Source organism: Agrobacterium sp. SORGH_AS_0745, from assembly GCF_030818995.1.
Lineage (GTDB): Bacteria > Pseudomonadota > Alphaproteobacteria > Rhizobiales > Rhizobiaceae > Agrobacterium > Agrobacterium tumefaciens.
Window position 1 is genome coordinate 447,672 of sequence record NZ_JAUTBI010000003.1, and the last position, 57,671, is coordinate 505,342.

Sequence of the window (57,671 nt, forward strand, 5' to 3'; positions counted from 1 at the left end):
AACACCACCTTCGCGTGGCTTTCAGAAAGCGCCGCGGCAATCGCCCGGCCGATGTCGCCCGCCGCGCCCGTTACGACGGCGACCTGGTCTTTCCTGTCCTGCATGTCATGCTACTCCTTCGAAGCTTTCCAGAGCGGGTTTTGGGGTCAAGCCGCTCTACATCTTTGTTTTTACGCATTTTCCGGGCGTGAAACCGCTACGCGGGCTCACTGGAAATGCTCTAGTCACCCAGCAATTGCCGGTCGTCCGGATCACGATGCTCCACAAGCTGCTGCTTGATGTGCCGCAGGGTCACCATCGACCGCTGCCGGTGGTGATAGGCAGCTAGCGTCGCCAGAACATCAACCGCCGCCAGATAGGCATAACGCGATGATGTTGGGCGGAAGATATTGTTTCCCTCAGGCACGTTGACGGCCACCACCATATCGGCGGCCAAGGCGACGGGCGTATCGCTCTGGGTCAGCGCGATGGTGGTGACCCCCATTTCCCGCGCCAGCCTGAAGCACTTCACCAATTCCATGTTGCGGCCGGAAAAGGAGGATCCGATGATAACGTCTTCCTTCCGCGCAGCGGCAGTCATCATCAATTGCATGCTGTGATCGGCGCTGGTCGAAACGCGCAGGCCAAGGCGAAACAGCCGGTTCTGAATTTCCGAGGCGATCATCGAGGAATTACCACCGGCTCCAAACGCGTAGATCATGCCGCTATTGGCAATCCGGACGGCCGCTTCGTCGGCCAGGGCGGGATCGAGCGTCTTGTGCAGCAGGAAAAGCGCCTCCTGCGCCTTGGCAAGCACTTCCTCGGCGACGTCCGACGGGCCCGTGCTTGTCGGTTCCGAGGTGAGGTAGCGGATGCCGACATAAGCGGTCTTGGCAAGGCTGACCTTGAAATCCGAAAAGCTCTGGCACCCCAGACGGCGGCAGAACCGCGTCACAGTTGGCGGGGAAACCTCGGCGCGGGCGGCAAGCTCGATGATCGATGCATTGACCGCAAACTCGAAGTCCGAAACCAGAATATCGGCGATCCGCCGCTCCGATTGCGAGAACTGTCCCCTGTCGTCTTGAATCTTTGCGAAAATATCCATGCTCACCGGTCTCCGTTCCGCCAAAACTTAAGGCTTGGCCCCGTTTCCGATGCACCCTAATCCGAGACGCCCGTCAACCGTACACACCCATGAATCGACCATGTTTCGCCCCGTTGACGACACGCCGGACACCTTTGATTTGAAAATTATTTTCTCTGTTGATTGCGAGATGAGCATATGCCAACAATCTTCGCCAGAGAAATATCCAAATCTTGAAAATAATTTCAACAACGGACCTAAATCATGCGCGACCCATTCAAAAACCCTTTTCCCGAAACAGACGTCGCCCGCCACTCCATCTGGGACATGCTGGTAACGCGGGATATCGACGCCTTCCTCACTGCCGACTGGTCGAAAGTCGCGGATGATTTCGTAAAGGACGGCTTTCTCGGCATCAACGCCAACCGGGATGCAAACCCGGACAACTGGCGCCTGTCCTTCCCCTCGCTTGACGCCTATCGCGACGAATGGCTGCGACAGGCGCAGGATTTCCAGACCCAGCAATTCGCTGAAGACCCGCGCAATGCGATCTTCACCACCACCACGCTGGAAGAAATCGAAGTGGAAGGTGAGACCGCGCTGGTTCGCAAGAAGTTCGACGGCGGGCTTCGCAAGGCCGATGGCAGCTTCGACGTCATGAAATGGCAGACGCTCTATTATTGCCGACTGCATGAGGGCCGCTGGAAAATCAGCGGTTTCACCGGATACATGCCCAATCCCATGCCGTGATCCAGCGGACCTGCCAGACCGTTTTGAACGCCGGGCCGAAAGCCCGGCGTTGCTTTTTCGTCTGCAGGACGAAGACCGCTGAAAACCGATAGCGTCGCAGAAAACCGGGCATGGCGAGACAGATTTCATGGCCCGGTTCCCGCCCTTTATTGTATCAGTTTGAGGACAGAAAGGTCGACACGCCGTTCGAGCGATGTGCCGCTTTCATCAAACAGATGGCAATCCGACGCCTTGATACCGGTGACGATGGTTTCATCGACGACAACAGGCGCAGAACCGGAAAGAAGCGCGCAATAATTTTCACCCGTGGGCGCGACGCCATAAGCGATCGTATTCACACCCAGCCGCTCGATAACGCTGGGCGCGACCTTGATATTCAGGTCGGCCGTTTCGAGACCGGTGTGTTCCGGGCGAATGCCGAGCGTCAGTTGCGTGCCTTCAAGACCGGCGCGCGGCTCCACCGGCACGGTGATTGTCTGGCCCTCATACTCCACGGTCACACCATCGGCGCTGACGGATTTGCAGGTGACCTTCAGGAAATTCATTTTCGGATTGCCGATGAAACCGGCGACGAACAGGTTTGCGGGCTTGTGGTAAAGTTCCAGCGGCGCGCCGACCTGGGAGATTTCGCCCGCATTCAGCACCACGATGCGGTCGGCCATGGTCATGGCTTCCACCTGGTCATGCGTCACGTAGATCATCGTCGCCTTCAGCGTCCGATGCAGATTGGTGAGCTCGATACGCATGTCGGCGCGAAGTGCGGCGTCAAGGTTGGAAAGCGGCTCGTCGAACAGGAATATCTTCGGCTCGCGAACGATGGCGCGGCCGATCGCTACACGCTGGCGCTGGCCGCCGGACAACATGCCGGGACGCTGCTGCAGGCGCTGGTCGAGTTGCAGGATCTTCGCGACGGCCTCGACCTTTTCCTTGATCTTGCCCTCTTCCATCTTTTCGACACGGAGGGGAAAAGCGATGTTTTCAAAAACCGTCATATGCGGATAGAGCGCATAGGACTGGAACACCATGGCGATGCCGCGTCTAACCGGCGGCAAGTCATTGACCTTCACGCCGTTGATGACGATGTCGCCGGCGGAAATATCCTCAAGGCCGGCGATCATGCGCAGCAATGTGGATTTACCGCATCCCGAGGGACCGACAAAAACGACGAACTCGCCATCCCTGATGTCGAGCTGAACGCCCTTGATGACTTCGAAATGTCCATAGTTCTTGCGGACGTTGTTGAGATAAAGCTGACCCAAAACTTGCCTCTCCCGTCACCAGCCGACATCAGGCTGCGTTCAGAGACGTTCCGCGACACGGAAAAATCGCGCCTTATCGGAACCGTTAAAACACACGAGAAGCTCCTGCCGTCATAGCGGCGGGTATTCTCGCAACGAATTATGAGGTTGCGGGCGACGTGCGCCCGCAACCGTATAAATGTGGATTACTTGTACTGCTCGAGAGCGGCAGAGGCCTTCTTTGCGGCATCTTCCGGTGTCGCCTTGCCGGTAACGACAGACTGCACCATCTCAATCATCGTGTCCTGGAAGCCCTTGTAGTCAGTGAAGAGCGGCTCGGGACCGCCATAGGCGATACCGTCGATCAGCGGCTTCCAGAAGGGGTCCTTGGCGATGAACTCATCAACCTTCGGCGACGGACGAAGCGGGGTCAGGCCAGCGCCGCCCTGCAGTTCGTATTCGCCCTGCGGGCCGGGAGAAGTGATGAACTTGGCGAATTCGGTCGCCTTTTCTTCGACACCGGTTCCCTTGAAGATCGCGAGGCTGTCGGTGATGAGCAGCGTGCCGGGACCCTTGGCTTCAGGGCCGAGCGGCAGGGTTGCGATACCCCAGTTGATCTTGGTTTCCTGCAGGCGGGTTGCAGCACCCGATCCCGCCTGGATCATGCCAACCTTACCATCGAGGAAGATGGCGCGGATTTCGTTCTGCTCGTAGGCCGTCGGACCCTCGACGGAGTAAGGCGTGATGTCCTTGTAGGCCTTCAGAGCTGCAAGAACCTGCGGGCTGTCGACGGTGATCTTGTCGCCGTCGATGACCTTGCCGTTATTGGTGTAAACCCAGTGCATGAACTGGTGCATGGTGTTGTCGAAGGTCTTGGCGGGCAGACCATAACCGGCGACGCCGGTCTTTTCCTTGATCTGCTTGGCAAAGGCGATCTCTTCAGCCCAGGTCTTCGGCGGCACTTCCGGATCGAGACCGGCCTGCTTGAAGAGGTCCTTGTTCCAATAGAGCGCCTTGGTCGAGAAGGCGACGGGCACGCCCCACTGCGTATCCTCGAAGGTAACCGTGTCGACGATGTTAGGGTAATAGGTCTTCTTTTCTTCTTCGGTCATCGGCACCGGAACGATGAGGTCGTTCTGTGCGAACTGCTTCAGCGTGCGCGAACCGACATAGGCCATGGCGACCGGAGTGCCGGCGGCAGCGAGCGTGGTTGCCTTGTCCTGGCACTGCGCCCAGCCGACGACTTCCGGAACGACCTTCCAGCCGGCATTCTTGCCTTCCCATTCCTTGATGTATTTTTCATGGATGGGGTCCATCTTGTCGCCGCAATAGATCCAGCTGATCTCCTTGTCGGCGGCGTGTGCCGCCACCGTGCCAAGGGCAGTGGAACCGGCAAATGCGAAGGCGCAAAGCGCCAATCCGTAATGTTTCAGTGCCATAGATAGTCTCCCGTTTTCTGGTGGTCGTTCCTATTGTTGATTATTTCACCGCGCCGGCGGTAAGCCCGCTGACGAGATAGCGTTGCATGAAGAAGATGACGACCATGGCCGGCGCAATGCCGACGAAACTGGCCGCCATCAACTCATTCCAGACGACTTCCTGACGACCGAAATAGGCAAACAGGCCGATGGGCAGCGGCATATATTCGGTCTTGGAATTGAAGGTGAGCGCGAAGATGAACTGCTGCGCATAAGCACCGATGAAGGTGGTGATGGAGACGACGGCGATGCCAGGCATCGCAAGCGGCAGGATCACCCGGCGGAAGGTATAGAAATAGCTCGCGCCGTCCACATAGGCCGCCTCTTCCAGTTCGCGCGGAATGCGCAGCATGTAGGTTCGCAAAAGCCAGATGGCAGTGGGGATCAAAAAGGCGGCGCCGGGAATGATCATCGCCAGATAGGTGTTCAGGACGCCCATATTGCGCATCAGCCGGTAAAGCGGGATCAGAAGCACCGCACCGGAGAACATGTTGATCGCCAGAAACGCGCCGAGCAATTGCCCGCGACCGCGAAACTGGAACCGCGCGAAAGCATAGGACGCCGGCACCACCAGAAGCAGAACGATGATCGTCGATATCGTCGAGATGAAGAAGGAGTTGAAGACGTAGCGGGCAAAGCCGGGAACGCTGACCCACATGGTCCGGTAAGCTTCGAAGGAGCCGTTTTCCGGCCAAAACTTATACGGTGACGAAAAAAGCAGGCTGAGCGGTTTCAGCGAAACCAGAAACCCTTCGACAAACGGCGCCAGCACGAAGGTCAGGAATACGGCGATGCCGCAATAAATCCCGACGATCTCATACCATCTGTAACGGTTGATCATCGCATTTTTGTCGGTCATCGGCTGGTCTCCTGCGAGATACGGCTGGTGATGCGGAAGTAGAAGTAGGTGAATATGGACAGGAAGATGCAGATCAGCACTGCACGCGCCGCGCCCTCACCGTATTTGTAGGAACCGATCGCCGTCTTGTAGGTGTCGATGATCATGGTCGTCGTCTGGCCCGTCGGTCCGCCCTGTGTCAGGATCCAGATGATGTCGAAGGAATTGAAGGTCGAAATCAGCGAGATCATCGACATGGTAATCATGGCCGGCAGCATCAGCGGCAACGTGATGCGGCGGAAGCGGTAGGTGCGGCTGGCGCCGTCGGTCCAGGCTGCCTCGTAAAGATCTTGCGGAATGGCCTGAATTGCCGCCAGCAGATAAAGCGTCACCATCGGCACGCCGATCCATACGTCGGTGATGATGGTCGCCCAGAAAGCCGTGCTGCCATAGGCGAGGAAGGCGACTGGACCGTCCACCAGGCCAAGGTTCTGGAGAACACCGGAAATCATGCCGAACTGGCCGTTATACATCCAGCCCCACATGAAGATGCCGATAGCCATCGGCACGATCCATGGCGGCATCGTCAGGATGCGAAACAGGGCCCGACCGGGAACGGCCGAATTCAGCAACACCGCACCGAAGGTGCCGATGATCATCTTTATCGAGACGGAAAAGAACGTCCAGATAAAGGTCCGCGTGATGACCCCGGCGAAAGTCTCGTTGAAGATCTTCTCGTAATTGATGAAACCCACCCAGTTCGTCGTCTTTTTCAACGACGCGTCCGTGAAAGACAGGATGAAGGTATCGACGAGCGGATAAGCAACAATAACAGTGATGTATAAAAGCGCCGGCAAAAGAAGAAGCCAAGCAAAGATAACCGCGCTGCGTTTCGCATCCATCGCAGCGCCCCCTTAAGCCGATTTCACGGCGGGCGACTTCAACTGCCCGTGGAGTGCCAGATCATATTCCTCCCACACCGGCTTGAGATCGACCACCTTGCGGCCATGGCGCGCCTCGTCCATGGCGAGCGCCAGAATACCGGCCTCGATCGCGTCGAGCGCGGAAACCGGCAGGGGCGTCCCCTTGACGACATGGTTGATCACGTCCTCGGCCATCTGCTCATCAGCGCCATAATGCTGGGAGAGCACGGTTGCCGCCGAATAGGTCTTGGCAACGGTCTTTTCGTTGGTGCGGGCATTGTGCACGTTCAGGAAGCCGCGCACGAAATCGCCCTCGGCCATGCCCTTGGCGCCGATGACGCAGAAACGGCGGAAATCGTCGGGAACGTTCAGATTGGTATGGAAGGCGAGCGATGCGCCATTTTCATATTCGACGATCGCGGTCTGGTAGTCGATGATATCACCGTCGCTGTCGAAAACCTTGTCGGAACCCATCCAGCCGCTAGGCTTGCGATGGTAGACTTCCATGTCGTTGATGCCGTCATTTTGAGGAGCATTTGCAGGCGTGAAGCTCTTGCGCCCGCCAAAGCTCGACACGAAACGCGGCCGGGCACCCACCACGCCATTATAGAGATCGAGGTCGTGGCAGCATTTTTCCAGCATAAAGGAGCCGGAATAGTTCTCGTAACGCCGCCAGTCGCGCATGAAGAACGCGCCATGATAGGGCGGGATATGTTCCGAAGCCTCGATGGAGACGACGTCACCCAGCTTGCCTTCGGCCTGCGCGGCGCGCAGATCGCGGTAAAGCGGCGAGTAACGCAGGACCAGACCGACCAGCAGCCGCTCATGTCCATGCTTGTTGAGCAACCGGGCGAGTTCGAGGCTTTCCTCGATGCTGACGACGATGGGTTTTTCCGAGAAAATGGTGCAACCGGCTTCAAGCCCGATGCGGATATGCTCCAGATGCATATGGTTCGGTGAGCCGATCATCAAAAGGTCGAATGTCTCGCCGGCAATCAACGCCTCGGGGCTGTCATAGGCCTTGCCAGCCGAAATGCCCTTTTCCTCAAGACCCGGCAGACCGGCCGGGGCAGGATCGACATAACCGACGATCTCGAAATCCTTGTCGATCTCGTGAAAAACGTAGCCCAGATAACCGAGACGGAATCCGAGTCCGATAATTCCCACCTTCATGAACTTTGTTCCCTGTTCATTCGTAATTCATTTTCGCAGAAGCAACCATTTCTTTGCTGGTTATCTTGATATCTGCGATAATTTTCCGCCACGATGAAATTAATTTTCATAACGGTCAAGTTAAATTCGATCTCGCAAATCCTAGTGAGGACCGGAGACCGATTTCCCCAGCGGAGACAGGCGCAAGATAGAGCGCCGTCAGCCACTGATACAAAAACAATACCAAAAAAATGCCAATCGTCTATAGCAATTCCAATTGCCGGAAATTTTTTTTGGTTAATGCGGAAATTTCAAGCATGAGGCCTTATTATTCGGCAAATGATCGAAAAAACCACCGATTAGTCGTACAAATCCACTAATGGTTCTATTTTGGTATTGCCGATTGTGACGCATATGGTATAGCCGGAATTCGCCACATCGATTGTGACAGAGGTTATGGATGAACGGGGCAGTGCTTATTCTGGACGACCTGCAATCGGGAGGCGGCGGCCCGCTTTACCTGAAACTGCGTCAGACGATTGAAGACGCCATCAATGGCGGCCGCCTCAAACATGGCGATGCCCTGCCGCCCGAGCGCGACATTGCCGAAAGCGCCTGCGTCAGCCGCGTCACGGTGCGCAAGGCTGTGGACGATCTCGTTCGCGACGGACTTCTCGTCCGCAGGCATGGGTCGGGCACCTTTGTCGTCAAACCCATCACCCGTATGCAGCAGCCGTTGACCAAGCTTACCTCGTTTACAGAGGATATGCGCCGCCGGGGAATGGTGGCGAGCACGCGCTGGCTTGAAAGAGGCCTGTTTTACCCGACCGGTGACGAGATGATGGCTCTCGGCCTTTCCCAATCCGCCATGGTTGCCCGGTTGACGCGACTGCGCCTTGCCAACGACCAGCCGATCGCGCTCGAAGTCACGAGCCTGCCGGGTGATATTCTGCCGGACCCACAGCTGGTGGAAAACTCGCTTTATCAGGAGCTTGCGAAAAGCGATATTCGCCCCGTCCGCGCCATCCAGCGCATCTCCGCGCGCAACCTTACGGATGAGGAAACGATGCTGCTTGGAGTTCCCCCCGGGTCTGCTGCACTTTCCGTCCAGCGCATGGCCTATCTCGAAAGCGGCCGCCTCATGGAAATATCGCGCGCCCTTTATCGCAGCGACGCCTACGACCTCGTCGCCGAACTGACGATGACCTCCGACTGAAACACATCGACCAAGGACAGAAAACGATGACAACCCTGATGCGCCAGGAAATCAACGAGATTCCCGATGCCGTCGCCCGTCTGCTGGACAATACCAGTGCCGACTTCCGGCAGGCCGGAGACAAGCTGAAAGCCCGTGACCCGGCCGTTATCGTCACCATTGCGCGCGGATCGTCCGATCACGCCGCGCATTTCCTGAAATATGCGATCGAGTTACAGACGGGGCTTCCAGTCGCCTCGCTCGGCCCTTCGCTCGCCTCGATCTACCAGACGAAACTGCGGCTGGAACGGGCGGCAGCCTTCGCCGTATCGCAATCGGGCAAAAGCCCTGACATCGTCGCGTTGGCGGAAAGTGCCCGCAAGGGCGGAGCGCTTACCTTCTCCCTCGTGAACACCCTGCCCTCCCCCCTTGGAGACGCCGCCAATCACGCCATCGACATCCAGGCGGGACCGGAAAAGGCAGTTGCCGCAACCAAGTCCTTCGTCAACTCCATTGTCGCCGGTCTGGCCATCCTTGCCGAATGGACGGAAGACAGCCTGCTCGCGAAGGCCGTCAGCACCCTGCCGCAGAATTTCGCCAAGGCGATCGCGCTTGACTGGAGCCATATTGGCGAGGCTGTGAAGGGTGAGGATTCACTTTATATGCTGGGCCGCGGCCCCGCCCTTGCGATTGCCGCGGAAGCCGCGCTGAAATGCAAGGAAACCTGCGAGCTGCACGCGGAAGCCTATTCGTCGGCAGAAGTCATGCACGGCCCGGTTTCGCTGGTCGCACCGAAATTTCCGGTAATCGCCTTTGCCGCGCGCGACCGCGCCGAGACCTCCGTTACGGATATTGCCGCAAGCCTTGCCCATAAAGGCGCCAATGTTTTCGTCACATCTGCCAAGGGTAGCCCGGCCAAGCCCTTGCCCTTCGTGGAAACAAACCATCCCCTGACCGATGCATTGCTGCTTATCGCGCCGTTTTACGGCTTCATCGAGCAACTGTCGCGCGCAAGAGGCTTCAACCCGGATGCTCCCGTGGCATTGAAGAAGGTGACTGAAACCCAATGAGCGGCATAAAGGCATTTGTCGGCGCCCGCATTTTCGATGGCGCCGAATGGCATGATGACAAGGTGCTCCTGATCCGCGAAGGGCGCGTTGCCGCTGTCCTGGACAGCGTGCCTGCCGACGCCGAAGTGATCGATACAGATGGGCTGTTGATCGCGCCGGGCTTCATCGACCTTCAGGTCAATGGCGGTGGTGGCGTCATGTTCAACAACCAGCCGGATGTGGCTGGCATTGCCCGCATCTGCTCCGCCCACGCCCAGTTCGGCACGACGGCTTTGATGGTGACGCTCATCACCGACCGGTCGGACGTGACTTCCAGGGCGGCGCAGGCGGGGATTGCCGCGGGCAAGGAGCATGTGCCCGGTTTCCTCGGCCTGCATTTCGAGGGGCCGCATCTTTCCGTCGCGCGCAAGGGCACGCATGATCCGGCGTTGATCCGCAAGATGGAGACAGACGACCTCGCGGTCCTGACCGGCTGCAGGGCGGAACTCCCCTTCGTGCTGACAACCATTGCCCCGGAAAATGTTACTGTCGAGCAGGTTGCAGCACTCAGCGACGCCGGCATCGTCGTCAGCCTCGGCCATACCGACACCGGTCTCGATGTTGCGACGGCCTATGCTGATGCAGGCGCATCCATGGTAACGCATCTCTTCAATGCCATGAGCCCGCTTGGCCACCGCGAGCCGGGGCTGGTCGGGGCCGCACTTTCGTACGGCAAGTTGCATTGCGGGCTTATAGCCGACGGATTCCATGTCGATCCGGCCGCAATCGGCATTGCGCTGCGCGCCAAGAATGGCCCGGCCCGCATCTTCCTTGTCACCGACGCCATGTCCACCATCGGCACGGATGATGACGGTTTTGAACTGAACGGCCGGCGCGTCTATCGCAACGGTGGACGGCTAACATTGGCCGACGGCACGCTGGCGGGAGCGGATATAGACATGCTCTCCTGCATCCGCTTCATGCGTGAGAAGATGGAAATGCCGCTGGAAGAAGCTTTGCGAATGGCATCCGCCTATCCCGCGCAGGCAATCGGCGCATCCGGCAAGGGAAAACTCCTGTCCGGTTTCGATGCTGATTTCGTGATGCTGACACCAGACCTCCAGATGCATTCAACATGGATTGGCGGAGAAAAAATCTACGATGCCACACGTTCCGGAGTCTGAACCATGATCGTTTGTTTCGATATCGGCGGAACGACCATCAAGGGCGCGATTGCCCATGCCCCGGACGATATTCGCCCCGTGCCGCGTATACCAACGCCCAAAACCAGCTTCGAAGACTTCGCTGCCGGCTTGAAATCCGTCATCGACAACAGCGGCGGCACACCCGACTGCGTATCACTGTCGATCGCGGGCGTCATCGATCTTGATACGGGAAAGGCGACAGTCGCCAATATTCCCAGCATTCACCGCAGAACGTTAAAAGACGATCTGGAAAAAGCCCTGAACCTTCCTGTTATCGTTTCGAACGATGCGGATTGTTTCGTGATCGCCGAATCGGAAATCGGCTCCGGACAAGGACATCGCGTCGTCTTCGGCGTTATCCTTGGAACAGGTGTCGGCGGCGGGCTGGTGATTGACGGCAAGCTCATCAACAGCGACGGCGGCTTCGCTGGCGAATGGGGACATGGGCCAGTGGCCGCGACATTGGCCGGCAATCCACCGGTATCGCTGCCGCGATTCGAATGCGGTTGCGGCCTCACCGGCTGTGTCGACGCGATCGGCAGCGCGCGCGGCATGGAAAAGCTGCATCTGCATCTTCACGGGCAGGATATGACCAGTGAGGATATTATTGCCGCCTGGCAGGCAGGCGATGCGCAAGCCGCAAGAACCATCGATGTACTCATTGATATTCTCGCCTCGCCGCTGGCGATGGTGATCAATGTCACCGGCGCAACCATCGTGCCCGTCGGCGGCGGGCTTTCGAATTCAAGGGAACTCGTGACAGCTCTGGACGAAGCCGTCAGGGGCCGCATTCTCAGGCGCTTCGACAGGCCGCTCGTCGTGCCTGCCATTTGCCGGATCGAGCCGGGGCTGATCGGTTCCGCCGTTATCGGGCTGAAATATGCGAAGGAAATCGTGAATGCGGCTTAAGCCGCGTCACACCGTCTCGATCTTTTCCCGACGAAAGCCCAACCCCACCAGCCTGCCGGTCAGATGGGCAAAAAGTGGAAACCGCATGATCGCCCGCACGATGGCGGGTGGGCCTTTCGGCTTTTCCGCCGTTTCCGCCTGCTCTTTCTTGCGACCGACACGCATCATCCGCTGCAAGAATTGCGTGGCCTTGGTTGGAAAGGATCGCCGTTTCTCTATGGCGGCGAGGTCATCATCGGCAATGGTCCGGCCGGATGTGAATACCGGCACCAGAACATTGGCCGCAGCAACCGCATCCTGAATGGCAAGATTGATGCCGACACCGCCGACGGGCGACATGGCATGGGCCGCATCGCCGATGCAGATCAGGCCGGGCTTCCACCAGCGCTTCAACCGATCGATACGGACGGTGAGCGGATGCACGTCATCCCAGCTCGTAATTTCGTCGAGCCTCTCGCGCGGGAAAGGGCAGATTTCCGCAACCCGGTTCCTGAAGGCTTCAAGTCCCTCAATCTTCATGTCAGCGAAAAAGCCCTTGCGCACCACGTATCCGCATTGCCAGTAGTCACCGCGGTTGATCATCACGAAACCCTGCCGCGAACCCGCATGGCCCATGGTGTCGGCCGGATCACCCGGCTGTCTCGAAAGACGCATCCAAAGCACCTCGGTCGGGATGCCGAAGCGCTGTACTTCAAGCCCCGCCGCCTCGCGGACGATGGAGTTGCGGCCATCCGCGCCCACCACCAGATCAGCGGCGATCTCGATTGCGCCTTCCGGCGTATTGACCATGAGGCCACCAACACGCCCGTCGCGCTCGATCAGGCCGGTTACCGGCGCATTCATCAGCAGCCGAAAATTCTCATATTGCCCGGCCTTGCCGACGATAAAATTGAGAAAATCCCATTGCGGCATGAAGGCAATGAAACGATGATGGACCGGCAGCCGCGAAAAATCCGCGATCGTGATACGCTCGCCGCCGATGACTGCGTTCAGCCGTGGCGCACGCGTATGCGGGAGGCTCAGGAACTCCTCGGCAAAACCCAGCTGCTCCATCAGTTCAAGCGTGGAGGGGTGAATGGTGTCGCCGCGAAAATCGCGCAGAAAATCTCCATGTTTCTCGACAACCGTTACGTCTATACCGCTGCGGGCAAGCAAAAGGCCGAGCATCAGGCCGGCCGGCCCGCCACCGGCCACGACAACGGACGTGCGGATGTGCTGAACGGCCCTGCCGTCATTCTTCGGCACGACTTTCGCTTCTTCCATCACCGCCCCCTGTCCGTTAAACGTCTCTATCGTGCATCCGCCGCCGGCAGGTTTGCATTTTTCGGCTGTGGCCAACCATGTGCATCGAAACGGAAAAGCATTTCGGACCGGGCAAAGATAAAGGCGAAGGCCATGGCCGTCCACATGCCAAGCAACAGCCCGGCGGCCACATCGCTTGGATAATGCGCGCCGACTATGACGCGTGAAACACCAATGACAAGCGCAAGCAGCAGGAACGCCCAGCGGAAGCGCGGCATCAGCATGGCGAAAACACCGAAAAACGCTCCGGCAGCCGTCGAATGGCCTGACGGGAAGCTCTCATAAAGATTGTCACCGGTAAAAGGCGTGAGGCTATAGGCACCCATTTCCAGAAAAAGCTCCGGCCGCGCCCGCCCGATCAGGAATTTCAGCGTGTGGACCAATATGCTCGCCGTTCCGATCGTCAGGAAGAAGTAAGCGAGAAGCCGCCATGCCGTCCTCAGCCGGCCGGAATAGGTCCGCGCCTGCAGGACACGCGCGCCGACATAGGCGAGGATGGCAAGAGCGCCAGTGGAATAAAGCATCCAGCTGAACGTACCGAAATCGGTAATGGAACGATTGAAGGAAACTATCCTTCCCGGCAGGGCTTGAGCATGTTCCGAAAGGCGTGGGTCGAAAGGAATAAAGACCAGAACCAGCACAAGGCTTGCCGCAAAAATCCAACCGCTGGAAACCAGAAAACGTCGCATCAATATTCTCTCATCCTTTTTCTTGCATATGGCTTTGCCATCCGCAAAAACAATAGCCCGGCTGTGTCCTTGTTATGACGGGTTTTCACGAGTAGAGGCTAGTGCATGTCGCCAGAAACTATGCATCGGTTTCGGGCAACCGGAAACGACCGACGGACGGAAGATGACAGATACCAGTGAAATGCCACGCAGGCTGACGATATTGGGTTCGACGGGTTCGATCGGTACGAACACACTGGATGTCGTCCGTCAGCTGGGTGGTCGCAGACAATTCGAGGTTTTGGCGCTCACCGGCGCCGGAAACATCGATCTTCTGGCGCAACAGGCGCGTGAATTCGGCGCGCAGCTCGCGGTAACCGCCGAGGATGGCAAATACGAAGCGCTGAAAGCGACCCTTGCCGGCACCGGCATTGAGGTTGCGGCAGGCAAATCCGGCCTCGAAGAAGCGGCCTCGATGGAGGCCGGCTGGGTAATGGCAGCGATTGCCGGAACACCTGGTCTTGCCCCGACATTGACAGCCGCACGGCGCGGCGCAGACATAGCGCTTGCCAACAAGGAATGCCTCGTTTCAGCAGGCGATGTTTTCCTGCGCACGGTCAAACAGGGCGGCGGCAGGTTGATCCCGGTCGATAGCGAACATAGCGCGATCTTCCAGTGCCTGACGGGCGATCACAAACAGGCCGTGGAGCGCATCGTACTCACCGCATCCGGCGGACCCTTTCGCACCTGGTCGCGTGAGCAGATGGCCAATGTCACGGCAGATATCGCCCGCGCACATCCCAACTGGTCGATGGGGTTGAAGGTATCGATCGGCAGCGCCTCGATGTTCAATAAGGGGCTGGAAATGATCGAGGCGAAATATCTCTTCGATCTCAGGCCCGAGCAGGTGGAGGTGATCGTTCATCCGCAGTCGATCATACATTCGATGGTGGGTTATACGGATGGCTCCTATATCGCCCAGCTCGGCTCGCCCGATATGCGAACCGCCATCTCTTATGCCCTCACCTATCCTGAGCGCGGCAATCTCAATGTGGAACGCCTGGATTTCGCCAAACTGGCGCGGCTCGATTTCGAAGCTCCTGATGAGGCCAGGTTTCCGGCGCTCCGACTGGCGCGCACGGCGCTGGAGCGCGGAGGCTTGCAGGGCGCGGCTCTGAATGCCGCCGAAGAAACCGCCTTTCACGCCTTCGTCGAAGGCGGCATCGGTTTTCTCGATATGGCCGAAATCGTCGAAACGGTCATGGACCGCATGCATGACGGCCGATCAGCCAACAGCATTGAAGACGTATTTTCGGCGGACGGGGAAGCCCGCAATCACGCGCGGGAACTCATCGCCAGCAAAGAAAAGGCCGCGTAAACGCGGCCAGATTTTCTCTTGTTTGAACTGCGGCCTTAAGCCACGGCACGCGCCAGCGCACAATGCGACCAGAGCTGGTGCAACGCGCCCACCAACTGTTCGATGTCGGCATCGGTGTGCAGCGGTGTCGGGGTGATGCGCAGACGCTCGGTCTTGCGCGGCACGGTTGGATAATTGATCGGCTGCACATAGACGCCGTGATTGTCGAGCAGGATATCCGAAATCCATTTGCACTTGGCGGCATCGCCCACCATGACCGGTACGATATGGCTGGGATTGTCCATGTGCGGAATGCCGCGTGCATCCAGAAGCCCCCGCAGCTTGCGCACCCGGTCCTGATGGCGGGCGCGCTCAAAGGGGCTTGCCTTCAGATGCTGGATCGAGGCGATTGCGCCGGCAGCGAGCGACGGCGGCAGGGCCGTCGTGAAGATGAAACCGGAGGCGAAAGAACGGATAAAATCACAGACCGCCGTGGACCCGGCAATATAACCGCCCATCACGCCGAAAGCCTTGCCGAGCGTTCCCTCGATGATAGTCAGGCGATCCATCAGGCCTTCGCGCTCGGCAATGCCGCCGCCGCGCGGTCCGTACATGCCAACGGCATGGACTTCGTCGAGATAGGTCATGGCGCCATAACGATCGGCAAGATCGCAGATTTCCTTGATCGGGGCGATATCGCCATCCATCGAATAGACGGATTCAAAGGCGATGAGCTTCGGCGCGCTTGGATCGGCTGCCTTGAGCTTTGCCTCGAGATCTTCGAGATCATTGTGTTTCCAGATCACCCGCTCGCAACGGCCGTAACGGATGCCTTCGATCATCGAGGCATGGTTGAGCGCATCGGAGAAAATGATGAGGCCCGGAATTTTCTGGCCAAGTGTGCCGAGTGTCGCCCAGTTGGAAACGTAACCCGACGTGAAGATCAGCGCCGATTCCTTGCCGTGCAGATCGGCAAGTTCCTGTTCCAGCAGGACGTGATGATGGTTGGTCCCAGAAATATTCCGGGTGCCTCCCGCACCCGCGCCACAGTGATCGATGGCGGCTTTCATGGCTTCGATGACTTTGGGGTTCTGGCCCATGCCCAGATAATCGTTGGAACACCAGACGGTTACGTCCTTGCGCTCGCCATTGGCGTTGTACCGTGTCGCGCGGGGAAAATTCCCCTGCTGGCGTTCGATATCCGCAAAAACGCGATAGCGTCCCTCAGAATGCAGGCTCTGCAGTTCCGTCGTAAAAAATGCCTCGAAGTCCATGCCATGCTCCAGAATTGACCAGATCGTTTTCTGCCTCGACACCGGGACCGTCAACCCTTGCGAGCTGCTTTAACCACGTCTGCGTCAATTCGCCGTTGTTTTGAACCATTCCAATAAACCGTTTATAGACGCCGATGAAAAGTACAAAATTGATTCACATCAAAAAACCCGGAAATTTGGAACCTTTTTCAAACGGCGCCGTTGTTTGGGACGCAATCGATTTACGCGCGGAAGAACGCCTGAAAGAGGAGGCTTCCCTAAACGGTATCGAATTGTTAGTTATCTGTGGCGGTCGGAGGTAGCAGTCGCCGCAGATAAATATGGGACGCCTACCGAGCCGAAGAGCTCATTGTAACGTTGGAGAGAGTTTCATGAAAAAGGCAATCATATTTGCGCTGGTCGGCCTGTCGCTTGCAAGCTGCACGCAGACTGAAAAGGGTGCTTCGATCGGTGCCGTTTCCGGTGCGGTCCTGGGCGGCGCTATCACGGGCAACGTTCGTGGCGCGGCAGTAGGCGCGGCGATCGGTGGCGTTGGCGGCGCGTTGATCGGCAATGCATCCGAACCTGGCTATTGCTATTATCGCGACCAGTACGGTCAGCGTTACACGGCGCGTTGCCGTTAATAGCTGCACGAGATACCGTTGCACAGAAGCCCCGGTCATCCGGGGCTTTTTGCGTTAAGGCGGGCAAAACACAGTCCGAAGGGTCCTCAACGCCGTTTATTTATGATTAAACTGCACTGTTAACGGACAGGAAACGGGTCAGAGCCATAATAAATGCTCAACCATAAAGCAGCTTATGCGAAGAACACGGACTAACCCGAAGACAGGTATTGCGTATCGGAAAGCTGGCACCGCTCTTGCGGTTGCCGTCACGTTCGCCCTGTACCCGGCGTTTACTCGCGATGCTTTTGCTTTCAAGCTGTTCGGCGTGCGTCTCTGGGGTTCGGAAGAACCGGAGATCGAAGTTATAAATCCGGTCAAATATGCCGTGACGCTGAATGCTGCCGATGCAGACAAATCTCTCAAAGGCAGCCTGGAAAACAGCTCGCTTCTTCTGGCCGACAAGGACAAACCGGCCTCCGGCGATCTCGGCCTTCTGATCAAGGCGCGTGATGACAGGGACAGGCTGATCGCAGCGCTTTACGAAAACGCCCGATATGGCGGCATCGTCAAGGTCACGGTCGCCGGCAAGGATGTGGACGATCTGCCGCCCAATCCGGTGTTCGATCACTCCGCTCCGGTGCCCGTGGTCATAACCGTCACCCCCGGCCCGGTCTTCACGCTCGGCAATATCAGGCTCGAGGGCGATGTGACGGGCCGCAACCTTGAAGAATACGGTCTCGTCACCGGCGGCGAGGCCGGATCCCTGGCAATCATCCGCGCCGGCAACAAGCTGATCGATGATCTGAAAGCCGAAGGCCGCCCGCTTGCGAAGCTGACGAAACGCGAGGCCGTTGCAAACCACGCGACGAACACGGTCGACATTACCATGGCTGCCGAAGGTGGCCCCGTGGCACCCCTCGGCGCGGTCACCGTGACCGGCGAAAAAACCGTCGACGGCGACTTCATCCGCCGTTATTCGCGCCTCAATGGCGGCGAACCCTACTCCCCGGAAAAACTGCGCAAGGCCGCAGACCGGCTACGCCAGCTCGGGGTCTTTTCCAGCCTGACAATCAAGGAAGCAGGAACACTGTCACGCGATGGCTCCATTCCGCTCACCATCGAGGTGTCAGAGGGCAAGCATCGTTATTTCGGCGTCGGCGCACAATATTCCACCACGGAAGGCATTGGCCTCCAGGGGTATTGGGGCCACAGGAACCTGTTCGGGCAGGCGGAATCGCTGCGGATCGAGGGTTCGGTTTCACGCATCGCCGAAGCATCGAGCGTTGAAGGCATGGACTATTCGGCGGGCATCACCTTCACAAAGCCCGGCATGTTCAATCCGCGCACCACATTCAAGACCAGCCTGATCGCCAAGACCGAACATCCCGATACCTATGAGGCCAAAACCATAACGGGAGCCGCCGGTTTCAGTTATGAGCTGAACGACACCGATACCGCAGCCGCCGGTCTCGAGGTGCAGTGGGCAGATACCGAAGACGCATTCGGCAAGAACAAATATCTGACCACCTCCATACCGCTGGAATTCGTTCGCGATACGCGCGACGACAAGCTCAACCCCACTGAAGGCTTTCGTGCATCGGTGGCCGCCAAGCCCAGCTACGAAGCGTTGAACGGCACTTTCTTTTCCTCCTTTGAAGGCTCTATTTCGGGTTATAAGGGACTCGGCGCCGAAGATCGCTTGATCATGGCCGGAAAGCTTTCCGGCGGCGTGCTCGTCGGCGGCAGCAATCTGCAGGACATACCGACCACAAGGCGCTTTTATGCCGGCGGCGGCGGATCCGTCCGCGGCTATAGCTACCAGGAAATATCGCCCTATAATGCAGCCGGTGATGCAACTGGCGGCCGCTCTTACGTGGTTGGCTCCATCGAAGCCCGCATCAAGGTCACCGATACGATCGGAATCGTGCCCTTTATCGATGCGGGCGTGGTATCCGACAGCGTAACCCCTGATTTCTCCGATATCCGGGCTGGCGCCGGTATTGGTTTGCGTTACGCAACGCCCTTTGGGCCTTTGCGTCTTGATGTCGCCATGCCGCTTGAAAAATATGATGGTGGCAACAATTTCGGCATTTATGCTGGCATCGGCCAGTCTTTTTAAACGCCGCCATCGAACACCCTAGCAACAGAGTGTAGATTACGCTTGATGACAACGTTGATTCGATTGCTGAAATGGCTGGGCTACGCTGCTCTTTGCGGCGTGGTGCTGGTGTTGCTTGCGGTTCTGTTCGTCAGTCTTACGCCGATGGGTGCAAGAATTGCCGCAAAGCAGATTTCATCGCTCGTTTCCACGCCCGACCAGACAATCGAAATCTCTCCACCCAGCGGTCTTTTGACCGGTCGCCTGCGGCTCGACAATGTCACCCTTTCGGATCGGCAGGGACCTTACGCCCGTGTGAACCAGATCGCCGTTGACTGGTCGCCGCTCTCGCTTCTTGCCGGAACCTTCCACGCCGACCGGGTGTCGGCCGGATCGATTGATGTCGATCGCAAACCGCTTCCCGCTGAGCAAACATCGACCAAAAGCTCCGGCAGTTCGTCCCTGCCGATTGAAATCGACATCGACAGTTTCGATTTCCCCGATATTAGCCTCGGACAATCCCTTCTTGGCCGCGACTTCGAGCTGACCGCCGAGGGCAATCTCAAGGCCGCGCAGGACGATATCAGGCTATCGCTCACTGCCCACCGGCAGAGCACGCCGGACGCTGCGGTCAATGCAGACATCGCGTTTCTGCCGAATGAAAATGTCTTGAAGTTGAAAGCGGAGATGAAGGAGCCCGAGGGCGGGCTTCTGGCCACGCTGCTCTCGCTTCCGGGCACACCCGCCGTGGCGATCGATGTGAACGGTGAAGGTCCGCTTTCTGACTGGACCGGCACTCTGCGCGGCAACGTCGCCGGCAACCCCGTGCTCAACGTCACCGGCCACCATCTACTTGGAGACGACGGCACGCGGCGTATCGAGGTCGCAGGCGGCGGCCAGCCCGATCTGCTTCTGCCCCCCGCTTTCCGACAGCTTTTCGCCGGCGAGACGAAACTTGATGCAAACGCCACGCTCTCACCACAGGGCCGCATCGAAATCGGCAGCAGCACACTGGAAACTGGCACATTGCTGCTGACGGCCTCGGGCACCGTGGATCCGAACGGCCAGAACGATCTTAGTGCCAACCTCATCGGCACCGCCGGGCCAGTGGATTTCCGCTGGCCGCTGAACAATGGCGAGATCCAGGCCCTCATCAATGGCATTGATCTTTCCCTGAAAGGCAACGCTGATGCCGCTCATCTCAACACCACGGCATCGTTGCGCAGCCTTTCCCTGCCACAGGGTAGGCTTGATGATGTCAAGCTGACGGCCAGGAGCGGCAATCTCAACATTGCCGATCGCAGCGGCACCATCGACACCATTCTCTCCGTGGCACAATCGTCCTTCGTCAGCCCGGATATCGACCGGCTGGTGCGTGCGCCGGTCACCATCAAGGCGCCGGTCAGCCTCACCTCGTCGACCATCGGCTTTGACGGCGCGACGCTGGAGAGCGCCAGCGTCGGCGGAACGCTGAACGGCAGTTTCGACCTCGCCAACAATCGCCTGACATCCAGCGTGCAGCTCTTCGCGTTGCCCGCCACCCTGCCGCCAGCGCTGGCGGAAAAATTCGATACCACCATCGCTTTGCAGGGCGACATCGACCTGATCATTGGCGGGCGCACAAGCGTTCAGAACCTCGTGGTCAAATCCGGAACAATTGAAGCGACAGGTGATGTCAGTCTCGAAGACGACGTGTTGAGCGCCAATCTGACGGGCAAGTTTCCCGCTCTCGAAAAACTGACGCCACAGGCAAAGGGCGTTGCCGATTTTGCAATTGAAGCCAGCGGCGCGCTTGCCGCGCCCGACTTCAATGTCACCTTAAGCTCCGAAAGTGCCACTCTTGCCGGACGGAAGCTTGAAGCCCTGAAGGTCAATGCCGCAGGCAAGGCCGATCCGGCCGCACCGCAGGCAAAACTGACCGCCAGCGGCAGCCTCGACCGGCAGAAGATCGACGCCAACGCCAATGTGGTGCAGACAGAAAACGGCACGGCAATACCCGAGCTTCATGTGGCAGTGGGTCGCAACATCTTGAACGGCAAGCTGCAATTCTCGCAACAATTCCTGCCATCTGGCAATCTGTCGTTCAATTTCCCGGACTTGGCCCTGCTGGCGGCACTTGCCGCGCAACAGGCAGATGGCGATATTGCCGGCGACATCGTACTCAGTAACGATAACGGCCGGATTGCCGCGACGATAAAGGCGAATGGCGGCAGCATCCGCCAGGGCACAACGGTTATTTCGAAGCTCGCTGCCGATATCTCCATTGACGACCTTCGGGCGCTCGCCATCAACGGCAAGGTCAGCGCCGACAGCGTCAATGCTGGCACCGCGGCGATTTCGGCGCTTAATGCGACCATTGGCCATTCCGGCACGACCACCAACTTCGATGTCAACGGACGCTACGACAATGCGCCGCTCGTGGTAAAGGGCAGTGCCAATACCGCAGGATCGCCGATGACCGTGCGGCTCGATGCCTTCTCGGCCGCCCCCAAGGGCATTGCCGTACGGCTTGAAAAGCCGAGTACAATTGCGATCGAGAACGGCACGGCCCGCATCTCCGGTCTGACTATCATCACCGGCGACGGGCGGGTCGAGGTAAACGGCACGGCGGGTTCGACACTCGACATCAACGCCAATATCCGCTCGCTTCCCGCGAACCTCGCAAATGCCTTCGCCACTGGGCTGGATGCGGCGGGGAGTATATCCGGAACGGTCAGCGCCAAGGGCACGGCTTCAGACCCGGCGGTCGATTATAATCTGAACTGGACGAATGCCGAGGTTGCCCAGACGCGTGCGGCAGGGCTTGCAGCGCTCGGCATCAAGGCAAACGGCCGTTTCGCCGGCGGCACCCTGCAGATCGATACGAATGTAACCGGTCAGGGCGGCATGTCGCTTTCGGGCGGCGGCTCCCTCGGCATTGCCGGTAACCGTCCGCTTTCCATGGCCTTTTCCGGGAGGTTGCCCTTCTCCGCCGTTGCCGCACAAACCGCAGCACAGGGCCTCGATGTGGACGGCACCGCCGCCATCGATGTGAAGATTTCCGGCAGCGCTTCCGCGCCTGTCGTTACCGGCAGCATCACCACCGATGGTACGCGCCTGACCGATGTGCGCCGTAACCTCACGGTCAACGGGCTGGCTGCAACGGTCACCTTCGATCGTGATCGCGCCGTCATCTCCCGGCTGACGGGAAAGCTTGCCGGCGGCGGAACGATCTCGGGAACGGGTAGCGTCGGTATAACGGGCGGTTCGGGCTTTCCAGCCGACATCACGATCACGTTGGACCGCGCCGGTTACAATGATGGCACGCTGGTGACGACCATCGTGAGCGGCACGCTGACGCTGAAGGGTCCGCTTCTGAATTCGCCCGTGCTTGGCGGCAAGCTGACGCTGGACAGAAGCGCCATCACCATCCCGGAGAAACTTCCGGCCTCGCTGACGGAAATCGACGTCAAGCACAAGAACGCCCCGCCGCAGGTGCGGGCGCAGGTAAAGGCACTCGGCAACGATCAGGGTGGCAGTGGCAGTTCATCCACTATCAATCTTGATCTGCAGGTAAACGCACCAAGCGGCATCTTCGTGCGCGGACGCGGCATCGACGCAGAACTGACCGGCAATCTGACCATTCGCGGTACGGCAGCTGTTCCCGTCATCTCCGGCGGTTTTGAAATGCGCCGTGGACGGCTCGAAATTCTCACCCGCCGTCTCGATTTCAATACGGGCAAGATAACCTTCGGCGGCGGCCTCGTGCCGGTTCTGGATATGGAGGCGCAGTCCACCGCTGGTTCCGCCACCATCACCGTTGCGGTTTCCGGCAATGCCAACGACCCGACATTCGCCTTCTCCTCAACCCCGGCTCTGCCGCAGGATGAGGTTATGGCACAGCTGATCTTCGGCCAATCCATGTCCAAGCTCTCGGCCTTGCAGATCGCGCGGCTGGCGGATGCGGCAGCACAGCTTGCCGGTGGGCGCTCCACCTCGTTGTTCGACAAGCTCCGAAGCAATCTCGGTGTCGACGATCTCGACATCTCGACGGATTCGGAAGGCCAGGCCCGCGTTTCCGCCGGCAAATATCTCAACGAGCGAACCTATCTCGAACTGCAGCAAAGCGGCGATTCCGGCGCAAAGGCCATCATCAACCTCGATGTCGGGCGCGGCGTGAAGCTGCGCGGTGAAGCGGGCGGTAATGGCGAAGGTGCAGCCGGTATATTTTACGAGAAAGAATATTGAAGTCTTCGCATTTAGGTTTGCGAAACCATCTCATGCTACGAATCTTCCATTGAAGGCGGAAAATATTGTTTCCGGCTGTTCAGGCACCAGGCAGAACGCCAAATTCGCATATGCAAGTGTCGGTGCACTTGCGCTGGCCTCCACAGCGAGCATTGGGAAGAATTCTGATGGCAATGATAAACTCTACCAACTTTGGCGGCGAGACGCTCGAAATCATCGCATTCCGCCTGCATGATCAGGAATTCTGCGTGAAGACGACGACTATCCGCGAAATTCGCGGCTGGGCGCCTTCAACGCCCATTCCCCACGCGCCGAAAGACGTCATCGGCGTCATGAACCTGCGCGGTTCGGTTATTCCGATCATCGATCTCGCACACAAACTCGGAATGAAAAGCACCGTCGCAAATGAAAGAAGCGCCATCGTGGTGGCCGAAGTGCACAACATGGTCATCGGCATGCTCGTCGACCGCGTTTCGGACATTCTGACGATCCCGGCAAATCAGGTCCAGCCGGTTCCGGAAATCTCGGCCTCTTTCGACAAGTCCTACTCCGAAGGCATCATTGCCAACGAACATGGCATGATCTGCTTCCTGAACCTTGCAAAGATGTTCAAGGGAACCGAAGCGGAAGATCTCGCCGCCTGATCGTTGCAATTCCTTTGCATGACGGCCGGTTCGCGTTCTTAGGCAACCTAAGAACAAAGGCTCAAATACGAGACTATTGACCATTGAACCAAACCGCCGGAGCACCTGCCCGGCGGTTTTTGTTTTCATGACCGTCTCTTTTATTAAATAAGAACATTTTAATATTATAGATATCTAATATTAAAAGCCGACGAACAGTACCGCGCCTACATCACATCACGCGGGGTCCGATACCTGACCGAGGCTGACAAGTCGCAAGTGCCTGCATTGCTGCCTTTGGCGGCAGAACCTGTTCGTTGTTCAACATGATACGGCGCCGACCACACCTCCTGTGCGGCAGCGCGCGCCGAGGCCGCTATTTGGGGGACGTTAATGCTGGGGTTAGGGAAAAGCGCAGACAATCGAAATATGCTCGATGCGATATCCAGATCGCAGGCAGTCATAGAATTCGATCTTAAAGGCAATATTCTTACGGCAAACAGCAATTTCTGTGTGACGCTGGGCTATGATCTCGCAGAGATCGTCGGCAAGCATCATCGTATCTTCTGCGACCGGGAATTTGTCGCATCGCACGCATACCAGGAATTCTGGGAATCTCTTGCGCGCGGCGAATTTCAGGGCAAGGAATATCGCCGCATACGCAAGGATGGATCGACCATATGGATCGAGGCCTCCTACAACCCCGTCTTCAGGTCAGGCAAACCCTATAAGGTTGTCAAGATAGCGACCGACATCACAGCCAAGAAGATTAAGGCTGTAGAAGATGCTGGCAAACTCGAAGCGCTTTCACGCTCCCAGGCCACCATCGAATTTTTGCCGGATGGCACGATCATTACCGCCAATCCGAATTTCTGCGCCACTGTCAACTACGACCTCAAGGAAATCGAAGGCCGGCACCACCGTATGTTCTGCGATCCGGCCTATGCCGCATCGCCAGCCTATGCCAATTTCTGGCCGCGGCTGGCATCCGGAGAATTCATCTCGGACGAATTTGTTCGTTATGGAAAGAATGGCAAGGAGATATGGATCCAGGCCGCTTACAACCCGGTATTGGATGAGACGGGCAAAGTCGTGAAGGTTGTGAAATTCGCAACCGACGTGACGCCGCGTATGAGCGCCATCACCCTTCTCGCCGATGCCTTGCAGGCACTGGCCGAGGGTGACCTGGTGCAGCGTCTCGATAGCAGCTTCGTGCCCAGCATGGAGAAATTGCGCCAGGACTTCAACGACGTGGTCGGCAAGCTTCAGTCCACCATGCAGACGATTGCTCACAATGCCTCGACAATCGCATCCGGCTCGGGTGAAATCCGCATAGCCGCCGATCAGCTCTCGCAGCGAACCGAACAGCAGGCCGCCTCGCTGGAAGAAACAGCAGCGGCGCTGGAGCAAATCACCACCACCGTGACCGATGCCAGCCAGCGCGCCGGCGAGGCCGGGAAACTGGTGCTGCGCACGAGAGAACATGCCGAACATTCCGGTGAAGTCGTTCAGCAGGCAATTTCCGCCATGGACGCGATTTCGCGCTCCTCCGGTGAAATCACCAACATCATCGGCGTCATTGACGACATCGCATTCCAGACCAATCTTCTGGCGCTGAATGCGGGCGTGGAAGCTGCCCGTGCCGGTGAAGCGGGCAAGGGTTTCGCAGTGGTCGCCCAAGAGGTGCGGGAACTCGCGCAACGATCCGCCGTTGCTGCCAAGGAAATCAAGTCCCTCATCAACACCTCCCGCGAACAGGTCGCCAATGGCGTCGATCTGGTTGGCAAAACCGGCGGTGCACTGCGGGATATTCAATCGCAAATGGGCGAAATCGATGCCAACGTCTCGGCCATCGTCGAGGCCTCGCGCGAACAGGCCAACGGTCTGAGAGAAATCAACCAGGCCGTCAACGTTATGGATCAGGCGACCCAGAAAAACGCCGCTATGGTGGAAGAAACCACTGCCGCCAGCCACGGCCTCGCCAATGAAGCGGACAACCTGCACGAATTGCTGCGGCAGTTCAAAATATCCCGCGAAGGACAGATATCATCCGCCCAGCCGATCGATAAAAGAGCCGCTGCAATAACGAGGCTGACAGCACCACAGCCGCGATACGCAACGGCAAGGTCTCATGGAAATGCTGCGCCCGAATGGGCGGAGTTTTAGTATGCTTCGAAGCCCGGATGCCAATGCCGGCCGGCAACTGGCATTATAAAATGACGCGGTCCGCACGGGTGAAGATTTCGAAGTCTTCACCCCGCACCAGCGCAACAAGCGTGATGCCCGCACTCTCGGCGGTTTCGATGGCAAGCGCGGTAGGAGCCGAAATTGCTGCCATAACCGGACTACCAAGGATCGCTGTCTTCTGAACCATCTCCACCGACAGGCGACTGGTGACGGCAACAATGCCTGTCTTGGCGGAAATACCGGCATTCACGACAGCACCGGCCAACTTGTCCAGCGCATTGTGGCGACCGACATCTTCGCGCACCGCAAGCAAACCATCTTGAGGACTATAAAAACCCGCACCGTGAACGGCTCTCGTTTCGCGGTTGAGGCTTTGTGCGTCGCTCAGTGCTTTCACCGCGGCAACGATATCATCACCGTGGATCGACATTCTCGCGCCGCTGAGATCGGGGACCACGCGAACCGCCTGTTCTATGGATTCGATCCCGCACAGACCGCAACCAACCGGACCTGCCATATGCCGCCGTCTCGCCCGCAGGGCATCAGCCTCGGCATCCATCAGATCCACCTGGACATCATAGCCCTGCCCGGCTTCAATGACCTCTATCGCCCGGATTTCGCTGCGTGCCGATATGATGCCCTCTGTCAGGCTGAAGCCGACGGCGAAATCGACAAGATCAGCGGGACTAGCCATCATCACGGCATGGGTGCTGCCGCCGTAAGAAAAGGCAACCGGCACCTCCTCCGGCACGGCGCGCTCACCCGTGCTAAGGGCGCCCTGTCGCAGCGCGGATCTTGCGACCCTTCGATAACTGGCTTCTATCGACACGGCGATCATCCCTCCATGACAAGAAACATGACTTCTCGTCTGCTCTCGATCGACAACAGCGATGTTACTTTTCACCCTCATGTCTAGCCTATCGCCCTGAAAATCGGAATCGATTTCCGCAAACGTAATGAGCGGACCGAGACGCTTTTACTGGAACGAGAACTCAGATTTTTCTGCCTGCTTAAGAAAACAGGCAGTGGCCGAAAACAAAAAAGCGACCGAAACGGCCGCTTTTTTGTTTTCGGTATTGTGTGGACAGTCATTCTTTCGAACCCGCCCGGTGCTTTCAAGCGGCGACGAGAACCTCATGCAGGTTCGTCAGTTCGTAGAGATGCTTTTCAAGCTTGGTCAGATGTTCGTGGTGATGATTGCCTTCCTGGATTTCGGCCTTGGCCAAATCGATGCGCTTCTGCAGCGTGTCAGGGGACATATCGTCAGCCGAAACAGCGGATTCGGCGAGAAGCGTGCAACCTGTCGGAAGAATATCGGCAAAACCACCGAAAACGACGTATTTATGGGTTTCGCCAGAGGCGAATTTCACCGTCACCAGGCCCGGCTTGATCGTCGTCATGGTAGGCGCGTGATTGGCCAGAACCGTCATCTCACCCAGCGTAGCCGGAATGACGACTTCCGTAACCGTTTCGGAAACGAGCAGACGTTCCGGGGAAACGAGATCGAATTTGAAACTGTCAGCCATGGCTATTCACTTCTTTTCAATTACGCGGGCGTCACGGACTTGTTTATTAAAACGCCGGCAAAGCCGTTCCGGTTTCACCGTCATCGTGTGCAAGGCGCGTGGTCGAACCACGCGCCCGCCAATTCATAATCAGGCAGCTTCAGCAGTCAGCTTCTTTGCCTTTTCGATGGCTTCTTCCATCGAACCGACCATGTAGAAAGCTGCTTCCGGCAGGCTGTCGTATTCGCCGTTGACCAGGCCCTTGAAGCCCTTGATCGTGTCTTCGAGTGCGACGAGCTTGCCCGGAGAACCGGTGAAGACTTCGGCAACGAAGAACGGCTGCGACAGGAAGCGCTCGATCTTACGGGCGCGGGCAACCGTCAGCTTGTCTTCTTCCGACAGTTCGTCCATGCCGAGGATGGCGATGATGTCCTGAAGGGACTTGTAGCGCTGCAGGGTCGACTGAACCTTACGGGCAACCTCGTAGTGTTCTTCACCGACGATCATCGGGTCGAGCATGCGCGAGGTGGAGTCGAGCGGGTCAACAGCCGGGTAAATACCCTTTTCTGCGATCGAACGCGACAGAACCGTCGTTGCGTCAAGGTGCGCGAACGAAGTGGCCGGCGCAGGGTCGGTCAAGTCGTCGGCGGGAACGTAAATCGCCTGAACCGAGGTGATCGAACCCTTGTTCGTGGTGGTGATGCGTTCCTGCATCTGGCCCATGTCGGTTGCGAGCGTTGGCTGATAGCCCACAGCCGAAGGAATACGGCCGAGAAGAGCCGAAACTTCCGAACCAGCCTGCGTGAAGCGGAAGATGTTGTCCACGAAGAACAGAACGTCCTGGCCTTCGTCGCGGAAGTTTTCAGCGATCGTCAGACCGGTCAGAGCGACGCGAGCGCGGGCGCCCGGCGGTTCATTCATCTGGCCGTAAACGAGAGCAGCCTTGGAACCTTCGCCGCCGCCAAGCTTGTTGACGTTCGACTCGATCATTTCGTGATAGAGGTCGTTACCTTCGCGGGTACGCTCACCCACGCCGGCGAATACCGAGTAACCACCGTGCGCCTTGGCGACGTTGTTGATCAGTTCCATGATGAGAACCGTCTTGCCAACGCCAGCGCCGCCGAACAGGCCGATCTTGCCGCCCTTGGCGTAAGGAGCCAGAAGGTCAACGACCTTGATGCCGGTAACGAGGATCTGGCCTTCCGTCGACTGCTCGACGTAAGACGGTGCGTCCTGGTGGATGGCGCGCTTCTTGGCCGTTACGATCGGACCTGCTTCGTCAACCGGCTCACCGATGACGTTCATGATGCGGCCGAGCGTTTCCAGACCGACCGGAACCTCGATCGGAGCGCCCGTATCAGCGACGACCTGACCGCGGACGAGACCTTCGGTCGAGTCCATGGCGATCGTGCGTACGACGTTTTCGCCGAGATGCTGAGCGACTTCCAGAACGAGGCGGTTGCCGTTGTTATCGGTTTCGAGCGCGTTGAGGATCGGAGGCAGTTCGCCTTCGAACGCCACGTCGACAACAGCGCCGATAACCTGGGTAACCTTGCCCGCGCCGTTCACCGCTGCGGTTTTCTTGGGGGTAGCTGCCTTAGCCATTATCCTTACCCTCTTTCCTTACCTCAGAGCGCTTCCGCGCCCGAAATGATTTCAATGAGTTCCTTGGTGATCTGAGCCTGACGCTGACGGTTGTAGGAAAGCGTCAGCTTGTTGATCATATCACCGGCATTGCGCGTTGCGTTGTCCATCGCGCTCATCTTGGCGCCCATTTCACCGGCAACGTTTTCGAGCAGAGCCCGGAAAACCTGAACCGAAATGTTGCGCGGAATAAGGTCTTCCAGAATAGAAGCCGCATCAGGCTCATATTCGTAGACGGCGCTCTGCGTTGCCTCAACCTCTTCCACAACAGGGACTGCGGCAGGAATAAGCTGCAGACCGGTCGGGATCTGGCTGATGACGGACTTGAATTCCGAGTAGATCAGCGTGCAGACGTCAAATTCACCCGCATTGAACAGGGAGATCACCTTCTTGGCGATCTGGTCGGCGTTTTCGAAACCGACCTTCTTCACTTCGCGCAGTTCGATGCGCTCGATGATATTAGCTGCGAATTCGCGACGAAGGCTGTCGTAACCCTTCTTGCCGACCGTGATGATCTTGACCGTTTTGCCTTCGGAAATCAGCTTGCGGGCTTGATCGCGGGCAAAACGGGAAATCTGCGAGTTGAAACCGCCGCAAAGACCACGTTCAGCCGTGCAGACAACGAGCAGATGCACGTTGTCCTTGCCGGTGCCGGTCATCAACGCCGGAGCGACGTCCGCCTCTACCGCCTTGGCGATGTTGGCAAGAACGGCGCCCATGCGCTGAGAATAAGGCCGGGCGGCCTCCGCAGCTTCCTGGGCGCGCCGAAGCTTCGCCGCGGCGACCATTTTCATCGCCTTGGTAATCTTCTGCGTCGCCTTTACGGAGGCAATGCGGTTTTTCAGATCCTTTAGTGAAGGCATCCGTTATCCGTCCGAGTAAAAGAGCCCTAATTACGAGAAAGACTTCGCGAAGCTATCAAGAGCGCCCTTGAGCTTGCTCTTGGTATCGTCGCTGATTGCCTTTTCCGTGCGGATGGTGTCGAGGATCGCCTTGCCTTCCGATCGGAGGTAGGAGAGCAGACCCTGCTCGAACTTGCCGACCTGCGCGACCGGGATCTTGTCGAGATAACCGTTGACACCGGCGAAGATCACCGCGACCTGCTCTTCCGTCTTGAGCGGAGAGAACTGCGGCTGCTTCAGAAGCTCGGTCAGGCGGGCACCGCGGTTAAGCAGGCGCTGCGTAGAAGCGTCAAGGTCCGAGCCGAACTGGGCGAAGGCGGCCATTTCGCGATACTGGGCAAGTTCACCCTTGATCGAACCGGCGACCTGCTTCATCGCCTTGATCTGGGCGGCAGAGCCAACGCGCGAAACCGACAGACCGACGTTAACGGCCGGACGGATACCCTGGTAGAACAGGTCGGTTTCGAGGAAGATCTGGCCGTCGGTGATCGAGATCACGTTGGTCGGAATGAAGGCCGAAACGTCGTTGCCCTGGGTTTCGATGACAGGCAGAGCCGTCAGAGAGCCAGCACCCATTTCGTCGGAGAGCTTTGCAGCGCGCTCCAGAAGACGGGAGTGAAGGTAGAAGACGTCGCCCGGATAAGCTTCGCGGCCCGGAGGACGGCGCAGCAGAAGCGACATCTGACGGTAAGCAACGGCCTGCTTGGAAAGGTCGTCATAACCGATGAGGGCGTGCTTGCCGTTATCACGGAAGTATTCGCCCATGGCGCAACCGGCAAACGGTGCAAGGTACTGCATCGGAGCCGGGTCGGAAGCCGTGGCAGCAATGATGATCGAATACTGCAGGGCGCCGCGCTCTTCCAGAACCTTTACGAACTGGGCAACGGTCGAACGCTTCTGGCCGATAGCAACGTAGACGCAATAAAGCTTGTCGCCTTCCGGACCATTGTCGTGAATGGCCTTCTGGTTCAGGATCGCGTCGAGAATGATCGCGGTCTTGCCGGTCTGGCGGTCGCCGATGACGAGCTCGCGCTGGCCGCGGCCAACCGGGATGAGGGCGTCGATAGCCTTGAGGCCGGTCGACATCGGCTCATGAACCGACTTACGCGGAATGATGCCGGGAGCCTTGACGTCAACGCGCGAACGCTTGGCGGCGTTGATCGGGCCTTTACCGTCGATCGGGTTGCCGAGGGCGTCAACGACGCGGCCGAGCAGTTCCGGACCGACCGGAACGTCAACGATAGCGCCAGTCCGCTTTACGGTGTCGCCTTCCTTGATGGCACGGTCGGAACCGAAGATAACCACACCGACGTTGTCGGCTTCGAGGTTGAGCGCCATGCCGCGAACGCCGCCAGGAAACTCGACCATTTCGCCGGCCTGAACATTGTCGAGACCATAGACGCGGGCGATACCGTCACCGACGGAAAGCACCTGACCGACTTCCGAGACTTCCGCCTCGTTGCCGAAATTTTTGATTTGATCTTTCAGAATTGCGGAAATTTCCGCGGCGCGGATATCCATCAGCCAACCTCTTTCAGTGCAAGCTTAAGGGTGGAAAGTTTGGTGCGAAGAGACGTATCGATCTGGCGAGAACCAACCTTGACGATCAGGCCACCGAGGATCGAAGGATCAACGGTAACGGAAACCGTCACATCCTTGCCGGTAACGCTCTTCAGCGCCGCCTTCAGTTCAGTTTCTTGCGCTTCGTCGAGCGCATGTGCCGAGGTGACCTCGGCGGTAATTTCGCCGCGATGGGCAGCAGCAATGGAGCGATAGGCGCGGATCATGCCGGGAACGGCAAACAGACGGCGGTTATTCGCAACGACCTTGAGGAAATTGACAGCAAGACCGGCAATACCGGCCTTCTCGCAGATTGCGGTGATTGCCTTGAACTGATCCTCGGCGGAAAACACCGGGCTCGCAACCAGACGCTTCAAATCGTCACTTCCATCGAGAAGTGCGCCGAACCTGTCCAGATCGGCTCCAACTGCCTCGACCGCACCCGCTTCCAAAGCAAGCTCGAAAAGCGACGATGCATACCTTTCGGCTACACCGGATGTTCCATGGGAGGTATCTGCCACGGGCACTTTTTCCCTGCTAATCGTCCAAGAACATCAGCGAGGGGGATCCTCCGCATCAAATTCTTGAAATCGTTTCAATTTCCCCGAAAAAGACCGGAATTCCCCCCTGCCTTTTCCCAATTTCGCGGTCCGTCTAGCATAGGACGCCGGGACTCGCAACACGCGTAATAGCGGAAAGCGCCGTTTGGGCAAGGGGGAATGCGTTTAAATTTTCCGATTCCGCCCAGGATGCGCCGCAGGTGCGGCACAAAAGCCAAAAAGCCCGTCTCAGACCAGTCCGAACACGTAGCTCAACGACAGTGCAGACAACAGAAGGTGTACAACCAGAAGTATGAAATTCCGCACTGTTGCGCCTCCATCCGAGAGAATGGAGAGAATGCCGCCGAACACGCTGAGACCGAAAGCCGCACCGAAGGCGAGATAGACCATGGGCTGCGCCAGAAGCAGGGCGGAAGCACCGAGGCCGAGATAAAAACCGGCAAGCGACGAGCGCACAAGCGCGTAACCATCCCGGCGCTCGCCGATCGCCTGCAGACCGAAGGCACGCAGAGTAGCGCCTGGTGCAAACATGAAAAAGAGGCCGATCACGACCGACACCACCGCAGCGCCGAAGGCCAGCTGCTCGCCTAATTCGGCGGGAAAATAAAACTCCATCTCGTTCCCCAAATCATTTTTGCCTGCTGCGTTATGACACGGTCATGACAGCGGGAAAACGTCCCCATTGATAAAGTTCAAAGGAAACTTTGCGGATCGATATCGAGCTGCACATGCACGCTACCCCGTTCCTTCGGGCCATTGGCCAGAAGCGTTCGAAGGAAGGATTGCATGTCGGAATTGCGCCGCCCATGCACCAGCAGGCGAAAACGGTGCCGGCCACGGATAAGCGCCAGCGGCGCTTCCGCCGGGCCGAGCAGCATGATGCCCGTAACCTGCGGTGCTGCTGCCCTTAAACCCCGCGCATGGGTTTCGGCCTCCGCACGCGTATCAGCGGAAACGATGATTGAGGCAAGCCGTCCGAAAGGCGGAAGAACGGCTTTTTCCCGCTCCACGATCTCCCTTTCGTAAAAGGCAGATGCATCACCGGACACGATTGCCTGCATGACAGGGTGTTGCGGCTGGTAGGTTTGCAACAGGCCGTGGCTTTTCAGCCCGGTTCGCCCGGCGCGACCGGTCACCTGCGAGAGCAGCTGGAACGTTCGCTCCGCTGCGCGCGGATCGCCATTGGCAAGCCCGAGATCGGCGTCGACAATACCGACAAGCGTCATAAGGGGGAAGTTGTGCCCCTTGGCAACCAGCTGCGTGCCGATGACGATGTCCGCCTCTCCCTTGACGATCGCCTCCAGCTCCAGACGCAGCCGCTTGACGCCCATCAGGTCAGAGGAGAGCACGATGGTGCGGGCCTCGGGAAAGTGTTTCTCCACCTCCTCGGCGATCCGCTCTACCCCCGGCCCGCACGCCACCAGATGATCGAAGGTGCCGCATTCCGGGCAATGGTCCGGCGTCGGCTCGTTGTGACCGCACTGGTGGCATTGCAGTTGATTGCGGAACCGGTGCTCCACCAGCCAGCTCGAACATTGCGGGCACTGGAAACGGTGACCGCAGACCCGGCAGAGCGTCAGCGGCGCGTAACCGCGACGATTGAGAAAGAGCAGGGACTGCTCGCCCTTTTCGATGGTTTTGCCGATGCCGCGCAGGAGAACCGGCGAAAGAAACCCTCCCCTTTCCGGCGGATGGCGACGCATATCGATCAGATGCAGATCGGGCATCGCCGCATCGCCGAAGCGCGTATGCAGATGGATGGTGTTATAGCGGCCAGAACTGCCGTTGACCTGGCTTTCCACTGACGGCGTGGCGGAGACCAGCACCACCGGGAAATCCCCGATCCGGGCTCTAACGACCGCCATGTCGCGGGCATTGTAAAAGACGCGGTCTTCCTGCTTGTAGGCCGGGTCATGCTCCTCATCGACGATGATGAGGCCGAGATTGTCGAAGGGAAGGAACAGCGCCGAGCGCGCGCCGGCCACCACCTTCACCTCACCCGTCACCGCCTGTCGCCAGACCTTTTCGCGCATGCGCGGCGACAGGTCAGAATGCCATTCCGCCGGCTTAGCGCCGAAGCGGTCGTGAAAGCGATCCAGGAAGGCCGCCGTCAGCGCGATTTCCGGCAACAGGATGAGGACCTGCTTGCCTTGTCGCAGCGTTTCCGCCACCGCCTCGAAATAGACCTCGGTTTTGCCGGAGCCGGTCACACCATCAATCAGTGAAACATGGAAACCACCCTTGCGCACATCCTCGAGAATTTCCGATGCCGCCTGTTTCTGCGGGCCTTCCAGTCGCGGCTCGGCATAGTCAGGATCAGGCTCGGCCACAACGGGCGGCGCGGGCAGAAAAACCGTCTCGAATACGCCCTGCTTGACCAGACCATCGACAACGCTGGTAGAAACGCCGGCGGCATGGGCAAGGCCACTCTTCGTCCAGCCATGGCCCTCGGCCGCCAGCTCCATCACTCTCTCGCGGGCGGGAGTAAGCCGCTCCGGCCTGCCTTCGGTCAGCCGCAGCCCCTCGATCATGGGTTCGGGATCGAAGGCGGCGGGCGCGCGTAGGGCCATGCGCGCCACAAGGCCGGGCGGAGAGAGCGTGTAGGCGGCAACCCAATCGATGAAGCGCCGCATTTCCGCTTTCAGCGGCGGGCACTCGAAACTCTTGGTGATGGGCCGCAGCTTTTTCGGATCGACGCTCTTCTCTCCTGCATCGTCCCACACCACGCCGAAGACCTGCCGTGGTCCAAGCGGCACCTGAACGATGGAGCCGGTCTCCACCACCATATCGTCAGGCACGGCATAACTGTAGGGTCCCGGCGCCGGCATCGGCACGAGAACGGGCACCGTGCGCGTGAGCGACGGCGGGTCGAACAGAGCCCCAAACAGATCGGACGAATCTTTTGCCATGATGTGGCGAACATGCCCCGGCGGAATGAAAAAGGAAACCGCCCGGATGTAATGGCAGACCCCGGTAAAGTCCACGCCAGATGCAAAGCCCAGGCGCAAGCCTTAACCAAATACTGACCATAAGGGCATAGCGTTGGGAGAGGAATGGAGCGCCCCGTGACCGAAATTCTGACTTTTGCCACACCCGATCTCTTGAACGAGCGCCAATCCTGGCTTGCCGCGATTGCCGGTGAACGCCGCCTTGCGGACAATACCGTCGAGGCCTACGAGCGCGACACTCGCCAGTTTTTGACATTCCTCACCGGCTATATCGGCAAGCCAGCTTCAATCGCCGATATCGCCGATCTGCGCCCGGTCGATCTTCGCGCCTTTCTGGCCAGTCGTCGCAGGGAAGGCGCCGGCGCACGCTCGCTGGGGCGGCATCTGGCGGGCCTGCGTTCCTTTCTGCACTATCTGCAAAAGAAAGGTCTGGTGAATGCGGCCGGGGCCACCGCCATGCGCTCGCCGAAACAGCCGAAATCTCTGCCGAAACCGCTGACGGACCGGCAGGCGCTGAAAATAACCACCACCGAGGCGCAATTGAATGAAGAGCCGTGGATTGCCGCCCGTAACGCTGCGGTTCTCTCGCTTCTTTATGGCTGCGGTCTTCGCATCTCCGAGGCGCTCGGGCTGGCTCCGGCCGATTTCACGCCCGACGCCCGCAGCCTTCGCATCACCGGCAAAGGCAACAAGACCCGGATGGTGCCTTTGCTGGCGGTGGTAACGGAAGCGGTTGAGGCCTACAAAAAGCTCTGCCCCTATCATCTGGCTGCCGACCAGCCGCTATTCCTCGGCGCGCGCGGCGGCAAGCTGCAACCTGCCATCATCCAGCGCGAGATGCAGAAGTTGCGTGGCGCTTTCGGCCTGCCGGAAAACGCCACACCGCATGCGCTGCGCCACTCATTCGCCACCCATCTACTGGCCGGCGGCGGCGACCTGCGCACCATTCAGGAACTGCTCGGCCATGCCAGCCTCTCCACCACGCAGATCTATACCGGCGTCGATACCGCAAGATTGCTGGAAATCTACGATAATGCCCACCCGCGCGCATGAAGCAGGAAATGCTTAACCATAGTCATTAATCAGACGTCCAAGCCGCCGTTCTATAAGTGGACTAGAACCGGATGGTACCTATGCAAAGCCTGATAAAGCCACAAAATCTCACCGCCACCCTGATGGGCAAGACCGGCGACACCCTGCTCTGGTTGCTCGCCGCGCTGCACGTCACTGCTGTCGCAATCCTCTTCGCGACGTTGCTATCGTTGGGTGAAGCGCAAGCCGCCGAACAGGAGATAAGCTGCACGGGCAGCGATATTCTCGTGGAGATGCGCAAGAGCGACCCGCGGGGCTTCGCGAAGATCGAACAGGAAGCGGCAGCTATCCCGAACGGCAAGGGCAACTTCTGGCGCATCGAAAAAGCTGGAACGGCGCCGTCCTTTCTTCTCGGCACCATGCATGTCACCGATCCACGTGTTCTTGGCATGCCAGCCGCCGCAACACCCGCGTTTGAAAAAGCCGCGACGGTCATCGTGGAATCGGACGAAATCGTCGATGACAAGAAAATTGCGGCATCGCTGCTGACAAGACCCGACCTCACCATGTTTCTGGACGGCAAGTCGATCACCGACATCCTGTCACCCGAAAATGTCGCACGCCTTGAAAAGGGTCTTAAGGAGCGCGGCATTCCGCTGAGTGCCGTTTCGCGCATGAAGCCATGGATGCTGTCGAGTTTCGTCGCCCTTCCCGCCTGCGAATTTGCCCGCAAGGCCACTGGCCTGTCTTTCCTTGATAAGAAGCTCGCTGAAGATGCAGTCGCGGACGGAAAGCATCTTGTCGGGCTGGAGACCATGGTGGAGCAGCTTGCGGCCATGTCTGAGCTGCCAATGGAATTTCATCTGCAGGCGCTGATCGAAACGCTCGAATTGGGCGACCGCATGGACGACATCATGACGACAATGACCGATCTTTATGTCAGCGGTGATATCGGCATGACCATGCCCATGCTGAAGAGCATCGATCCCAAGAAAGCGTCTGAAAATGACCAGGGCTACGCCGCCTTCGAGCAACGCATCATCACCGATCGCAACCACGTCATGGCGGAGCGATCGGCCCCTGAGCTTGCCAAAGGCAATGTCTTCATGGCCGTCGGCGCTTTGCACCTGCCGGGCGAAGAAGGCGTAATTGAACTCCTGCGTGCGCAGGGCTTTACCCTCACACGGGTCGACTGATCCACTCGTCTCCGGTCTTGACGGGGCGGACATTGGCGCAAAACGGCCGCATCGTCGCCGGCACGATGCGACGATGAAACGGCCCGACGACGAAAAGATAGAGACGCCCGAACAGGTTATTGCGCCGGACGATAGTAGTGACCTTCACGATCTGCCGACCAGGCTCCTGTTCCACATCGACGACGATACGGAAATCGAGATGGTTGTCGTCAAAGCCGAGCACGGTCCGGTCCGCAGTAGACGACAGCACTGGAAATCCGCCCGCCGAAGTACCCGCCGCCAGCTCGACCGTTCTGAGACCGAAAAGCGATACGAGACGGTTTCGAAGCGCCATAAGGCCGCTGATCCATGCCGGAGGATGATCGAGGAGTAGTCTGCTCACATCGAGTGAACTCGATGCGGCCGTCACCATCTCTCCTTCAAAGCAATCCCGCCAGTCCGCGCCCGGCAATATGTCTTCGCTATCCCGCATCCCATAACCTCATTGCCGCCTTGTGTGGCGAGGCTCATCATCACTATTTCCAATCATCCGGGAACGTGACAAACCGCCGCTAATGGCGATTCGAGCGGGTTTAGCTTCAGAAAATACGAAAAGACAGAGAGATAGAGCGTCTTCGCTTTTGGAAAAGCGGGAATGCGTTAGCCGTGCGTCATTCGCTTCAGAACATTGGTGCGCCAGTAGAACTGGTGAACCAGAACTGCGGCGACGTGGCCGGCGATCAATACCCACATCAGCCCCTTGAACGGCCCGGAATGCAATTCTCCTGCCACTCGCGCGCCGAAATAATAGGCCGCAATGCCCGACAATGGCAGGGCAAAAAACAGCGTGTAAAAGGTGAAATGCGCGACCTTCGCGGCGATTTGAGAAGCGCGCGGTTCATTGGCGGGATGCGGCGGCACACCCTGGAAAAACCGCAGACAGAGGCGCAGAACCGCAAGGGACAGGACGGCAAAGCCGACATACGCGTGAATATTGGCCGAGGAGATCTGTTCCGGCGTCAGCGTTTCACCCCGCCGCATCAACCGATACGCATGGGCCATGCCATCTGGAAACAGAAGGTTGAAAAAGATCAGAAGCGCCATCGTCCAGTGAAGGATACGCTGCGGAACGGAGAAGGAAACTTGAGTGGAGGACGCCATTTTATTGCCTTTTATCAAAAGGTTAGACAGGCTATGGCGCAAATATGCTGAACCCCGGCCTGCATTGCAAGCCGGGGTTCGCTTTATGGCTGAAATTTAATATTGGCTAAAATCACATATGGATCGGCTTGAAGAAAGTTGCCAGCGCCGCTTCCTTCACCGCTTCCGACATGGTCGGATGCGCATGGCAGGTACGGCCGAGATCTTCCGAGGAACCACCGAATTCCATCAGCACGGTGATCTCGTGGATCATTTCGCCAGCGCCGAAACCAACGATATGGCCGCCGAGAACCCGGTCGGTTTCCTTGTCAGCGAGGATCTTCACGAACCCATCAGTCACCTGCATGGCGCGGGCGCGACCATTGGCGGTGAAGGGGAACTTGCCGACCTTGTAGGCGATACCAGCGGCCTTCAGTTCTTCTTCCGTCTTGCCGACGGAAGCGACTTCCGGCTGCGTATAGACCACGGCCGGAATGACATCGTAGTTCACATGGCCGCGCTGGCCGGCAAGAATTTCCGCAAGAGCGACGCCCTCGTCTTCCGCCTTATGTGCCAACATCGGGCCCTTCACCACGTCGCCGATGGCGTAGATGCCATCCACATTGGTCTTGAAGTGGCCGTCGATTTCGACACGGCCGCGGCTGTCGAGCACGACACCGGCTTCCGCAAGGCCGAGACCCTCGGTGTAGGGCTTGCGACCGGTGGAGATCAGCACAACGTTGGCTTCCAGCGTTTCAGCCGCGCCACCCTTGACCGGCTCGAACACCACCTTTGCGCCGGTTCCCGTCTTTTCAACGCCCGTCACCTTGGCACCGAGCTTGAAGTCGAGACCCTGCTTGGCGAGCAGACGCTGAGCCTGCTTGGAGACTTCGCTATCCATGCCGCCGAGAATGGTGTCGAGATATTCGACGACGGTGACCTTCGCGCCAAGACGCGACCAGACCGAACCAAGCTCGAGGCCGATGACACCGCCGCCCACCACGATGAGCTTTTCCGGAACCTTGGAGAGCGCAATCGCGCCGGTGGAGGAAACGATGACGCTTTCATCGATATCCACCTGGACGCCGGGAATACCAGCAACATCAGAACCGGTGGCGATGACGATGTTCTTGGCTTCGATTTCCTGGCTCTCGCCCTTGTCGTTGGTGACGGAGACCTTGCCGGCGGATACAACCTTGCCCGTGCCCTGGAAAGCATCGATCTTGTTCTTCTTGAACAGGAAGGCAACGCCGTCGACATTGGCTTTCACCACGCTGTCCTTGTGCCCCATCATCTTCTCGAGGTTCAGCTTCGGAGCGGCGACTTCGATACCAAGCGTATCAACGCCATGGGCCACATGCGCGAAGGTTTCGGAAGCGTGCAGCAATGCCTTGGAAGGAATGCAGCCGACATTGAGGCAGGTGCCGCCATAGGTCGCGCGCTTTTCGATCACTGCGACCTTCAAGCCAAGCTGTGCCGCCTTGACCGCGCAAACATAACCGCCGGGACCCGTACCGATTACCACTACATCATATGCCATGTTTCTGTTCCTGATTGATTGCGGGCAGGATTTTGAACCGCCCTGCTTCCGTTTGACCTGAAACTCAGGCCGCTTTTTCCGTTGCGAGTTTTATACCGAGAGCGATGAAGACCACGCCACTGGTGCGGTCGATCCATTGGCTGGCGCGCTGAAAAGCTGCGCGCATGCGAGGCGTCGTCATGAACAGGCTGACGCCGACGAACCACAGGATAAGGCAGCTTGCCATGACGAGCCCATATCCGAACTTGATGCCAACAGGCGTATGCGCGTGAACCACCGTCGAAAAGATCGACAGGAAGAAAAACACCGGTTTGGGGTTGAGCGCGTTGGCGGCAAAACCGAGCGTGAAGGCCTTCAATGCAGTCTGGCCGCTTCTGGCCCGAACGCCATCTTCGCCTTCCGCAGCCGGCAATTCGGTCTTGCCGGCGCGCAGCGCCCTGATGCCGATATAGATCAGATAGGCAACACCCAACCACTTGACGATGTTGAAGAGATAGATCGACTGGGAAATGATGAGACCAAGTCCAAGAATCGTATAGGTGACGTGAAACATCAGGGATGTGCCAACACCGAAGCTGGTGATGATGGCCTGCTTGCGCCCATGCACCATGGCCTGACGCATGACCATCGCCAGATCGGCGCCGGGAGAAACGATCGCGAAAAAGAAGATCGCCATCAGGGATGCAAGTTCGATCAGATACTGATGCATGGGAAAATCAACCTCTAAAACATCAACACGAAAAGCATCAGCCCAAGACCGAGCATCGAACCGAGCCAGACCAGCGAGCGGATATAGGGCACACCGGCGAGATAAAGTGGAATATAGACCACCCGGCAGATCAGCCAGATCAAAGCGCCGGCGAAGGCCAGCCCGGACGGATCGCCGGCCATGATGACACCGAAGGCGAGCGCGATGAAAGCGGGATAGGTCTCGCGAAAATTCGCCGAGGCACGCGCGGCGCGTCCGGCAACCCTGCCCTGCGGCTTCTTTTCAGCATCCCGCGGACCGGCATTCCAGTCCAGCCCGAATTCACGCGTTGCCGTCATTCCCTGCAGCGCAATGTGGGCGGCCAGCAGCAGAACGCTGAGCCCGATCAGCGGCAAAAAGGGTGACGCGGCAAGAAATGTCGGCTGCACTTTCGCTCTCCTGATAGCATTTCAGCGGGATCGACTTGAAACCCCGCTGAAACGAAAAGCAAGACCGATCAGAGATCGAGAACCAGACGTTCCGGATCTTCGAGGCTTTCCTTGACGCGAACGAGGAAGGTCACGGCTTCCTTGCCGTCAACGATACGGTGATCGTAGGAGAGCGCAAGATACATCATCGGACGGATGACGACCTGACCGCCGATGGCGACCGGACGCTCCTGGATCTTGTGCATGCCTAGGATGCCCGACTGCGGCGCATTGAGGATCGGCGAGGACATCAGCGAGCCGTAGACGCCGCCATTGGTGATGGTGAAGGTGCCGCCCTGCATGTCGGCCATGCCGAGCGAACCGTCGCGCGCTGCCTTGGCGAGACGGCCTAGTTCCTTTTCGACACCAGCGATGGAGAGCTGGTCGGCATCGCGAATGACCGGAACGACGAGACCCTTGTCGGTGCCGACAGCCATGCCGACGTGACAATAGTTCTTGTAGATGATGTCCGTGCCGTCGATTTCAGCGTTGACGGCGGGCAGTTCCTTCAGCGCGTGGGTCACGGCCTTGGTGAAGAAGCCCATAAAGCCGAGTTTGACGCCGTGCTTCTTCTCGAAAACGTCCTTGTAGCGGTTGCGCAGATCCATGACGGCGCTCATGTCCACCTCGTTATAGGTGGTCAGCATGGCGGCCGTGTTCTGTGCATCCTTGAGGCGACGTGCGATCGTCTGGCGCAGGCGGGTCATCTTGACGCGCTCTTCGCGAACCTGATCCTGCTCGGCCGAAACCGGACGGGGAGCAGCAGCAGCGACTGGAGCGGCGGCAGGTGCCGAAACACCCTTGGCAACAGCGGCGAGAACGTCGCCCTTCAGAACCTGGCCACGCTTGCCCGAACCGTCGACCTGATCGGCGGAAAGGTTGTTTTCAGCAAGCAGCTTGCCGGCGGCCGGTGCCGGCGGCATGACGCTTCCAGCCGGAGCGGCGGCAACGGCTGCGGCGGGTGCCGGTGCAGCAGCAGGCGCAGCAGGCTTTGCCGCGGGTGCAGAAGTTGCAGCGCCGGCAGCACCTTCGGCGATCTGGCCGAGAAGGGCGTCGAGACCGACGGTTTCGCCGTTCTGCACGACGATTTCGGTCAGCACGCCGGAGGCGGGCGCCGGAACTTCGACGGTAACCTTGTCGGTTTCGAGTTCAACGAGAGGTTCGTCGGCCTTGACGGTATCGCCGACCTTCTTGAACCAGGTGCCGACGGTCGCTTCGCTGACGGATTCGCCGAGGGTTGGTACGCGGATTTCAGTGGCCATGATCTAGTTCCGTTATTCGGGTGTCTTTTTTGCGGGGCGATGCGGGAGAGTTATCACTCTCCCAGCGCGTCTTCCAGGAACGCAGCAAGCTGCGCCAGATGCTTGGACATCAGGCCGGTCGCCGGAGAGGCGGCAGCCGGACGGCCCGTGTAACGGACCTTCTGGTACTTGGCGTCGATATGCGCCAGAACCCATTCAAGGTAAGGATCGATGAACGACCACGCACCCATGTTCTTCGGCTCTTCCTGGCACCAGACCATTTCCGCGTTACGGAAACGGGAAAGCTCGTTGATGAGCGCTTTGGCCGGGAACGGATAGAGCTGTTCGACACGCAGCAGGTAGATGTCGTCGATACCGCGCTTTTCACGCTCCTCGAGCAGATCGTAATAGACCTTGCCCGTGCACATGACGACGCGGCGGATCTTCGAATCCTTCTGCAGCTTGATCGGACCATCCTTGATGACCTCCGCATCGTCCCACAGGAGACGGTGGAAGGAGGACTCGCCTGCAAGCTCCGCAAGCGACGAGGTGGCGCGCTTGTGACGCAGCAGGGACTTCGGCGTCATCAGGATGAGCGGCTTGCGGAAGTCACGCTTCATCTGGCGGCGCAGGATATGGAAGTAGTTAGCCGGCGTCGTAACGTTGGCAACCTGCATGTTGTCTTCGGCGCACATCTGCAACCAGCGTTCCAGACGGGCGGACGAATGTTCCGGACCCTGACCTTCATAACCATGCGGCAGGAGGCAGACGAGACCGGACATGCGCAGCCACTTGCGTTCACCCGAAGAGATAAACTGGTCGAACACTACCTGGGCGCCGTTGGCGAAGTCGCCGAACTGGGCTTCCCAGAGCGTCAGTGCATTCGGGCGGGCAAGCGAATAGCCATATTCGAAACCGAGAACCGCTTCTTCCGAAAGCATCGAGTTGATGACTTCGTAACGGGCCTGCGTCGGCGAAAGATTGGCAAGCGGGATGTAACGCTCTTCTGTCTCCTGATCATAGAGAACCGAGTGGCGCTGCGAGAAGGTGCCGCGTTCGCAGTCCTGACCGGACAGACGGATCTTGTGGCCGTCTACGACCAGCGAACCGAAGGCCAGAGCCTCAGCCATCGCCCAGTCCAGCCCCTCGCCGGTCTCGACCATCTGGGCACGGTTTTCCATGAAGCGCTGGATCGTGCGGTGTGCGCTGAAGCCTTCCGGAATGGTCGACAGCTTCTTGCCGATTTCTTTCAGCTGCTTCATCGGCACGCCGGTCTTGCCACGACGCTGCTCATCGGCATTGTCGGCGGCGCGCAGACCGGACCACTGACCATCCAGCCAGTCGGCCTTGTTCGGCTTGTAGGACTGGCCTGCCTCGAACTCCTGCTCGAGATGGGCGCGCCAATCGGCCTTGATCTTCTCGAAATCGCCTTCGGTGATCAGGCCTTCTGCAATCAGGCGGTCAGCATAGATGCGGGCGACAGTCTTGTGGCCACGGATGACCTTGTACATCTTCGGCTGCGTGAACGCAGGCTCGTCGCCTTCGTTATGGCCGAAGCGACGGTAACAGAACATGTCGATGACGACAGGCTTGTGGAACTTCATGCGGTATTCGGTTGCAACCTTTGCCGCATAAACCACCGCTTCCGGATCATCGCCGTTAACGTGGAAGATCGGCGCCTCGATCATCTTGGCAACGTCGGACGGATAGGGCGACGAGCGCGAGAAGGCCGGGTTCGTCGTGAAGCCGATCTGGTTGTTGATGATGAAGTGCATGGTACCGGCAACGCGGTGACCGCGCAGGCCGGAGAGGCCGAGAATTTCGGCAACCACGCCCTGACCCGCAAAAGCGGCATCGCCGTGCAACAGGAGCGGCAGCACCTTGGCGCGTTCCGACAGCGGAATGATGTCACCGTCCCATGTCTTGGCAAGCTGGTCCTGCTTGGCGCGGGCCTTGCCCATGACGACAGGGTTGACGATTTCAAGGTGCGACGGGTTGGCCGTCAGCGAGAGGTGAACCTTGTTGCCGTCGAATTCGCGGTCTGAGGAGGCACCGAGATGGTACTTCACGTCACCGGAACCTTCGACGTCATCAGGCTTGAACGAACCGCCCTTGAACTCGTGGAACACGGCGCGGTGCGGCTTGCCCATCACGTTGGTCAGAACGTTCAGGCGGCCGCGGTGAGCCATGCCGAGCACGACTTCTTCCAGACCGTCCTGGCCGCCGCGCTTGATGATCTGCTCAAGTGCCGGGATCAGCGATTCACCACCATCGAGGCCGAAACGCTTCGTACCCTTGAAACGCACGTCGAGGAACTGCTCGTAGCCTTCGGCTTCGACGAGCTTGGACAGAATGGCCTTCTTGCCTTCCGGCGTGAAGTCCACACCCTTGTCCGGACCTTCGATGCGTTCCTGGATCCAGCCTTTTTCTTCCGGGTTGGACATATGCATGAATTCGACGCCGAGCGTCGAGCAATAGGTGCGCTCGAGAATATCGACCATTTCGCGCACGGTCGCGTATTCGAGACCGAGGACGTTATCGATGAAAATCTTGCGGTCGTAGTCGCTTTCCTCGAATCCATAGGACTTCGGCGAAAGCTCGTTATAGTCCTCAACGGCGCTGGCGATGCCGAGCGGGTCGAGCTTGGCGTGCAGATGGCCACGCATGCGGTAGGCGCGGATCATCATGATGGCGCGGACGCTGTCACGGGTCGCCTGAAGCACTTCGGCCGGGCTGACGGCCTTGCCGGTATCGGCGCTCTTGGCCTCGGCTTTCGCCTGAACCTTCTTCTCGATGGCCTTCTCGACCGTAGCCCAGTTGCCATCAAGCGCGGATACCAGGTCGCCGTTTGCCGGGATCGGCCAGTTGGAGCGCTTCCAGGAGGCGCCCTTGGCTGCCTTCTTCACGTCTTCCGGATTGTCGGACAACGCCTTGAAGAAGCTCTGCCACTCCGGCGACACGGAAGAGGGATCCTCTTCGTACCGGGCATAGAGCTGCTCGATATAGGCTGCATTCGCGCCGTCCAGAAACGACGTGATCTGAAACTGCTCGTTCGCTTCTTGCCTTGCCATTGTGTTCTTGCGGACTTGTCCGTCCGCCTCCTCGATGCCGTTAGGGCCGTTTATCGGCCTGCCGCTTGATTATTGCTGTCTGCCGCCGGGGCGGTATGCCGTCTGTCTGTCGTTCTTTGCGGCTTCGGGCAGCGTGGCGTTAAAGCCGCACCGCCCGTTACCGGTCTCATGTGGTCTCAGCCCTTGAGGACTTCAACCAGCGTCTTGCCGAGGCGCGCCGGGGAAGGCGATACCTTGATGCCTGCAGCTTCCATTGCTGCGATCTTCGATTCCGCATCACCCTTGCCGCCGGAAACGACAGCTCCGGCGTGGCCCATGGTGCGGCCCTTCGGAGCCGTACGGCCCGCGATAAAGCCAGCCATCGGCTTCTTGCGGCCCTTCTTGGCTTCGTCGATCAGGAACTGTGCCGCATCTTCTTCAGCCGAACCGCCGATTTCGCCGATCATGATGATCGACTGCGTGGCTTCGTCGGCCAGGAACATTTCCAGCACGTCGATGAACTCGGTGCCCTTGACCGGGTCGCCGCCGATGCCGACAGCCGTCGTCTGGCCGAGGCCTTCGTTGGATGTCTGGAATACGGCTTCATAGGTCAGCGTGCCGGAGCGCGAAACGATACCGACCGAACCCTTGCGGAAGATAGAGCCCGGCATGATGCCGATCTTGCATTCTTCAGGCGTCATGATGCCCGGGCAGTTGGGGCCGAGCAGGCGCGAGTTCGAACGGTCGAGGCGAGCCTTGACGCGCACCATGTCCATCACCGGGATACCTTCGGTGATGCAGGTGATGAAGGGGATCTCAGCCTCGATGGCTTCGATGATGGCGTCGGCTGCACCTGCCGGCGGAACATAGATCACGGATGCGTCTGCACCGGTCTTTTCCTTGGCTTCGGCAACCGTTGCGAAGATCGGCAGGCTTTCGCCCTTGGAGCCGGTCCAGGTTTCGCCACCCTTCTTCGGGTGAATACCACCGACCATCTGCGTGCCGTAATAAGCAAGCGCCTGTTCGGTGTGGAAGGTACCGGTCTTGCCGGTCAGACCCTGAACGAGGATCTTGGTGTCTTTATTAACAAGAATAGACATTATTTCCGGTCCCTCAATTAGCCGTTGATCGCCGCGACGATCTTCTTGGCTGCGTCGTCCAGGTCGTCAGCAGCCGTAATCGCAAGGCCCGATTCGTTCAGGAGCTTCTTGCCAAGTTCGACGTTGGTGCCTTCGAGGCGAACAACGAGCGGAACCTGCAAACCGACTTCCTTCACCGCGGCGATAACACCTTCGGCGATGACGTCGCACTTCATGATACCGCCGAAGATGTTGACGAGGATACCCTCGACCTTCGGGTCAGCAGTGATGATCTTGAAAGCTGCAGCAACCTTCTCCTTGCCGGCGCCGCCGCCGACGTCACAGAAGTTTGCCGGCTCCTTGCCGTAAAGCTTGATGATGTCCATCGTCGCCATGGCGAGACCGGCACCATTGACCATGCAGCCGATGTTGCCATCGAGCGCAACGTAAGCGAGGTCCCACTTGGAGGCTTCGATTTCCTTGGCGTCTTCTTCGGTCTCATCGCGCAGCGCCTTGACGTCGTCATGGCGGAACAGCGCGTTGCCGTCGAAGGACATCTTGGCATCGAGAACGCGCAGATGACCGTTTTCCATGACGATCAGCGGGTTAACCTCGAGGAGAGCCATGTCCTTCTCGTTGAAGGCCTTGTAGAGGATCGGGAACAGCGCCTTGGCGTCTTCCGCAGCAACACCCTCAAGCTCGAGCGCCTTGGAGATCGCAGCAACGTCGGCGTCGCTCACACCCTTTTCCGGGTCGATGGCGATGGTGTGGATCTTCTCGGGCGTGTCGTGGGCAACAGCTTCGATATCCATGCCGCCTTCGGTGGAAACCACGAAAGCAACGCGACCGACCGAGCGATCGACCAGCAGCGAGCAGTAAAGCTCGCGAGCGATATCCGCACCGTCTTCGATGTAAAGGCGGTTGACCTGCTTGCCGGCATCGCCCGTCTGCGCCGTTACCAGCGTGTTGCCGAGCATATCCTTGGAGTGGGAAACGACTTCTTCGATCGTCTTTGCGAGACGAACGCCACCCTTGGCGTCGGGGCCGAGTTCCTTGAACTTGCCCTTGCCGCGGCCGCCGGCGTGAATCTGGCTCTTGACGACGTAGAGCGGGCCGGGAAGCTGCTTTGCGGCGGCTTCGGCTTCTTCGACCTTGAGGATGGCGACGCCTTCAGCGACCGGCGCACCATAGCCCTTCAGAAGAGCCTTGGCCTGATATTCGTGAATATTCATGGAATAATCCCTGTTTGGAGCCGCTTGAAGCGCCCTGCATCCTTATCTGACGCAGGGCGCTTCAAGCTGTTGAATCTACGCATCGTGCCTTGCAAAAATCCAATCCGGTTTTGCGCCGATGCGTCAGGCTATTACTTCAGCGACGGAGCGATGTTGATGCAGGCTTCGCAAAGACCGGCAACAGCGCCGACGGACTTCTGGAAGGCGGCTTCTTCATCCTTGTTCAGCTCGATCTCGATGATGCGCTCGATACCACCGGCGCCGATGATGGTGGGCACGCCGACATACATATCGTCCACGCCGTACTGGCCCGACAGATGGGCAGCCGCAGGCAGAACGCGCTTCTTGTCCTTGAGGTAGGATTCAGCCATTTCGATCGCCGAAGCGGCGGGCGCGTAATAGGCCGAGCCGGTCTTCAGCAGGCCGACGATTTCCGCACCGCCGTCGCGGGTGCGCTGGATGATCTCTTCGAGACGCTCGGCGGTGAGCCAGCCCATCTTGACGAGATCGGTCAGCGGAATGCCGCCAACGGTGGAGTAACGCGCCAAAGGCACCATCGTATCGCCGTGGCCGCCGAGAACGAATGCCGTTACGTCCTGAACCGAAACGTTGAACTCTTCGGCGAGGAACAGGCGGAAGCGAGCGCTGTCGAGAACGCCGGCCATGCCGACGACCTTGTTCTTCGGAAGACCGGAGAACTTCTGCAGCGCCCAGACCATGGCGTCCAGCGGGTTGGTGATGCAGATGACGAAAGCGTTCGGGGCATATTTCTTGATGCCGGCGCCGACCTGCTCCATGACCTTGAGATTGATGCCGAGAAGATCGTCGCGGCTCATGCCGGGCTTGCGGGCGACGCCTGCGGTGACGATGCAGACATCAGCGCCTTCGATGGCAGCGTAGTCGGAAGCGCCAGTGAGCTTGGCATTGAAACCTTCAACCGGTCCGGACTGGGCAATATCCAGACCTTTGCCCTGCGGGATGCCGTCGGCAATATCGAAGAGGACGATATCGCCCAGTTCCTTCAGGCTGGCGAGATGCGCCAGCGTGCCGCCGATCATGCCAGAACCAATAAGTGCAATCTTTTTGCGAGCCATCGAATGCTTCCTCTAGAGCTTCAATTCAATTTCACCACGCCACCGGCAGCCAAATTGTCGCACTTCGATTAGCCCCATTGACCAAAATTGGCAACAGATTCTTTTGGCATGAATATTTTCAATCGTTTAGATCATTATTTTCTTACGTAAACGTAAGATAATGCGTCACGAAAGTGTCAAACTTTCTGCCGTTTTTCATGGTGGAGCACCAGATAATCTGCACTGCGCATCTCAAACAGGCGCGAGGCGGTGCGATCGAACTCGAAACCTTCGGTGCCCTTGCGCTTGCCGAGCAGGTCTTCGGGCATGGCCGCAGCGGAGGCGAAGAGGCGGACGCTGTGATCGTACAGCGCGTCTATGAGAATGATAAAACGCTTGGTTTCGTTCCGCTTGTCGGCATTGAGAAACGGGATGTGGTCGATGAAGACTGTATCGAAACGATTGGCTATCGCGAGAAAATCAGAAGCGCCGAGCGGCTTTTCGCAAAGGTCGGAGAAGGAAAAGCGGGCCACACGGCCGCTGGCGCGCGGCACCAGAATGGAGCGGCCCTTCATCGGTATTTCGGTTGGCGCGACAAGGTGGCCACCGGTCATGTGCCGCCATGCCATATCCATGGCCTGATCCGCCGCACCGTCGAGTGGCGTGACATAAACCGGCAGGCTTTCCAGCTTTTCCATGCGGTAATCGGTGGGACTGTCCAGCGTCACCACTTCCACATGCTTCTTCAGCAAATCGACAAAGGGCAGAAACAGGCCGCGATTAAGCCCGTCCTTGTAAAGATTGTCGGGCACAACATTGGACGTTGTTACCAATGTGCAGCCATTGGCAAAAAGCTCACTGAACAGCCGGGCGAGGATCATCGCATCGGCAATATCCGTGACGGTGAACTCATCGAAGCAAAGAAGCTCCGCTTCCGCCAGAAGCTGGGCTGCCACAGGAGGAATGGGATCGGCCTGCTTGGTTTCGCCATTCTTGAGCTTCTGCCGATGCGCGTGCACGCGATTATGGACATCAGCCATGAATTCGTGAAAATGGCAGCGCCGTTTGGAAGAGACGGGCGCCATCTCGTAGAACATGTCCATCAGCATCGTCTTGCCGCGGCCAACGCTGCCATGGACATACAGTCCCTTGACGAAGGCGGCCGGGCCAGCCTTGCGAGCAAACATCCAGCCGAGTGCGCTTTTTTTCCTGGCGGGTTTGCGCGCTTTCAAATCGGCAAGGATACGGTCGAGGTGGGCCGCAACGCCGCGTTGTGCGGCATCCGCCTGCAAGGTGCCAGCTGCCGTCAATGCGTTGAGCTGTTCAACGACACTATGGTTGTAGTCAGGCAATGGCTTCATGGAAAAGCGCCCCGGTCGCGGACGGACGCCCGCGACGAATGGAATGGCTTGAAACAGGCGAGGCGATCCGGATGCACCGGAGATGCTCTATCGGCTGAGGCTCAGCGGCTGGCCGCTATTCGTCGTGCCGTCAAAACGCGCATCGGCGCTCTTGTAGACGCGGCCGATCGTATCGCCGGAACGGTTCTTGAAGAGGACCATCTTGCCGGACACTTCCCATGACCCCATCGCCGTGAGTTCGCCGGAGCAGCCACGCGTGCCGCCACGAGAACCGCTGCCGAGATTGGTAAGCGTCAGGAACATGTCGCAATTGGCGCCGCCATTGGAAACGCGCCAGTTGCCGACCATGGATTCCTTGGTGACATCAAGCGCCGTTGTCGGCGGAGCGGCCGACGCCATATCAGTGCCGCCAGGCGTCGCAGAAGCGGGTGCCGACGGGAACTGACTGCCGGAAGCACCACCGGGTGGCGGCAGGGCGCCAGACTGAACGGAGGGAACCGGCTGTGCCTGCAACGGCGGCGTATAACCGGGATTGTTGCTGGTGTTGTTGTTGTAATCGTAGGAGGTACGTTGGCAACCGGCCAGGCTCATTACAACCGCAAGACCCGTCACCACATATCTGAATTGCATATCAAGCTCCCGATTCTCTCGCTTCCGGAAAGACCATGATCAAACAAGAAGGCTGAATTATTACCAAAGCCTTATCTTGCGCAAGCGATGGCTGGGATAATTACCATTTCGGTCGATTTTTACCGAAATTTCCCGCGCCCGGTTGTAAAAAAGGGCCGCAGTCCAAACCGCGGCCCGATAGATTTTCTGTCCAAACGAATCGTCTTCAGACGCGACGCTCGACCATCATCTTCTTGATTTCCGCGATCGCCTTGGCCGGGTTGAGACCCTTCGGGCAAGCCTGCGCACAGTTCATGATGGTGTGGCAGCGATAAAGACGGAACGGATCTTCGAGATCATCAAGACGTTCGCCGGTCGCTTCGTCGCGGCTGTCGATCAGCCAGCGATAGGCTTGCAGCAGAACGGCGGGGCCGAGGTAACGGTCGCCGTTCCACCAGTAGCTGGGACAGGAAGTGGAGCAGCAGGCGCACAGAATGCACTCGTAGAGACCGTCGAGCTTCAGGCGGTCCTCATGGCTCTGCTTCCATTCCTTGGCAGGCGCCGGCGAAACCGTCTTCAGCCACGGCTCGATGGAGCGGTGCTGCGCGTAGAAGTTCGATAGGTCCGGAACGAGGTCCTTCACCACTGGCATATGCGGCAGCGGATAGACCTTCACCGTTCCCTTGATCTCTTCCATGCCCTTGGTGCAGGCGAGCGTGTTGGTGCCGTCGATGTTCATAGCGCAGGAACCGCAAATGCCTTCACGGCAGGAGCGGCGCAGCGTCAGCGTCGGGTCGATATTGTTCTTGATGTACAGCAGCGCATCGAGAACCATCGGCCCGCAATCGTCGATATCGATATAATAGGTATCGATGCGCGGGTTCTGGCCATCATCCGGGTTCCAGCGATAGATCCGGTATTCGCGAACGTTCTTGGCACCATCCGGCTTCGGCCAGACTTTGCCTTCGCTGATCTGGGAATTCTTGGGGAGAGCGAGTTCAACCATATCCAGTTCCTCAAATCAGTAGACGCGAGCCTTCGGCTCGATCTTTTTCGGATCGATGCCGTCGGCAATCAGGTCGGTGTGAACAGGGCGGTAGTCGAGCTTGACATCACCTTCAGGGCTGACCCAGGCAAGCGTGTGCTTGCGCCAGTTCACGTCGTCGCGACCGCCGAACGGACCATCGACGAAATCCTCGCGGGCATGCGAACCGCGGCTTTCCTTGCGCGCTTCCGCGCCGTAGACCGTGGTGATCGCGTTGGCCATCAGATTGTGCAGCTCGAGCGTTTCCACCAGATCGGAGTTCCAGACCATCGACCGGTCGGTGACCTTGACGTCAGGCAGTTCCTTCCAGATGGCGGAAATGCGCTGGCAACCGCTTTCCAGCGATTCCTGTGTCCGGAATACGGCGGCATCGTCCTGCATGGCGCGCTGCATCTTGTCACGCAGCACCGCCGTCGGCGTCGAGCCGTTGGCATAACGCAGGCTGTCGAAGCGATCCATGATCTTGTCGCAGGCAGCCGTGTCGAGAGCCGGAACCGGCGCATCGCGGTCGATGACCTGGGCTGCACGGATGGCGGCAGCACGGCCGAAGACCACAAGGTCGATCAGCGAGTTGGAGCCGAGACGGTTCGCGCCGTGAACCGAGGCGCAACCGGCTTCGCCAACGGCCATCAGGCCGGGAGCGATGCGTTCCGGGTTCTCGGCGTTGGCGTTCAGCACTTCGCCCCAATAGTTGGTCGGAATGCCGCCCATATTGTAGTGAACGGTCGGCAGGACCGGGATCGGCTCGCGCGTCACGTCAACGCCGGCGAAAATCTTGGCACTTTCGGAAATGCCCGGAAGACGCTCATGCAGGATCGCCGGATCAAGGTGATCGAGATGCAGGAAGATATGGTCCTTGTTCTTGCCGACGCCACGACCCTCGCGGATTTCCATGGTCATGCAGCGAGATACCACGTCACGCGAAGCAAGGTCCTTCGCCGAAGGAGCATAACGCTCCATGAAGCGCTCGCCTTCGGAGTTGACGAGATAACCGCCCTCGCCGCGCGCGCCTTCGGTGATCAGGCAGCCAGCGCCGTAAATGCCGGTCGGGTGGAACTGAACGAATTCCATATCCTGAAGCGGCAGGCCGGCACGTGCGATCATACCGCCGCCGTCGCCGGTGCAGGTATGGGCAGACGTTGCCGAGAAATAGGCGCGGCCGTAACCACCGGTCGCCAGCACCACCATCTTGGCGGAGAAGCGATGGATCGTGCCGTCATCGAGGTTCCACGCCACGACGCCGGTGCAGCGGCCATCGGGCGCCATAATGAGGTCGAGCGCGAAATATTCGATGAAGAATTCCGCATTATTGCGCAGCGACTGGCCATAAAGCGTGTGCAGAATGGCGTGGCCGGTACGGTCGGCAGCGGCACAGGTGCGCTGCACCGGCGGGCCTTCGCCGTAGTTCTGCATGTGGCCGCCAAACGGGCGCTGGTAGATCTTGCCTTCGGCATTGCGCGAGAAGGGCACGCCGTAATGCTCCAGCTCATAGACCGCTTTCGGCGCTTCCATGGCGAGATATTGCATCGCGTCGACGTCGCCCAGCCAGTCGGAGCCCTTTACGGTGTCGTAAAGGTGCCACTGCCAACAGTCGGGTGTCATGTTGGTGAGAGAAGCGGCGATACCGCCCTGCGCCGCGACCGTGTGGGAGCGCGTCGGGAAAACCTTGGTGATGCAGGCCGTGCGGAACCCCTGTTCCGCCATGCCGAGCGTTGCGCGCAGACCCGCGCCGCCGGCGCCCACCACGATCACGTCATAGGAGTGATCGACGTAGGTGTAAGCCTTGCCATTCTGGGAAGGTGAACTGATCGATGCCATGGCCGATTTATCCTGCGAATGCGATTTTCAGAATGGCGAAGATGCAAAGACCGCCAATGAGAACCGCGAAAAACGTATTGAGCATCAGAAGAACGAGCTTCGAAACCTCGCCGTGAACGTAGTCTTCGATGATGACCTGCATGCCGAGCTTCATGTGAATGAGGCCGGAAACCAGCACCAGACCCATGATGACCGCAACGAGAGGGTTGGAAAGCGCCGCCGCAACTTCCGGATAGGGAGCGCCGGCATATTTGATGAGAAAGACCACGAAGAAGATCAGCAAGGGCACGTTGGCGACGGCCGTAAGGCGCTGGCGCCAGAAATGGTCGGTGCCTTCCTTGGCGGAGCCGAGGCCACGAACCTTTCCGAGAGGTGTACGCATATCCATGACAGGCTATCTCCTTAGCGCACGATCAGGGCGATGACCCAGATCAGCGCGGTCAGACAGATCGACGCTACAAAGGTCGCCTTGGCGAGTTTCGTGTTGAAGTTCTTCTCGAAGCCATGGCCGAGATCCCACATGAAGTGGCGAAGGCCGCCCAGCATGTGGTGAACGAGAGCCCAGGTATATCCGATCAGGATAAGCTTGCCGATGATCGTATCCATTGCCCAGCTGACCCAGTCGTAATAGGCAGGGCCGGAAGCAAGTGCGATAAGCCACCAGGCGACAAGAAGCGTTCCGAAATAAAGCGCCGCACCCGTGATGCGGTGCACGATGGATGCAACCATCGTCGGAATCGGCTTGTAAATTTGAAGATGCGGCGACAGAGGCCGGTTATTTGTCACGTTCGCCATCAGAACCTCGCGGCGTTTTCCCGTGCACCCGTCAGATCGGGCGCCCCCAAGCAACAGCACATGACGAAAGAATGTGCATTGCACCAACCGCGACGTTTAATCACATGGGAGCATCACGACAAGCACATTTCATGACCGATTCCAATTTAATCGATTGGTTCACGAATTTTTTTTGGAATTTTTTTGCTCGAAAATAAAAAAACGAGCATTTCCAAGATTTACGCCTTCAAAATATTTACCTTTACGTAATTTCGAAATCATGTAATTTACTATTCGTTAACCGAAAAAAATCCGGAGAATGAGGCTCATGTTACAGCGTCGAATCGCAGCTCTTGCGGTGATGACTGCAGGCATTATTTTCACGGCACTGCCTCCTGCTGCGGCAGGTGATTTTTATAGTCGCCACCATTATCAGCATCGTCAGTCACAGTTGAGCTTGTCCACGGACGGACTGCCCTCCACCCTTTCCGGCGGCACTTATGTGGGTGGAATATCCGCCTTGAGGGTCCGTGGGAACGGCAATTATTTCGCGATCAATGGTGGGCTTTCGCGACAAGGCGCAACCGTCAATATGGGCGCGCAGCTGGCACCGAAGGCGAAAATCATCAACGTCCGCGCCGAAACGACAGGCGACGCCTGCGATTACCAGCACGGCGTCTGCATCATCAGGCCCTGATATAATCAGACAAAACGCCAGACGGTGGTCTTTTTGACTTCACTGTCTTCCAGAGCCCGCGTCACCGGCACCTGATAGGTTGCCTCGGCGTATAGGCGCTGTTTGGGCAGGTAGGCCCGTCCCGGATCGCCGACGAGAACGGTCACGCCCCTATCCGCCAGCTCCAGAAACCAAGCCACGAGGAGATCGGCAAAGGCGCGATCATAAAACACGTCGCCCGCCAGCAGAACATCCGCCTCAACCGGCGTCCCAACCAGATTGCGGCCGGTAAAATCGATGGCCACACCATTAAGAGCCGCATTAAGCCGAATGGCCGTTTCCGTCCACGGATCGATATCGGCGGCTAAAACAGCCGCGGCGCCCGCCTTTACGGCGGCAATGGCGACCAGTCCGGAACCGCTGGCAAAATCCAGCACACGCTTGCCGGAGACACTTTCAGGATGATCGAGAACGTAGCGGGCAAGCCCCTGTCCACCAGCCCAGGCGAAAGCCCAGAATGGCGGCGGCAGGCCGATCTCCTCCAACTCCTCCTCCGTCTTCAGCCACAGCTCATGCGCTTCGGTCGCAAGATGAAGGCGCAATTCCGGCACATGTGGTGGATGCATGATGCCGGTATTGTCGAGAATGAAGCGTTCAGGATCGGTCCTCACCGAAAGCTCAGTCCGGAGATTTCGGTGGATTGGAAAGGCCACCCATGCGGCAGACTTCGAGATATTCCTCTTCCGTCACCGGCTGCACCGAAAGCCGCATGGAGGTGACCAGCGACATCTTTTCAAGTTTCGGATTGGCCTTCACATCCTTCAGCGAAACCGGTTTCGGCATGTCGCAAACAGCGCGGATATCCACGCAATCCCACTTCAGATCGCCCTCTGCGGTCGAATCCGGGTGCGAAAGGGCGCAGACTTCCACGATGCCGACGACATCAAGCCCTTCATTCGAGTGGTAGAAAAAACCCTTGTCGCCGATTTTCATGGCGCGCATGTTGTTGCGGGCCTGATAATTGCGCACGCCGGTCCATTCTTCGCCAGCCTCGCCCTTGGCCTTCTGCATTTCCCAGGACCATTTGAACGGCTCAGACTTGTAAAGCCAGTAATTCGCCATGGCCGGTCACGCCCCCGGATTGTTGAAGACCCAGTTATAGGGCTTCACATCCACGCTTTCGAACAGGCCGGCCTTTGCATAGGGATCGGCATCGGCAAGGGCCTTGGCCGCATCGATGTCGGCAGCTTCCACGATGACAAGGCTGCCATTCGGCTTGCCTTCGGCATCCAGAAACGGTCCGGCAATCTTCAGCGTGCCTTCGGCGTTCAACTTGTTCAGGTGCTCCAGATGAGCCGGGCGCGTGTCCATGCGCACGTTCAGATGGCCGGGCTTGTCCTTGCAGATAAAGGCAAACAGCATTTTCGTCTCCTCGCTGGCGCATGCCTCCCAAAAGTGTAAGCGGTTTTGGGACCAAGACATGCGTAAAAACTATTCGAAGGCCACACTCATTCAGTGGTGATGGGCCTTGTCATCAATTGTTGCATGGCGCTCGCCACGTCCAGATTGCCGTCGATGATGGCCGCAACCGCCTCGGTCACCGGCATGTCGACAGCGTGATGTTCGCCGAGCCGGGCGGCAACGGCTGCCGCAAAGGCGCCCTCCACCAGCCCGCCGGACATGTCCTTGCCTTCGCCCCGGCCAAGCGCGATGCCGAAACGCAGGTTTCGCGACTGGTGGCTTGTGGCGGTCAGCACGAGATCGCCAAGGCCGGAAAGACCGCGCACCGTATCGGCCTTGCCGCCCATGGCAACGACCAGACGCGACATCTCGGCAAGCCCCCGCGAAATCAACGCCGCCCGTGCGGAATCGCCGAGGCCCGCACCTTCAACGATGCCGGCGGCAATGGCGAGCACATTCTTCAGTGCGCCGCCAAGCTGCACGCCCGTGCGGTCGGTCGAGGCATAAAGCCTGAACGTTCTGCCGGAAATCGTGGTCGCCAGCCGCTCGGCGATGACAGCGTCTTCCGCCGCTATCGCCATCGCCGTCGGCAGTCCGCGCGCGATATCGGCCGCAAACCCCGGACCGGAGAGAACGGCGATTGGATGATGCGGCAGTTCCGCTTCCAGAAGTTCCGTCAGCAGCCGGCCGGACACCCGGTCGATGCCCTTGGCGCAGGTAACGATGATACAATCATTAGCCAGATAAGGACCGTAATGGCGCGCCGCATCGGCATGGGCCTGAGAGGGCATGGCAAACAACACGATGCCTGCATCGGCCAGCGCATCCGGCTCAACGGAAAATTCCAGCGCATCCGGCAGGTCTACACCCGGCAGGACAGCCTCGTGAATACGATCAGCCCTAAGATCGGCCATCAGGGACGCATCACG

52 protein-coding genes (2 of these 52 cut by a window edge) are annotated in these 57,671 nt (G+C 58.6%); 14 read left to right on the top strand and 38 right to left on the bottom strand.

Translation table 11 applies throughout. The features are described from left to right. A protein-coding gene (locus QE432_RS12020) for an SDR family oxidoreductase (RefSeq protein ID WP_003516784.1) crosses the window boundary here: on the bottom strand, positions 1 to 104 show its start. 679 nt of this gene lie to the left of the window's left edge; only the first 104 of its 783 coding nucleotides appear in the window; its start codon is at positions 102 to 104; its stop codon lies off the left edge, out of view. A gap of 116 nt (positions 105 to 220) precedes the next feature. Continuing rightward, positions 221 to 1,084 carry a MurR/RpiR family transcriptional regulator gene (locus tag QE432_RS12025; protein WP_003516783.1) on the bottom strand — a complete coding sequence of 288 codons (864 nt, stop codon included), beginning with the start codon at positions 1,082 to 1,084 and terminating at the stop codon, positions 221 to 223. A gap of 243 nt (positions 1,085 to 1,327) precedes the next feature. On the opposite strand from QE432_RS12025, the gene QE432_RS12030 reads away from it, so the two are divergent. Further along, positions 1,328 to 1,813, top strand: a complete 486-nt coding sequence (locus QE432_RS12030) for a hypothetical protein (RefSeq protein ID WP_013636865.1) — start codon at positions 1,328 to 1,330, stop codon at positions 1,811 to 1,813. Between the two features lie 146 nt (positions 1,814 to 1,959). Here QE432_RS12030 and QE432_RS12035 read toward each other — a convergent pair whose 3' ends face one another. The 5 genes from QE432_RS12035 to QE432_RS12055 all read right to left on the bottom strand — a co-directional run bounded on the left by QE432_RS12035 (position 1,960) and on the right by QE432_RS12055 (position 7,463). Further along, positions 1,960 to 3,072 (bottom strand): ABC transporter ATP-binding protein, encoded by a 1,113-nt coding sequence (locus QE432_RS12035; protein ID WP_003516776.1) that lies wholly within the window; start codon positions 3,070 to 3,072, stop codon positions 1,960 to 1,962. A 185-nt stretch (positions 3,073 to 3,257) separates the two neighbouring features. Beyond that, the gene (locus QE432_RS12040) at positions 3,258 to 4,490 is read right to left on the bottom strand and encodes an extracellular solute-binding protein (protein ID WP_025594526.1); all 1,233 of its coding nucleotides are present in this window, start codon (positions 4,488 to 4,490) and stop codon (positions 3,258 to 3,260) included. A 40-nt stretch (positions 4,491 to 4,530) separates the two neighbouring features. Then, the gene (locus tag QE432_RS12045; RefSeq protein ID WP_003516772.1) at positions 4,531 to 5,388 is read right to left on the bottom strand and encodes a carbohydrate ABC transporter permease; all 858 of its coding nucleotides are present in this window, start codon (positions 5,386 to 5,388) and stop codon (positions 4,531 to 4,533) included. Then, a complete protein-coding gene (locus tag QE432_RS12050; RefSeq protein WP_003516771.1) occupies positions 5,385 to 6,269 on the bottom strand; it encodes a carbohydrate ABC transporter permease in 885 nt (294 codons plus the stop codon). The genes QE432_RS12045 and QE432_RS12050 overlap by 4 nt, the downstream gene beginning before the upstream one ends. Positions 6,270 to 6,281: 12 nt before the next feature. Beyond that, positions 6,282 to 7,463, bottom strand: a complete 1,182-nt coding sequence (locus QE432_RS12055; RefSeq protein WP_003516769.1) for a Gfo/Idh/MocA family protein — start codon at positions 7,461 to 7,463, stop codon at positions 6,282 to 6,284. A gap of 439 nt (positions 7,464 to 7,902) precedes the next feature. Between QE432_RS12055 and QE432_RS12060 the strand changes: the two genes are divergently transcribed. Genes QE432_RS12060 through QE432_RS12075 form a run of 4 tightly spaced genes read left to right on the top strand, consistent with a single transcriptional unit; the run spans position 7,903 to position 11,800 of the window. Continuing rightward, complete coding sequence (locus QE432_RS12060) at positions 7,903 to 8,658, top strand: GntR family transcriptional regulator (protein ID WP_112682373.1); 756 nt, start codon at positions 7,903 to 7,905, stop codon at positions 8,656 to 8,658. A 26-nt stretch (positions 8,659 to 8,684) separates the two neighbouring features. Further along, entirely contained in the window at positions 8,685 to 9,707 is a 1,023-nt protein-coding gene (locus QE432_RS12065) for an SIS domain-containing protein (protein ID WP_003516766.1), read from the top strand. Next, positions 9,704 to 10,870 carry an N-acetylglucosamine-6-phosphate deacetylase gene (nagA, locus tag QE432_RS12070; RefSeq protein ID WP_306624399.1) on the top strand — a complete coding sequence of 389 codons (1,167 nt, stop codon included), beginning with the start codon at positions 9,704 to 9,706 and terminating at the stop codon, positions 10,868 to 10,870. Before QE432_RS12065 ends, nagA begins: the two co-directional genes overlap by 4 nt. Positions 10,871 to 10,873: 3 nt before the next feature. Then, positions 10,874 to 11,800, top strand: coding sequence for an ROK family protein (locus QE432_RS12075; protein WP_065703396.1), 927 nt, complete (start codon positions 10,874 to 10,876; stop codon positions 11,798 to 11,800). Between the two features lie 6 nt (positions 11,801 to 11,806). Here the strand turns inward: QE432_RS12075 and QE432_RS12080 are convergent, their stop codons facing one another. After that, entirely contained in the window at positions 11,807 to 13,063 is a 1,257-nt protein-coding gene (locus QE432_RS12080) for an FAD-dependent oxidoreductase (protein ID WP_306624401.1), read from the bottom strand. Between the two features lie 26 nt (positions 13,064 to 13,089). Then, positions 13,090 to 13,791 carry a phosphatase PAP2 family protein gene (locus tag QE432_RS12085; protein WP_115062448.1) on the bottom strand — a complete coding sequence of 234 codons (702 nt, stop codon included), beginning with the start codon at positions 13,789 to 13,791 and terminating at the stop codon, positions 13,090 to 13,092. A 163-nt stretch (positions 13,792 to 13,954) separates the two neighbouring features. Here QE432_RS12085 and dxr point away from each other — a divergent pair, with 163 nt between their 5' ends. Further along, a complete protein-coding gene (dxr, locus tag QE432_RS12090) occupies positions 13,955 to 15,148 on the top strand; it encodes a 1-deoxy-D-xylulose-5-phosphate reductoisomerase (protein WP_306624403.1) in 1,194 nt (397 codons plus the stop codon). A gap of 35 nt (positions 15,149 to 15,183) precedes the next feature. Here the strand turns inward: dxr and hemA are convergent, their stop codons facing one another. After that, positions 15,184 to 16,401 (bottom strand): 5-aminolevulinate synthase, encoded by a 1,218-nt coding sequence (gene hemA / locus QE432_RS12095; RefSeq protein WP_003516756.1) that lies wholly within the window; start codon positions 16,399 to 16,401, stop codon positions 15,184 to 15,186. 371 nt (positions 16,402 to 16,772) lie between these two features. Here hemA and QE432_RS12100 point away from each other — a divergent pair, with 371 nt between their 5' ends. From QE432_RS12100 to QE432_RS12120, 5 genes are all read left to right on the top strand, one after another. Further along, positions 16,773 to 17,024 (top strand): YMGG-like glycine zipper-containing protein, encoded by a 252-nt coding sequence (locus tag QE432_RS12100; protein ID WP_003492347.1) that lies wholly within the window; start codon positions 16,773 to 16,775, stop codon positions 17,022 to 17,024. A gap of 175 nt (positions 17,025 to 17,199) precedes the next feature. Next, complete coding sequence (locus QE432_RS12105; protein WP_065662997.1) at positions 17,200 to 19,125, top strand: autotransporter assembly complex protein TamA; 1,926 nt, start codon at positions 17,200 to 17,202, stop codon at positions 19,123 to 19,125. Between the two features lie 45 nt (positions 19,126 to 19,170). Further along, positions 19,171 to 23,331 (top strand): translocation/assembly module TamB domain-containing protein, encoded by a 4,161-nt coding sequence (locus tag QE432_RS12110; RefSeq protein ID WP_306624415.1) that lies wholly within the window; start codon positions 19,171 to 19,173, stop codon positions 23,329 to 23,331. A 167-nt stretch (positions 23,332 to 23,498) separates the two neighbouring features. After that, positions 23,499 to 23,975 (top strand): chemotaxis protein CheW, encoded by a 477-nt coding sequence (locus tag QE432_RS12115; RefSeq protein ID WP_003504949.1) that lies wholly within the window; start codon positions 23,499 to 23,501, stop codon positions 23,973 to 23,975. A gap of 408 nt (positions 23,976 to 24,383) precedes the next feature. After that, complete coding sequence (locus tag QE432_RS12120) at positions 24,384 to 26,120, top strand: methyl-accepting chemotaxis protein (protein WP_162686659.1); 1,737 nt, start codon at positions 24,384 to 24,386, stop codon at positions 26,118 to 26,120. Between the two features lie 43 nt (positions 26,121 to 26,163). Here the strand turns inward: QE432_RS12120 and fdhD are convergent, their stop codons facing one another. The 8 genes from fdhD to QE432_RS12160 all read right to left on the bottom strand — a co-directional run bounded on the left by fdhD (position 26,164) and on the right by QE432_RS12160 (position 35,221). Continuing rightward, positions 26,164 to 26,979: a formate dehydrogenase accessory sulfurtransferase FdhD gene (fdhD, locus tag QE432_RS12125; RefSeq protein ID WP_115062440.1), complete on the bottom strand. Its 816-nt coding sequence runs from the start codon at positions 26,977 to 26,979 to the stop codon at positions 26,164 to 26,166. 277 nt (positions 26,980 to 27,256) lie between these two features. Next, positions 27,257 to 27,667 carry a F0F1 ATP synthase subunit epsilon gene (locus QE432_RS12130; RefSeq protein ID WP_003516751.1) on the bottom strand — a complete coding sequence of 137 codons (411 nt, stop codon included), beginning with the start codon at positions 27,665 to 27,667 and terminating at the stop codon, positions 27,257 to 27,259. 129 nt (positions 27,668 to 27,796) lie between these two features. Next, positions 27,797 to 29,251, bottom strand: a complete 1,455-nt coding sequence (gene atpD / locus QE432_RS12135) for a F0F1 ATP synthase subunit beta (RefSeq protein ID WP_003516750.1) — start codon at positions 29,249 to 29,251, stop codon at positions 27,797 to 27,799. Between the two features lie 23 nt (positions 29,252 to 29,274). Continuing rightward, the gene (locus tag QE432_RS12140) at positions 29,275 to 30,153 is read right to left on the bottom strand and encodes a F0F1 ATP synthase subunit gamma (RefSeq protein ID WP_003516748.1); all 879 of its coding nucleotides are present in this window, start codon (positions 30,151 to 30,153) and stop codon (positions 29,275 to 29,277) included. 30 nt (positions 30,154 to 30,183) lie between these two features. Beyond that, the gene (gene atpA / locus QE432_RS12145) at positions 30,184 to 31,713 is read right to left on the bottom strand and encodes a F0F1 ATP synthase subunit alpha (RefSeq protein ID WP_003516747.1); all 1,530 of its coding nucleotides are present in this window, start codon (positions 31,711 to 31,713) and stop codon (positions 30,184 to 30,186) included. Beyond that, the gene (locus QE432_RS12150) at positions 31,713 to 32,279 is read right to left on the bottom strand and encodes a F0F1 ATP synthase subunit delta (protein WP_025594541.1); all 567 of its coding nucleotides are present in this window, start codon (positions 32,277 to 32,279) and stop codon (positions 31,713 to 31,715) included. The genes atpA and QE432_RS12150 overlap by 1 nt, the downstream gene beginning before the upstream one ends. Positions 32,280 to 32,540: 261 nt before the next feature. After that, positions 32,541 to 32,927 (bottom strand): AGROH133_08824 family phage infection protein, encoded by a 387-nt coding sequence (locus QE432_RS12155; protein WP_065659924.1) that lies wholly within the window; start codon positions 32,925 to 32,927, stop codon positions 32,541 to 32,543. Between the two features lie 77 nt (positions 32,928 to 33,004). Further along, complete coding sequence (locus QE432_RS12160) at positions 33,005 to 35,221, bottom strand: primosomal protein N' (RefSeq protein WP_003516742.1); 2,217 nt, start codon at positions 35,219 to 35,221, stop codon at positions 33,005 to 33,007. A 144-nt stretch (positions 35,222 to 35,365) separates the two neighbouring features. On the opposite strand from QE432_RS12160, the gene QE432_RS12165 reads away from it, so the two are divergent. Both QE432_RS12165 and QE432_RS12170 read left to right on the top strand, forming a co-directional pair. Further along, positions 35,366 to 36,313, top strand: coding sequence for a tyrosine recombinase XerC (locus tag QE432_RS12165; RefSeq protein ID WP_035252387.1), 948 nt, complete (start codon positions 35,366 to 35,368; stop codon positions 36,311 to 36,313). A gap of 80 nt (positions 36,314 to 36,393) precedes the next feature. Continuing rightward, positions 36,394 to 37,488, top strand: a complete 1,095-nt coding sequence (locus QE432_RS12170; RefSeq protein WP_065659926.1) for a TraB/GumN family protein — start codon at positions 36,394 to 36,396, stop codon at positions 37,486 to 37,488. On the opposite strand, the gene QE432_RS12175 is transcribed toward QE432_RS12170, so the two are convergent. From QE432_RS12175 to sdhC, 16 genes are all read right to left on the bottom strand, one after another. Continuing rightward, a complete protein-coding gene (locus QE432_RS12175; RefSeq protein ID WP_306624429.1) occupies positions 37,472 to 37,960 on the bottom strand; it encodes a DUF2867 domain-containing protein in 489 nt (162 codons plus the stop codon). The two genes, QE432_RS12170 and QE432_RS12175, sit on opposite strands and share 17 nt — an antisense overlap. Positions 37,961 to 38,127: 167 nt before the next feature. Further along, a complete protein-coding gene (locus QE432_RS12180; protein ID WP_306624431.1) occupies positions 38,128 to 38,628 on the bottom strand; it encodes a cytochrome b in 501 nt (166 codons plus the stop codon). 112 nt (positions 38,629 to 38,740) lie between these two features. Continuing rightward, the gene (gene lpdA / locus QE432_RS12185; RefSeq protein ID WP_003516734.1) at positions 38,741 to 40,147 is read right to left on the bottom strand and encodes a dihydrolipoyl dehydrogenase; all 1,407 of its coding nucleotides are present in this window, start codon (positions 40,145 to 40,147) and stop codon (positions 38,741 to 38,743) included. Between the two features lie 64 nt (positions 40,148 to 40,211). After that, complete coding sequence (locus tag QE432_RS12190; protein ID WP_019566053.1) at positions 40,212 to 40,856, bottom strand: LysE family translocator; 645 nt, start codon at positions 40,854 to 40,856, stop codon at positions 40,212 to 40,214. 14 nt (positions 40,857 to 40,870) lie between these two features. After that, the gene (locus QE432_RS12195) at positions 40,871 to 41,284 is read right to left on the bottom strand and encodes an MAPEG family protein (protein ID WP_306624433.1); all 414 of its coding nucleotides are present in this window, start codon (positions 41,282 to 41,284) and stop codon (positions 40,871 to 40,873) included. Between the two features lie 68 nt (positions 41,285 to 41,352). Next, complete coding sequence (odhB, locus tag QE432_RS12200) at positions 41,353 to 42,585, bottom strand: 2-oxoglutarate dehydrogenase complex dihydrolipoyllysine-residue succinyltransferase (RefSeq protein ID WP_113157537.1); 1,233 nt, start codon at positions 42,583 to 42,585, stop codon at positions 41,353 to 41,355. Positions 42,586 to 42,638: 53 nt separating this feature from the next. Further along, on the bottom strand, positions 42,639 to 45,635 hold the full coding sequence (locus QE432_RS12205; protein WP_065705226.1) for a 2-oxoglutarate dehydrogenase E1 component: 2,997 nt from the start codon (positions 45,633 to 45,635) through the stop codon (positions 42,639 to 42,641). 176 nt (positions 45,636 to 45,811) lie between these two features. Further along, positions 45,812 to 46,714, bottom strand: a complete 903-nt coding sequence (gene sucD, locus QE432_RS12210; RefSeq protein WP_003516727.1) for a succinate--CoA ligase subunit alpha — start codon at positions 46,712 to 46,714, stop codon at positions 45,812 to 45,814. 17 nt (positions 46,715 to 46,731) lie between these two features. Further along, a complete protein-coding gene (sucC, locus tag QE432_RS12215; RefSeq protein WP_003516725.1) occupies positions 46,732 to 47,925 on the bottom strand; it encodes an ADP-forming succinate--CoA ligase subunit beta in 1,194 nt (397 codons plus the stop codon). 131 nt (positions 47,926 to 48,056) lie between these two features. Then, entirely contained in the window at positions 48,057 to 49,019 is a 963-nt protein-coding gene (gene mdh, locus QE432_RS12220) for a malate dehydrogenase (RefSeq protein ID WP_003516723.1), read from the bottom strand. A 176-nt stretch (positions 49,020 to 49,195) separates the two neighbouring features. After that, positions 49,196 to 50,359 carry a cell division protein ZapE gene (gene zapE / locus QE432_RS12225; RefSeq protein ID WP_013636887.1) on the bottom strand — a complete coding sequence of 388 codons (1,164 nt, stop codon included), beginning with the start codon at positions 50,357 to 50,359 and terminating at the stop codon, positions 49,196 to 49,198. Between the two features lie 87 nt (positions 50,360 to 50,446). After that, complete coding sequence (locus QE432_RS12230; RefSeq protein WP_003516719.1) at positions 50,447 to 50,989, bottom strand: protease inhibitor Inh/omp19 family protein; 543 nt, start codon at positions 50,987 to 50,989, stop codon at positions 50,447 to 50,449. Between the two features lie 205 nt (positions 50,990 to 51,194). Continuing rightward, positions 51,195 to 51,974, bottom strand: coding sequence for a succinate dehydrogenase iron-sulfur subunit (locus tag QE432_RS12235; protein WP_111782585.1), 780 nt, complete (start codon positions 51,972 to 51,974; stop codon positions 51,195 to 51,197). Between the two features lie 15 nt (positions 51,975 to 51,989). Continuing rightward, the gene (gene sdhA, locus QE432_RS12240) at positions 51,990 to 53,831 is read right to left on the bottom strand and encodes a succinate dehydrogenase flavoprotein subunit (protein ID WP_013636888.1); all 1,842 of its coding nucleotides are present in this window, start codon (positions 53,829 to 53,831) and stop codon (positions 51,990 to 51,992) included. A gap of 7 nt (positions 53,832 to 53,838) precedes the next feature. Then, positions 53,839 to 54,219 (bottom strand): succinate dehydrogenase, hydrophobic membrane anchor protein, encoded by a 381-nt coding sequence (gene sdhD, locus QE432_RS12245; protein WP_003516716.1) that lies wholly within the window; start codon positions 54,217 to 54,219, stop codon positions 53,839 to 53,841. A gap of 14 nt (positions 54,220 to 54,233) precedes the next feature. Next, positions 54,234 to 54,626 (bottom strand): succinate dehydrogenase, cytochrome b556 subunit, encoded by a 393-nt coding sequence (gene sdhC, locus QE432_RS12250; RefSeq protein WP_065705222.1) that lies wholly within the window; start codon positions 54,624 to 54,626, stop codon positions 54,234 to 54,236. 307 nt (positions 54,627 to 54,933) lie between these two features. Here sdhC and QE432_RS12255 point away from each other — a divergent pair, with 307 nt between their 5' ends. Further along, positions 54,934 to 55,302 (top strand): hypothetical protein, encoded by a 369-nt coding sequence (locus tag QE432_RS12255; RefSeq protein ID WP_306624439.1) that lies wholly within the window; start codon positions 54,934 to 54,936, stop codon positions 55,300 to 55,302. 5 nt (positions 55,303 to 55,307) lie between these two features. Here QE432_RS12255 and QE432_RS12260 read toward each other — a convergent pair whose 3' ends face one another. The 4 genes from QE432_RS12260 to QE432_RS12275 form a co-directional block, all read right to left on the bottom strand. After that, on the bottom strand, positions 55,308 to 55,952 hold the full coding sequence (locus tag QE432_RS12260) for a class I SAM-dependent methyltransferase (protein WP_306624441.1): 645 nt from the start codon (positions 55,950 to 55,952) through the stop codon (positions 55,308 to 55,310). 7 nt (positions 55,953 to 55,959) lie between these two features. Then, positions 55,960 to 56,403: an EVE domain-containing protein gene (locus QE432_RS12265; RefSeq protein WP_003516712.1), complete on the bottom strand. Its 444-nt coding sequence runs from the start codon at positions 56,401 to 56,403 to the stop codon at positions 55,960 to 55,962. A gap of 6 nt (positions 56,404 to 56,409) precedes the next feature. Then, the gene (locus QE432_RS12270; RefSeq protein ID WP_003516711.1) at positions 56,410 to 56,703 is read right to left on the bottom strand and encodes a YciI-like protein; all 294 of its coding nucleotides are present in this window, start codon (positions 56,701 to 56,703) and stop codon (positions 56,410 to 56,412) included. A gap of 86 nt (positions 56,704 to 56,789) precedes the next feature. Beyond that, positions 56,790 to 57,671 carry the 3' portion of an NAD(P)H-dependent glycerol-3-phosphate dehydrogenase gene (locus QE432_RS12275; RefSeq protein ID WP_111795620.1) on the bottom strand. 102 nt of this gene lie beyond the right edge of the window, so only the last 882 of its 984 coding nucleotides appear in the window; its start codon lies beyond the right edge, outside the window; its stop codon occupies positions 56,790 to 56,792.

Coding starts and splice junctions, on each gene's coding strand:
- mdh (WP_003516723.1), bottom strand. CDS start 49,019: ATGGCTCGCAAAAAGATTGCACTTATTGGTTCTGGCATGATCGGCGGC.
- QE432_RS12255 (WP_306624439.1), top strand. CDS start 54,934: ATGTTACAGCGTCGAATCGCAGCTCTTGCGGTGATGACTGCAGGCATT.
- QE432_RS12080 (WP_306624401.1), bottom strand. CDS start 13,063: ATGGAAGAAGCGAAAGTCGTGCCGAAGAATGACGGCAGGGCCGTTCAG.
- atpA (WP_003516747.1), bottom strand. CDS start 31,713: ATGGATATCCGCGCCGCGGAAATTTCCGCAATTCTGAAAGATCAAATC.
- QE432_RS12075 (WP_065703396.1), top strand. CDS start 10,874: ATGATCGTTTGTTTCGATATCGGCGGAACGACCATCAAGGGCGCGATT.
- QE432_RS12170 (WP_065659926.1), top strand. CDS start 36,394: ATGCAAAGCCTGATAAAGCCACAAAATCTCACCGCCACCCTGATGGGC.
- QE432_RS12155 (WP_065659924.1), bottom strand. CDS start 32,927: ATGGAGTTTTATTTTCCCGCCGAATTAGGCGAGCAGCTGGCCTTCGGC.
- QE432_RS12235 (WP_111782585.1), bottom strand. CDS start 51,974: ATGGTTGAACTCGCTCTCCCCAAGAATTCCCAGATCAGCGAAGGCAAA.
- QE432_RS12060 (WP_112682373.1), top strand. CDS start 7,903: ATGAACGGGGCAGTGCTTATTCTGGACGACCTGCAATCGGGAGGCGGC.
- QE432_RS12205 (WP_065705226.1), bottom strand. CDS start 45,635: ATGGCAAGGCAAGAAGCGAACGAGCAGTTTCAGATCACGTCGTTTCTG.
- QE432_RS12180 (WP_306624431.1), bottom strand. CDS start 38,628: ATGGCGTCCTCCACTCAAGTTTCCTTCTCCGTTCCGCAGCGTATCCTT.
- QE432_RS12085 (WP_115062448.1), bottom strand. CDS start 13,791: ATGCGACGTTTTCTGGTTTCCAGCGGTTGGATTTTTGCGGCAAGCCTT.
- QE432_RS12120 (WP_162686659.1), top strand. CDS start 24,384: ATGCTCGATGCGATATCCAGATCGCAGGCAGTCATAGAATTCGATCTT.
- QE432_RS12110 (WP_306624415.1), top strand. CDS start 19,171: ATGACAACGTTGATTCGATTGCTGAAATGGCTGGGCTACGCTGCTCTT.
- sucC (WP_003516725.1), bottom strand. CDS start 47,925: ATGAATATTCACGAATATCAGGCCAAGGCTCTTCTGAAGGGCTATGGT.
- QE432_RS12055 (WP_003516769.1), bottom strand. CDS start 7,463: ATGAAGGTGGGAATTATCGGACTCGGATTCCGTCTCGGTTATCTGGGC.
- QE432_RS12045 (WP_003516772.1), bottom strand. CDS start 5,388: ATGACCGACAAAAATGCGATGATCAACCGTTACAGATGGTATGAGATC.
- QE432_RS12165 (WP_035252387.1), top strand. CDS start 35,366: ATGGAGCGCCCCGTGACCGAAATTCTGACTTTTGCCACACCCGATCTC.
- QE432_RS12025 (WP_003516783.1), bottom strand. CDS start 1,084: ATGGATATTTTCGCAAAGATTCAAGACGACAGGGGACAGTTCTCGCAA.
- QE432_RS12190 (WP_019566053.1), bottom strand. CDS start 40,856: ATGCATCAGTATCTGATCGAACTTGCATCCCTGATGGCGATCTTCTTT.
- atpD (WP_003516750.1), bottom strand. CDS start 29,251: ATGGCTAAGGCAGCTACCCCCAAGAAAACCGCAGCGGTGAACGGCGCG.
- QE432_RS12130 (WP_003516751.1), bottom strand. CDS start 27,667: ATGGCTGACAGTTTCAAATTCGATCTCGTTTCCCCGGAACGTCTGCTC.
- QE432_RS12065 (WP_003516766.1), top strand. CDS start 8,685: ATGACAACCCTGATGCGCCAGGAAATCAACGAGATTCCCGATGCCGTC.
- sdhA (WP_013636888.1), bottom strand. CDS start 53,831: ATGGCATCGATCAGTTCACCTTCCCAGAATGGCAAGGCTTACACCTAC.
- nagA (WP_306624399.1), top strand. CDS start 9,704: ATGAGCGGCATAAAGGCATTTGTCGGCGCCCGCATTTTCGATGGCGCC.
- QE432_RS12040 (WP_025594526.1), bottom strand. CDS start 4,490: ATGGCACTGAAACATTACGGATTGGCGCTTTGCGCCTTCGCATTTGCC.
- QE432_RS12160 (WP_003516742.1), bottom strand. CDS start 35,221: ATGGCAAAAGATTCGTCCGATCTGTTTGGGGCTCTGTTCGACCCGCCG.
- QE432_RS12230 (WP_003516719.1), bottom strand. CDS start 50,989: ATGCAATTCAGATATGTGGTGACGGGTCTTGCGGTTGTAATGAGCCTG.
- QE432_RS12270 (WP_003516711.1), bottom strand. CDS start 56,703: ATGCTGTTTGCCTTTATCTGCAAGGACAAGCCCGGCCATCTGAACGTG.
- QE432_RS12100 (WP_003492347.1), top strand. CDS start 16,773: ATGAAAAAGGCAATCATATTTGCGCTGGTCGGCCTGTCGCTTGCAAGC.
- sdhD (WP_003516716.1), bottom strand. CDS start 54,219: ATGGATATGCGTACACCTCTCGGAAAGGTTCGTGGCCTCGGCTCCGCC.
- hemA (WP_003516756.1), bottom strand. CDS start 16,401: ATGGACTTCGAGGCATTTTTTACGACGGAACTGCAGAGCCTGCATTCT.
- QE432_RS12115 (WP_003504949.1), top strand. CDS start 23,499: ATGGCAATGATAAACTCTACCAACTTTGGCGGCGAGACGCTCGAAATC.
- dxr (WP_306624403.1), top strand. CDS start 13,955: ATGACAGATACCAGTGAAATGCCACGCAGGCTGACGATATTGGGTTCG.
- sucD (WP_003516727.1), bottom strand. CDS start 46,714: ATGTCTATTCTTGTTAATAAAGACACCAAGATCCTCGTTCAGGGTCTG.
- odhB (WP_113157537.1), bottom strand. CDS start 42,585: ATGGCCACTGAAATCCGCGTACCAACCCTCGGCGAATCCGTCAGCGAA.
- lpdA (WP_003516734.1), bottom strand. CDS start 40,147: ATGGCATATGATGTAGTGGTAATCGGTACGGGTCCCGGCGGTTATGTT.
- fdhD (WP_115062440.1), bottom strand. CDS start 26,979: ATGATCGCCGTGTCGATAGAAGCCAGTTATCGAAGGGTCGCAAGATCC.
- QE432_RS12175 (WP_306624429.1), bottom strand. CDS start 37,960: ATGCGGGATAGCGAAGACATATTGCCGGGCGCGGACTGGCGGGATTGC.
- QE432_RS12105 (WP_065662997.1), top strand. CDS start 17,200: ATGCGAAGAACACGGACTAACCCGAAGACAGGTATTGCGTATCGGAAA.
- QE432_RS12050 (WP_003516771.1), bottom strand. CDS start 6,269: ATGGATGCGAAACGCAGCGCGGTTATCTTTGCTTGGCTTCTTCTTTTG.
- QE432_RS12265 (WP_003516712.1), bottom strand. CDS start 56,403: ATGGCGAATTACTGGCTTTACAAGTCTGAGCCGTTCAAATGGTCCTGG.
- QE432_RS12140 (WP_003516748.1), bottom strand. CDS start 30,153: ATGCCTTCACTAAAGGATCTGAAAAACCGCATTGCCTCCGTAAAGGCG.
- QE432_RS12030 (WP_013636865.1), top strand. CDS start 1,328: ATGCGCGACCCATTCAAAAACCCTTTTCCCGAAACAGACGTCGCCCGC.
- zapE (WP_013636887.1), bottom strand. CDS start 50,359: ATGAAGCCATTGCCTGACTACAACCATAGTGTCGTTGAACAGCTCAAC.
- sdhC (WP_065705222.1), bottom strand. CDS start 54,626: ATGGCGAACGTGACAAATAACCGGCCTCTGTCGCCGCATCTTCAAATT.